This window comes from Mesorhizobium neociceri, from assembly GCF_013520985.1.
GTDB classification, from domain to species: Bacteria; Pseudomonadota; Alphaproteobacteria; order Rhizobiales; family Rhizobiaceae; genus Mesorhizobium; species Mesorhizobium neociceri.
In genome coordinates, this window is record NZ_JACDTY010000012.1 from 114652 (window position 1) to 170416 (window position 55765).

Annotated in this window: 58 protein-coding genes and 1 pseudogene (2 of these 59 running past the window's edge); 26 read left to right on the top strand and 33 right to left on the bottom strand. The window is 59.6% G+C overall.

What is annotated here, in order from left to right:
• The 4 genes from H0241_RS22765 to H0241_RS22780 all read right to left on the bottom strand — a co-directional run.
• Nucleotides 1-284 carry the start of a PqqD family peptide modification chaperone gene (locus tag H0241_RS22765; protein ID WP_181060086.1) on the bottom strand. 877 nt of this gene lie to the left of the window's left edge, so 284 of the gene's 1161 nt are visible here — the first part of the coding sequence; it begins with the start codon at nt 282-284; its stop codon lies off the left edge, out of view.
• Nucleotides 285-380: 96 nt separating this feature from the next.
• The gene (locus tag H0241_RS22770) at nt 381-1385 is read right to left on the bottom strand and encodes a hypothetical protein (protein WP_181060087.1); all 1005 of its coding nucleotides are present in this window, start codon (nt 1383-1385) and stop codon (nt 381-383) included.
• An 8-nt stretch (nt 1386-1393) separates the two neighbouring features.
• Nucleotides 1394-2227 carry a hypothetical protein gene (locus tag H0241_RS22775; protein WP_181060088.1) on the bottom strand — a complete coding sequence of 278 codons (834 nt, stop codon included), beginning with the start codon at nt 2225-2227 and terminating at the stop codon, nt 1394-1396.
• 43 nt (nt 2228-2270) lie between these two features.
• Complete coding sequence (locus H0241_RS22780) at nt 2271-3548, bottom strand: O-antigen ligase family protein (RefSeq protein WP_181060089.1); 1278 nt, start codon at nt 3546-3548, stop codon at nt 2271-2273.
• 411 nt (nt 3549-3959) lie between these two features.
• Here H0241_RS22780 and H0241_RS22785 point away from each other — a divergent pair, with 411 nt between their 5' ends.
• Complete coding sequence (locus H0241_RS22785) at nt 3960-4208, top strand: hypothetical protein (RefSeq protein ID WP_181060090.1); 249 nt, start codon at nt 3960-3962, stop codon at nt 4206-4208.
• A 93-nt stretch (nt 4209-4301) separates the two neighbouring features.
• On the opposite strand, the gene H0241_RS22790 is transcribed toward H0241_RS22785, so the two are convergent.
• A complete protein-coding gene (locus H0241_RS22790) occupies nt 4302-4889 on the bottom strand; it encodes a sugar transferase (protein ID WP_268926429.1) in 588 nt (195 codons plus the stop codon).
• A 535-nt stretch (nt 4890-5424) separates the two neighbouring features.
• On the opposite strand from H0241_RS22790, the gene H0241_RS22795 reads away from it, so the two are divergent.
• Nucleotides 5425-6522: a hypothetical protein gene (locus tag H0241_RS22795; RefSeq protein WP_181060091.1), complete on the top strand. Its 1098-nt coding sequence runs from the start codon at nt 5425-5427 to the stop codon at nt 6520-6522.
• Nucleotides 6523-6674: 152 nt separating this feature from the next.
• On the opposite strand, the gene H0241_RS22800 is transcribed toward H0241_RS22795, so the two are convergent.
• A complete protein-coding gene (locus H0241_RS22800; protein WP_235984418.1) occupies nt 6675-7304 on the bottom strand; it encodes a LuxR C-terminal-related transcriptional regulator in 630 nt (209 codons plus the stop codon).
• A gap of 589 nt (nt 7305-7893) precedes the next feature.
• Between H0241_RS22800 and H0241_RS22805 the strand changes: the two are divergent.
• From H0241_RS22805 to cysN, 3 genes and pseudogenes are all read left to right on the top strand, one after another.
• Nucleotides 7894-8010, top strand: a pseudogene (locus H0241_RS22805) (IS1 family transposase); the annotation flags it as partial.
• A gap of 136 nt (nt 8011-8146) precedes the next feature.
• Entirely contained in the window at nt 8147-8389 is a 243-nt protein-coding gene (locus H0241_RS22810; RefSeq protein ID WP_181060093.1) for a hypothetical protein, read from the top strand.
• A 1094-nt stretch (nt 8390-9483) separates the two neighbouring features.
• A complete protein-coding gene (gene cysN / locus H0241_RS22815; protein WP_181060153.1) occupies nt 9484-11406 on the top strand; it encodes a sulfate adenylyltransferase subunit CysN in 1923 nt (640 codons plus the stop codon).
• 75 nt (nt 11407-11481) lie between these two features.
• Here cysN and H0241_RS22820 read toward each other — a convergent pair whose 3' ends face one another.
• Nucleotides 11482-11907 (bottom strand): hypothetical protein, encoded by a 426-nt coding sequence (locus tag H0241_RS22820; protein WP_181060094.1) that lies wholly within the window; start codon nt 11905-11907, stop codon nt 11482-11484.
• A 418-nt stretch (nt 11908-12325) separates the two neighbouring features.
• Nucleotides 12326-13675, bottom strand: coding sequence for a calcium-binding protein (locus H0241_RS22825; RefSeq protein ID WP_181060095.1), 1350 nt, complete (start codon nt 13673-13675; stop codon nt 12326-12328).
• A 446-nt stretch (nt 13676-14121) separates the two neighbouring features.
• On the opposite strand from H0241_RS22825, the gene H0241_RS22830 reads away from it, so the two are divergent.
• On the top strand, nt 14122-15093 hold the full coding sequence (locus H0241_RS22830) for an SDR family oxidoreductase (RefSeq protein ID WP_181060096.1): 972 nt from the start codon (nt 14122-14124) through the stop codon (nt 15091-15093).
• A gap of 27 nt (nt 15094-15120) precedes the next feature.
• Nucleotides 15121-15267 carry a hypothetical protein gene (locus H0241_RS22835; protein ID WP_181060097.1) on the top strand — a complete coding sequence of 49 codons (147 nt, stop codon included), beginning with the start codon at nt 15121-15123 and terminating at the stop codon, nt 15265-15267.
• Nucleotides 15268-15336: 69 nt separating this feature from the next.
• On the opposite strand, the gene H0241_RS22840 is transcribed toward H0241_RS22835, so the two are convergent.
• A complete protein-coding gene (locus H0241_RS22840) occupies nt 15337-15870 on the bottom strand; it encodes a YciE/YciF ferroxidase family protein (protein WP_235984420.1) in 534 nt (177 codons plus the stop codon).
• A gap of 42 nt (nt 15871-15912) precedes the next feature.
• Here H0241_RS22840 and H0241_RS22845 point away from each other — a divergent pair, with 42 nt between their 5' ends.
• The 3 genes from H0241_RS22845 to H0241_RS22855 all read left to right on the top strand — a co-directional run bounded on the left by H0241_RS22845 (nt 15913) and on the right by H0241_RS22855 (nt 17000).
• Nucleotides 15913-16128: a hypothetical protein gene (locus H0241_RS22845; RefSeq protein ID WP_181060098.1), complete on the top strand. Its 216-nt coding sequence runs from the start codon at nt 15913-15915 to the stop codon at nt 16126-16128.
• Nucleotides 16129-16220: 92 nt separating this feature from the next.
• The gene (locus tag H0241_RS22850; RefSeq protein WP_181060099.1) at nt 16221-16538 is read left to right on the top strand and encodes a plasmid stabilization protein; all 318 of its coding nucleotides are present in this window, start codon (nt 16221-16223) and stop codon (nt 16536-16538) included.
• Nucleotides 16539-16556: 18 nt separating this feature from the next.
• Nucleotides 16557-17000 carry a PPC domain-containing DNA-binding protein gene (locus H0241_RS22855; RefSeq protein ID WP_181060100.1) on the top strand — a complete coding sequence of 148 codons (444 nt, stop codon included), beginning with the start codon at nt 16557-16559 and terminating at the stop codon, nt 16998-17000.
• Between the two features lie 39 nt (nt 17001-17039).
• Here H0241_RS22855 and H0241_RS22860 read toward each other — a convergent pair whose 3' ends face one another.
• Nucleotides 17040-17648: a cysteine hydrolase family protein gene (locus H0241_RS22860; RefSeq protein ID WP_181060101.1), complete on the bottom strand. Its 609-nt coding sequence runs from the start codon at nt 17646-17648 to the stop codon at nt 17040-17042.
• A gap of 188 nt (nt 17649-17836) precedes the next feature.
• Between H0241_RS22860 and H0241_RS22865 the strand changes: the two genes are divergently transcribed.
• Both H0241_RS22865 and H0241_RS22870 read left to right on the top strand, forming a co-directional pair.
• On the top strand, nt 17837-18232 hold the full coding sequence (locus tag H0241_RS22865) for a GFA family protein (protein ID WP_181060102.1): 396 nt from the start codon (nt 17837-17839) through the stop codon (nt 18230-18232).
• Between the two features lie 29 nt (nt 18233-18261).
• Nucleotides 18262-18681, top strand: a complete 420-nt coding sequence (locus H0241_RS22870; protein WP_181060103.1) for an HD domain-containing protein — start codon at nt 18262-18264, stop codon at nt 18679-18681.
• A gap of 7 nt (nt 18682-18688) precedes the next feature.
• Here the strand turns inward: H0241_RS22870 and H0241_RS22875 are convergent, their stop codons facing one another.
• From H0241_RS22875 to H0241_RS22885, 3 genes are all read right to left on the bottom strand, one after another.
• A complete protein-coding gene (locus tag H0241_RS22875; RefSeq protein ID WP_181060104.1) occupies nt 18689-19099 on the bottom strand; it encodes a DUF427 domain-containing protein in 411 nt (136 codons plus the stop codon).
• 315 nt (nt 19100-19414) lie between these two features.
• Nucleotides 19415-19606, bottom strand: coding sequence for a DUF2934 domain-containing protein (locus H0241_RS22880; RefSeq protein WP_181060105.1), 192 nt, complete (start codon nt 19604-19606; stop codon nt 19415-19417).
• A 578-nt stretch (nt 19607-20184) separates the two neighbouring features.
• Entirely contained in the window at nt 20185-20481 is a 297-nt protein-coding gene (locus H0241_RS22885) for a hypothetical protein (protein WP_181060106.1), read from the bottom strand.
• A gap of 186 nt (nt 20482-20667) precedes the next feature.
• Between H0241_RS22885 and H0241_RS22890 the strand changes: the two genes are divergently transcribed.
• Nucleotides 20668-21564, top strand: coding sequence for an ankyrin repeat domain-containing protein (locus H0241_RS22890; protein WP_181060107.1), 897 nt, complete (start codon nt 20668-20670; stop codon nt 21562-21564).
• A 31-nt stretch (nt 21565-21595) separates the two neighbouring features.
• On the opposite strand, the gene H0241_RS22895 is transcribed toward H0241_RS22890, so the two are convergent.
• The 3 genes from H0241_RS22895 to H0241_RS22905 form a co-directional block, all read right to left on the bottom strand.
• Entirely contained in the window at nt 21596-21787 is a 192-nt protein-coding gene (locus tag H0241_RS22895; RefSeq protein ID WP_181060108.1) for a hypothetical protein, read from the bottom strand.
• Nucleotides 21788-22205: 418 nt separating this feature from the next.
• Nucleotides 22206-22409 carry a DUF768 domain-containing protein gene (locus H0241_RS22900; RefSeq protein ID WP_181060109.1) on the bottom strand — a complete coding sequence of 68 codons (204 nt, stop codon included), beginning with the start codon at nt 22407-22409 and terminating at the stop codon, nt 22206-22208.
• 106 nt (nt 22410-22515) lie between these two features.
• Nucleotides 22516-22827, bottom strand: a complete 312-nt coding sequence (locus tag H0241_RS22905) for an ATP-dependent DNA ligase (protein WP_235984421.1) — start codon at nt 22825-22827, stop codon at nt 22516-22518.
• Between the two features lie 171 nt (nt 22828-22998).
• On the opposite strand from H0241_RS22905, the gene H0241_RS22910 reads away from it, so the two are divergent.
• Nucleotides 22999-23319: a helix-turn-helix domain-containing protein gene (locus tag H0241_RS22910; RefSeq protein ID WP_235984422.1), complete on the top strand. Its 321-nt coding sequence runs from the start codon at nt 22999-23001 to the stop codon at nt 23317-23319.
• Between the two features lie 83 nt (nt 23320-23402).
• Here the strand turns inward: H0241_RS22910 and H0241_RS22915 are convergent, their stop codons facing one another.
• A complete protein-coding gene (locus H0241_RS22915) occupies nt 23403-23717 on the bottom strand; it encodes a hypothetical protein (protein WP_181060110.1) in 315 nt (104 codons plus the stop codon).
• Between the two features lie 664 nt (nt 23718-24381).
• Entirely contained in the window at nt 24382-25305 is a 924-nt protein-coding gene (locus H0241_RS22920) for a hypothetical protein (RefSeq protein WP_181060111.1), read from the bottom strand.
• 243 nt (nt 25306-25548) lie between these two features.
• On the opposite strand from H0241_RS22920, the gene H0241_RS22925 reads away from it, so the two are divergent.
• The 9 genes from H0241_RS22925 (at nt 25549) to H0241_RS22965 (ending at nt 37713) form a co-directional block, all read left to right on the top strand.
• Nucleotides 25549-25842 carry a helix-turn-helix domain-containing protein gene (locus H0241_RS22925; RefSeq protein ID WP_181060112.1) on the top strand — a complete coding sequence of 98 codons (294 nt, stop codon included), beginning with the start codon at nt 25549-25551 and terminating at the stop codon, nt 25840-25842.
• A 72-nt stretch (nt 25843-25914) separates the two neighbouring features.
• Nucleotides 25915-26217, top strand: coding sequence for a hypothetical protein (locus H0241_RS22930; protein ID WP_181060113.1), 303 nt, complete (start codon nt 25915-25917; stop codon nt 26215-26217).
• Between the two features lie 1274 nt (nt 26218-27491).
• A complete protein-coding gene (locus H0241_RS22935) occupies nt 27492-28325 on the top strand; it encodes a tyrosine-type recombinase/integrase (RefSeq protein ID WP_181060114.1) in 834 nt (277 codons plus the stop codon).
• A 233-nt stretch (nt 28326-28558) separates the two neighbouring features.
• Nucleotides 28559-28732 (top strand): hypothetical protein, encoded by a 174-nt coding sequence (locus tag H0241_RS22940; RefSeq protein ID WP_181060115.1) that lies wholly within the window; start codon nt 28559-28561, stop codon nt 28730-28732.
• On the top strand, nt 28713-30764 hold the full coding sequence (locus tag H0241_RS22945) for a recombinase family protein (RefSeq protein WP_181060116.1): 2052 nt from the start codon (nt 28713-28715) through the stop codon (nt 30762-30764). Before H0241_RS22940 ends, H0241_RS22945 begins: the two co-directional genes overlap by 20 nt.
• Nucleotides 30751-30921 (top strand): hypothetical protein, encoded by a 171-nt coding sequence (locus tag H0241_RS22950; RefSeq protein WP_235984423.1) that lies wholly within the window; start codon nt 30751-30753, stop codon nt 30919-30921. The genes H0241_RS22945 and H0241_RS22950 overlap by 14 nt, the downstream gene beginning before the upstream one ends.
• Before the next feature lie 12 nt (nt 30922-30933).
• Nucleotides 30934-32127 (top strand): IS91 family transposase, encoded by a 1194-nt coding sequence (locus H0241_RS22955; RefSeq protein ID WP_181060117.1) that lies wholly within the window; start codon nt 30934-30936, stop codon nt 32125-32127.
• Between the two features lie 559 nt (nt 32128-32686).
• Complete coding sequence (gene dsr1 / locus H0241_RS22960) at nt 32687-36430, top strand: anti-phage defense-associated sirtuin Dsr1 (protein ID WP_181060118.1); 3744 nt, start codon at nt 32687-32689, stop codon at nt 36428-36430.
• A 218-nt stretch (nt 36431-36648) separates the two neighbouring features.
• Complete coding sequence (locus H0241_RS22965) at nt 36649-37713, top strand: hypothetical protein (protein ID WP_181060119.1); 1065 nt, start codon at nt 36649-36651, stop codon at nt 37711-37713.
• A 64-nt stretch (nt 37714-37777) separates the two neighbouring features.
• Here H0241_RS22965 and H0241_RS22970 read toward each other — a convergent pair whose 3' ends face one another.
• The 4 genes from H0241_RS22970 to H0241_RS22985 form a co-directional block, all read right to left on the bottom strand.
• Nucleotides 37778-38341, bottom strand: coding sequence for a hypothetical protein (locus H0241_RS22970; RefSeq protein ID WP_181060120.1), 564 nt, complete (start codon nt 38339-38341; stop codon nt 37778-37780).
• Nucleotides 38342-38545: a hypothetical protein gene (locus H0241_RS22975; RefSeq protein ID WP_181060121.1), complete on the bottom strand. Its 204-nt coding sequence runs from the start codon at nt 38543-38545 to the stop codon at nt 38342-38344.
• Nucleotides 38546-38699: 154 nt separating this feature from the next.
• Nucleotides 38700-39443 carry a hypothetical protein gene (locus H0241_RS22980; protein ID WP_181060122.1) on the bottom strand — a complete coding sequence of 248 codons (744 nt, stop codon included), beginning with the start codon at nt 39441-39443 and terminating at the stop codon, nt 38700-38702.
• Nucleotides 39444-39492: 49 nt separating this feature from the next.
• The gene (locus tag H0241_RS22985) at nt 39493-40125 is read right to left on the bottom strand and encodes a hypothetical protein (RefSeq protein WP_181060123.1); all 633 of its coding nucleotides are present in this window, start codon (nt 40123-40125) and stop codon (nt 39493-39495) included.
• 254 nt (nt 40126-40379) lie between these two features.
• Between H0241_RS22985 and H0241_RS22990 the strand changes: the two genes are divergently transcribed.
• The 3 genes from H0241_RS22990 to H0241_RS35765 all read left to right on the top strand — a co-directional run bounded on the left by H0241_RS22990 (nt 40380) and on the right by H0241_RS35765 (nt 45434).
• Nucleotides 40380-42944 carry an SIR2 family protein gene (locus H0241_RS22990; RefSeq protein WP_181060124.1) on the top strand — a complete coding sequence of 855 codons (2565 nt, stop codon included), beginning with the start codon at nt 40380-40382 and terminating at the stop codon, nt 42942-42944.
• Complete coding sequence (locus H0241_RS22995) at nt 42910-44412, top strand: argonaute/piwi family protein (RefSeq protein WP_181060125.1); 1503 nt, start codon at nt 42910-42912, stop codon at nt 44410-44412. The genes H0241_RS22990 and H0241_RS22995 overlap by 35 nt, the downstream gene beginning before the upstream one ends.
• A gap of 734 nt (nt 44413-45146) precedes the next feature.
• Nucleotides 45147-45434 (top strand): chemotaxis protein CheB, encoded by a 288-nt coding sequence (locus H0241_RS35765; protein ID WP_328824790.1) that lies wholly within the window; start codon nt 45147-45149, stop codon nt 45432-45434.
• 67 nt (nt 45435-45501) lie between these two features.
• Here H0241_RS35765 and ubiM read toward each other — a convergent pair whose 3' ends face one another.
• The 11 genes from ubiM to ccoO form a co-directional block, all read right to left on the bottom strand.
• Nucleotides 45502-46683 carry a 5-demethoxyubiquinol-8 5-hydroxylase UbiM gene (gene ubiM / locus H0241_RS23005; protein WP_181060126.1) on the bottom strand — a complete coding sequence of 394 codons (1182 nt, stop codon included), beginning with the start codon at nt 46681-46683 and terminating at the stop codon, nt 45502-45504.
• A gap of 139 nt (nt 46684-46822) precedes the next feature.
• Nucleotides 46823-47050, bottom strand: a complete 228-nt coding sequence (locus tag H0241_RS23010; protein WP_235984424.1) for a hypothetical protein — start codon at nt 47048-47050, stop codon at nt 46823-46825.
• Between the two features lie 173 nt (nt 47051-47223).
• The gene (locus H0241_RS23015) at nt 47224-49119 is read right to left on the bottom strand and encodes a glycoside hydrolase family 127 protein (RefSeq protein WP_181060127.1); all 1896 of its coding nucleotides are present in this window, start codon (nt 49117-49119) and stop codon (nt 47224-47226) included.
• Complete coding sequence (locus H0241_RS36465) at nt 49116-49694, bottom strand: substrate-binding domain-containing protein (protein ID WP_407941764.1); 579 nt, start codon at nt 49692-49694, stop codon at nt 49116-49118. The genes H0241_RS23015 and H0241_RS36465 overlap by 4 nt, the downstream gene beginning before the upstream one ends.
• Before the next feature lie 154 nt (nt 49695-49848).
• Nucleotides 49849-50004: a cbb3-type cytochrome oxidase assembly protein CcoS gene (gene ccoS / locus H0241_RS23025; protein WP_181060129.1), complete on the bottom strand. Its 156-nt coding sequence runs from the start codon at nt 50002-50004 to the stop codon at nt 49849-49851.
• Entirely contained in the window at nt 50004-52283 is a 2280-nt protein-coding gene (locus H0241_RS23030) for a heavy metal translocating P-type ATPase (RefSeq protein ID WP_181060130.1), read from the bottom strand. The genes ccoS and H0241_RS23030 overlap by 1 nt, the downstream gene beginning before the upstream one ends.
• Nucleotides 52280-52795 carry a FixH family protein gene (locus H0241_RS23035; RefSeq protein WP_181060131.1) on the bottom strand — a complete coding sequence of 172 codons (516 nt, stop codon included), beginning with the start codon at nt 52793-52795 and terminating at the stop codon, nt 52280-52282. Before H0241_RS23035 ends, H0241_RS23030 begins: the two co-directional genes overlap by 4 nt.
• Entirely contained in the window at nt 52792-54348 is a 1557-nt protein-coding gene (gene ccoG / locus H0241_RS23040) for a cytochrome c oxidase accessory protein CcoG (protein WP_328824791.1), read from the bottom strand. Before ccoG ends, H0241_RS23035 begins: the two co-directional genes overlap by 4 nt.
• Nucleotides 54349-54512: 164 nt before the next feature.
• On the bottom strand, nt 54513-55376 hold the full coding sequence (ccoP, locus tag H0241_RS23045) for a cytochrome-c oxidase, cbb3-type subunit III (RefSeq protein WP_181060133.1): 864 nt from the start codon (nt 55374-55376) through the stop codon (nt 54513-54515).
• Between the two features lie 2 nt (nt 55377-55378).
• Complete coding sequence (locus tag H0241_RS23050) at nt 55379-55528, bottom strand: CcoQ/FixQ family Cbb3-type cytochrome c oxidase assembly chaperone (protein ID WP_027040368.1); 150 nt, start codon at nt 55526-55528, stop codon at nt 55379-55381.
• Between the two features lie 12 nt (nt 55529-55540).
• On the bottom strand, nt 55541-55765 hold the 3' end of the coding sequence (gene ccoO / locus H0241_RS23055) for a cytochrome-c oxidase, cbb3-type subunit II (RefSeq protein WP_181060134.1). 507 nt of this gene lie beyond the right edge of the window; 225 of the gene's 732 nt are visible here — the last part of the coding sequence; the start codon falls outside the window, past its right edge; the stop codon is at nt 55541-55543.

The window sequence follows — 55765 nt, forward strand, 5'->3', positions numbered from 1 at the left end:
TGCCAATCCTCCAGCGCAGTCTCGACATGCCTGTTTGCCTCAAGTCTACTAACGCCACTGCGCGCCATCTCGGCCGAGATGGCTTGCGGTGGCATGCCTTCTTCCAGAGAGCGCCAGATGTCGGCAGCCGTATCGTTGACGGCGAAAATGGCCTGCTGGGGTGAACTGAATAGGAGGTTCTGTCCCCTGACGCGTGCCAACCGCCCCCGCATCACAAACGTCCCAGGACTGTGATCGGCGGGGCCTGACGCCACGCTTCTGTCAATCGCCTCGTGCTGGTTCATCGCGGTGATGGTCCAAGCTGTTGTTGCAAAGCAGGTAGCATGCGAGCGCCACAAGACTTCGCAGTTCGGATGATCATTGCCGACGGCTGCGACTTCTCACAGCATTTCGTCGGAGAACCGAACCACGTCCTGGTGCGCCACGATCCACTGTAAATGCGCCTTGTTCCAATGTTTGCGGGCGTCGGCGCCCGTCAGCAATTTGAAACCAGACGGCGGCAGCGGCAATGCGGAGGGGATTGGCTCGTCGGGCAGCCACAGCAACACGTTGTCCCGGCTTTCAATCGTCAGCCGCCATGTTCTTTCCAGGCGCCGGAACCCACGCATGTTGGCCGCAGCCAATGCAAAAACCGATTCGGTGATCCTCAACCTGGGTGACTGATCGACAGCCTTGATCGGCGCCTGATGTGTGATTTCGCCCTTGGAGAGAAAGGCGTGCATACGGATTAAGGATCCCTCGATCCGCACGGTTTCCTCTGTTCCGTCTCGTTCGTTTGACGCAGGATCCAGGCTGATCCCGGAGAAACATCCGTCGAACAGGCAGTCTTCAATGATGCCGCTGAGGAGATAGTCGTTCTCCACCGCGTCATCCCTGATTTCGCTGAGCCAGCACCCCTTTAGGCGAAAGCCGTCAGCGTGCTCGGCAAAACGAATGCCATCCCAGCAGCGGCGCGCACGGACACCCTCTATTGTCGCGTCGGTGGTTCCGTCCCTGACAAGCAGAGCCGCGCTGTTGCAGTAGGTGTCCCGCCAATCAGACGTTAGCGGCACCTGGCCGTCGAAGCGGCCGCCGACAAAGTGAACGCCGGGACAGTTGCGGATGACGACGGGATAGCGATTGACCGGCAACGGCCCCTCGTCGCAGCCCATCATCGCGCTGGGATCGTTGTTTCTGCTGTTGGCAAGTGTGAAAGCAGCATTGCGAGCGTCGATAGTTGCTCCCGGCTGGAGATTCCGTATCGATTGCTGTTCGAAGCCATACTCACCTGCCAGAACGATCTCGTTGCCTTGCGGCGTCTGTCCGCCTTGCGCTTGGAACGAGCTCGGCAACAGGGCGATCACAGGATATAAGCCGGCGACGCCCATGAATAAACGGCGATCCATGCTCCTGCTCATTGACCTACCGAATCGCACAGCCGATGCCTTTCGAGGCAGGCCAGAAGCACAGCATCGAGAACCCTTTCGGCGACGTCTTCGGGTGATGCAAACCTTTCCACGACGACCGCCGCCAGTACGCCGGCGTGATCTTCCGTTCCCATCCCCCCCTCAAGATCGGCCGCAATCTCGCGGCAAGCACGGTCCGCTGTCGACCAGAGATCAAAGTCGCGGTCAGGAGATGCCCTTTGCATCCGCGAGGACCGATCGCCCCTTTTCTGAAGTCGATCTCGTGCCACGCCGACCTCGCCGCGCAGATGGACAAAAGCTATGTCGTGCACGCCAATGGCGAACAGAATATCAAGCCACTTCTCCGATGTTGCCCGATGCCCGCTCTTGAGCAAAATGGACAAGAACCCCTGCAACAGACCCTGATCCATAATAGTAATGGTATTCTTTTCTGCTCTCTCGCTTTGCACATAGGCAACCAGAAACGAAAGATTCCAGATGACTCTGGCTGCATCGACAATTGATGATTGCCCGCTTTCGATGACAAAGCGTGCAATGCGCGCGAACAGGGAGCGAAACTCACGATCCTTAAATCTTGGTGCAACAATACCGATCCTATAAATCTGGCGGCCGATGAAATTTCTTGTCTGCCACGCTATTCGCGCATCACCCACCAACGGACCGCACCGACGCAAGCCGTTCGCCAACAGGGTGGATGCGGTTGTCTTTCCAATTCCGGGGAGACCAAAGAACTCCACAAATCGAATGTCTGTTTGAAGCGCGCATGGTTCGACGCTTGGCGGCAAGCCTGCCGCCAGATCACCAACTGTGTGCGTAGTCATTGGATTCAGGTGGTAAAGTTGATTTTTCGGGAGATTGAAAAGCTCAATGTTGAAACAGCTGGGACCCGGTCACCGGGTACAACTGTGGACGCTCAAGACCGGTCTGCAGTGATCGTTGCATGCCGCGGTAGAAGATGAGCAAAGCCAACGGCAGCCAGAAGAAAGCCGCCGTTGACGGACCGAAGGAATCGCTCATCTGGTTTGCGACGATGTAGTTCCACAGGGAAACCGACGCTCCGAGCACCATCACATTCACTTCCGTCGCCTGGTCGCCCCTGTCATTGCCGAACAATGTGCAGAGGACGGCGCTGACCAGATATGCCAAGACAACGAGAACCATGATCGACACCAACGCGAGTCCAGGCATTCCCAGTGTTCTGAAGAAGTCGATGAACAAATTGTGGCTATGGGGAGCGATATCGCCCACCGGCTGCCCTGCCCCCACTCCCATGAACGGATGCGACAGGCCGAGATCTATCGATATCGACCACAGGCGCTGCCGCGATACCACCGAATGCGCCTCGCCTCCGGAAAGTTGAAGGGCCAGCAGGTTGTAAGCCCGTGGGTTCAGGGACTGCAATGCCATCAGGCTCACTTGGAGCAATATCGGAGCGGCAACGGTTCCGACGATTATTTTTATCGGACTCTTCTTTCTTCTGATCAGATATATACTGTATAATCCGAAGAATGCACCGAGTCCCGCCACACCGAGAACGAAGTTTGTCTTTGAACCCGATTTCACCAAACCCAAGAGCACCGCAACTAGGCAGCCCAAGAGAAGAACTCGATGCTTGCGAGATGAGACCATCTTTGCGGCGATAAGCGGCAGACCGGCCGACAAGGCGATCCCGAGCTGGTTCGAATGCTTGAAATAGCCTTCGGCCCGATCGGCGAATCTGGCATCGCCCAGTCCGATTGCGACAAGGCAGGATGTTACAACGCTCATGATGACTATCGTCATCACAACCCTGTCGACTGCCACGAGACCCTTTGGTCTCGTGGAGATCGCTGCGACTGCTGGAATAATAGCGAAACCAAACACTTGTGCGAAAACCGCACGCATCGTCCTGAGCGGATTGTCTGCGTAGAGCATCGACAGCAGGGACAGAATGATGATGAAAGCAGATATCGTCAGCACCGCAGTCGCCAAGGCCGCTTCGGTCCGGTGGAGCCGTCGCGCCGTTTCGGCATAGGCAACAATGCTTGCGATGGCGCAGAACAGAGCCAGCAGGAAGGAAAGCGAGCCATCCGTTCCGGCAATCCGCGTTGCGCCAGGGAACCAGATGGACACGATCAGCAAAAGAACAGAAGCCTGCAGCATAGATGAGATGTCACACTGAAAGCATTGTGCGGGAACTTCGCGCCGACACAGCGCTGCCCCGACGCGCAACGTCCAGCGCCTTGTTGTCCTGAGTAGCAACACCGATAAACACAGGCTCAGCGTTTCCTGCGCGGATTATATTTGATTGCATGCTGCCGCATGGCGGGTGAATCTCCGCATACCTATTTACAAGCAGCGTAGGCTCGGCGGGTGGACAAGGAAATGAGCGAAATGGGGGCATTTGGACAGGGTGCTCTACGCCTTTTGTGCAAAGCGGCGGAGTTGCAGCGATTTCCGCCACTTGATTGAGCTTCGGCGAGACTGTGCAGCCGGATTGAGTGTTGGTGCCGATTCGCAGATGTGGGAGACTTGGACATGGCACACTGAGTCTTCCACCCATAGGAGATCGCCGTGCTTTGGGGCCTTGTCGCCGTCGGTGTGATCGGCATTTTGCTGGGATTTCGTTTTCGAGCAGCTGCGCTCATTATCATGACCGCGGTGACTGTCGTGGGCGGTGCCGTTGCAGGTGGCATCGGCAGTGTATTTGATTGGCACCGCCTGGTTTCAATCCTACTTCTCGTTGTGGTTCTGCAGTGCGCCTATTTGCTCGGCCTCTTCCTTGCGGCCATGTGGCGCCGTGACATGTCACGTAAGCAGTGACGGTCAGCAGCTGCGATTTCTTCGCGCCCGGCGCCGCATCTGTTCGCGATGGCAACGACATGCATCAGGGCAAGAATTCGCCATGCACTTTAATCAAGACGCACGGTCGAATTTCATCACGGCGAAGACAGTCCGGAGGAGAATGACGACGTCGGCCCAAAGGGACCATTCCCGCACATAGCGGCTGTCGATAGAGACACGACTGGGATAATCCATTGCGTCTCTGCCCGTCACCTGCCACAGGCCGGTTAGCCCGGGCCGGGTTTTTAGATAATCGATCGCACAGGAGCCGTAGCGTTGTAGTTCGTCGGGAACGACCGGACGAGGGCCGACGCAACTCATCTCGCCGCGCAGCACGTTGATGAGTTGAGGCAGCTCATCCAGGCTCGACTTCCTGAGAATGTGCCCCAGGAATGTGATGCGCGGATCGTTCTTGAATTTCCAATTCTGCTCCCACTCCTTGGCGGCTTCGGGATTGCTCGCGAGATAGTCGGCCAGAACGCGCTCCGAGTTGGCCACCATGGTCCTGAACTTGTAGCAGGCGAAACGCTTGCCGTTGAACCCGACTCGAGTGTGTGAGAACACCGCCGGCCCCCCGTCGGTCACCAATATCAAAAGGGCAACCGTCAGCATCACCGGAGCAGCGAGAACAAGCGCAATCAATGCGACAGTCATGTCCATCATCCTCTTGCGCCGGCCTCCAAGTGGACGGAGGGTTTGTCCGATGCGGATGCCGGGCCTGCGGCGCTTTATGTCGAATGCGCTGATTGTCACGGGTTTTTACCAAGAAATGCTGCTGATGTTGGCCCACTTCACTGCGGCTTGTCATTGTCGGCAAGAGAAGCAAAGGAGGTAGCGTCATACCCTGCGCTCGTTACCCCTTTGCCTGATAGGCGCGTCGGCGGCGTACGTCGGTAAGCCTTCTGATCAAACGGCGTATCACCTGCATCCATTTGCTGCAGTAGCAGATCGGCAGGTTCGGCAGTATTGCAGGAGCCTGCATTCTAATTCGTTCGGCGACCATAAGGTCAAAGCGCCAACCAAGTTCAGGCCGCCACGCTCTGGCAAGGATAGGATATAAGGGACCACGTTTGCCAAATGCGCAGGGCCGCTCAGGCGTCCCTCAATGCAATGCAGGAAGTGCACATGCATCGCACTTGAGGCGAGACCCGGCAGGCAGTTGGTCGCTCAAAGGATATCGCCGGCCTATCTGATATTGGAAGCGCGCAAAGTGGTGCCCAGCTTGATGCCTTCATCACGTGATTTTCCCGCAAAGTCGTTTGCTGGTGATGTTGCGGAAATCGACATTGCCGGAGTACTTGCTATCGTGCGCAAGCAAATAGCCTCGCTTGATCTCGATCTTTCTGGCCTCACCGTGGTCGTTGGCGCTACGACAGGACACCAAGCGGTGACCGCCACAGTGGCGGCGCTCGCCAATGCCAGCCGTGTCGTTGCGCTCACCCGCATCTCCTCCAGACATCCGAGCTTCGCGGCAACTGCACACGCGACGTTGGCATTTGCCAAACACGCCAAGGTCGCCGAACGCGTTGAAGTGACGAATCGCATCGACAGCCGCAAATGGCAGGACGTCGACATCGTTACCTACAGTCTCCAGGTCGGGCCGATTTCGAGATCGCTCATCGAACTCTTGCCCTCGCATGCGGTTGTTTCGCTGATGGCTGAACCATGGGAGCTTCGGCCGGGCGTTGTGGACTTCGACGCCTGTGACGAGGCCGGCATCAAGGTTGCGGCTCCCAATCTCAGCCACCCAGCTATAGACTTGCTGCCGGAATTTGCACGGTTGTGCTGCATCTTGCTCGGCGATGCCGGTGTCGATCAACGTGCCGCGAGGATCGCCATCGTCAGCGACACGCCCTGTGCACCATCCCTTGAGCATACGTTACGCGAGGGTGGGGCGAGAGTAAGTGTTTTTTCCCATCCCGTGCTCCTGACCGACGATGCATGGGATGTGATCGTGGTCGCGATGAGGCCGTCCGACAAACCACCAATGGACATCAACAGCCTCGGCCGTATTGCCCAGAACTCGCGCCAAGCGCTGCTGGTGCAGTTCAGTGGCGGCATCGATCGTTCGGCCGCCAGCTATTTCGGCCTCAGGATCTGGCCACCGAAGCGGCCCACCAGTGGTCAGCTAGGCCTTCCACTTGACGTACTCGGACCGGCTCCAATGGTCCGCAGACTGACGGGTGGGCTGAAGGCCGCCGAAGCCGCATATCGGGGCGCGGAGCTCGGAGGGGACAGCGTTGGATTCCTGGTGAAGGCAGAGTCCGCGACGGTTGGCCGGGAACGTGCCTAAACACCCGCCGAGAGTGCCTGTCTCGCGAAAAGGCTCGGACGAGACGATCGACCTTCGGTTAGATCAGAACGGCGAACCGCTAGTCCCGCCGTTTACGCATCCAGCAGTTGTATTGCTAGAGCCGTCCAGGCATGGACCGATCGAGGCAGCCTTCAAAGCAACATCTGTCTAAGTTTGTACGCTACCTCCGTGCGGTTCGTAGCCTTCAGTTTTTTCATGATATTACGGATGTGGACCTTGACGGTGCTCTCACAGAGGTTGAGTTCGTAGGCAATTATCTTGTTCGCTTTGCCTTTCTTGAGCGCCTCTACGACCGCCGCCTCGCGTATGGTGAACATACCGGCGAGCGGACGGGCACCGTTTGCGGACGAGTGGATGATCTCTCGGAGCGCCAGCACGCAGCTGGCGGGTACAAAGATTCCTCCGGCGCGAGCGAGACCAATGGCCTCGGCAGCGACCTTCACCGTCACGCTTGTGGGAATGTAGCCACGGGCGCCGCATTCGAGTGCGGCGAGAACCTCCGCGGGCTCGTCGGAATCCACCACGACGATTACAGGTACGGCGCCAATCTCGGCAATGAAGTGCGCAAGTTCCGCCCGACCACTCTGGTCGGAGACCTTTCTGGAACCAAGGATGACGAGGATCGCAGACGGCTCCGCTTCCCCGGCAATGTGCTGGATTTCGTCGAGCGAACCTACCGCGCTAACGCGCAAAGTGGGATTGTGTTCGACAAGGCCACGGGCAAGGCATTCACGCTCAAGTGCTCGCTTGTCGACAATCATGACAAGACCTTCGCCTCGATGTCCGTCTTCGAGATCGGACTTGCGAAGGCCATTTGCGCCCGGCATTTGCCCGTTGTGTAACGGTCTTGTCGCGTCATTCGAAAAATCGGAAGTTTGGGGGTGTGCCATCGACTTACCTGCTCCTCTCCGCCGCTGACTTTGCCTTTCTCCTTTTGGTTTAGCCCTCGCAAAAGCTTGTCAGCGTGAACTGATACGCTCGTTTATCGTGTGTCAGGCTGCTTAGGTCTTAGGAATGGATTTAAGGAGTAGGACATACGCCGCCCAACGCACGGACGTATGGCTTCCCTGCCCTTTAGAGGTAACCCAACCTGGAAGGCATACTACGATGCTGTGGAAAAGACGCATTAATCCTGGTTAACAATTTGTAATTATATCTTAGCTAGCTAATATATTTACCCTCCCACAGCCTGGAATTGTACAGGCCTGGCGCCACACCAAAAAGTGCATGCGGAATTGTCTCGACCTGAGAGGTGCAAACTTGCGATTCGGAGGAAGCGGGCCGCAATTTAGAAAACCGCACTGACCGCTGCCGGTCCACACACTCCATTAGGCGGTAGTGTCTCACTGGCTCGTCGGCGGTCGCGATGGCGAGTATGCGCTGGCCTTCATGGAAGACGTGAAGGACCGTCTTGCCAACCGCGTCCAGCTTACGACGGACGGCCACCGCGCCTATCTCAATGGCCTTACAAGGCGCGAGGCTAACCAGCTTCCCTGTAGTTTGGTAAAAATCGTACACTGCAATCCCTTGAAAAGGCCAAGGGAGAGATTATGAATCCGCCAGTCACCATTTTGTTTCCAGCCCTTGGATGGGAGGTTGCACCATGGATAAGCTGGCTGTTTCGGTATCGGCTTTCGACTGCGACGTGCTGCGCAGTGCCTTCAAAAATTCCGTCTTTGAAGATAATATTCCCGAGGATGAGTGGCGCGAATACGCGGCGCAGATGATCCGTGATCTCACCGGGATTGAGACGGTCGATCCTGACTTGGTGGAATGGATCGTGCGACGTAGCCAGGATGCTAGATTTGGCTCATACTCGCCCCATGAAGCCGCCAGTTCCCGCTGATCTCGCCAACGACAACGGCAAGCCAGAAGATCACCTAGCAGCCGCCACAGTGGCCTTGCATATGGCTGTGAAAGGGTTGGGTGCACCGGCAGCGTTGCTTGACGTCGCGCTCTCGCCGGGCAAGCCAGCCAAGCCTCAAATTTCAAACTGAGACACTACCCCTTAGGCGTATCCCTTGCTGCTCGAACCTTATTCGTCGTAGGTCAAAAGGAGATATGCGCCGAGCACCGGAAAAGCTCCTAGTCTAAGCTGGCCGGGAGACCGCCACTAGTGCGGCTTCTCGAATAACGACGTCGTCGCCACCGGTGTATCGGTCTCCGGTTGACCCCCGAAATGTTGCTCTCGTACCTCGTTCGTATGCTTTGCACATATCTAGCATGATCGCATATAATCCCCCAGCCCCCGGCGCCGTTTCTCACAAACTGCCCGTCGGTTAGGCCCGGTGTCCTCGCCCCATCCCAACAATGGGGGCCGGGCCGCTCCATCGAAGTCCTCGTTGACTAAAGGCCCGCCGCCCCATTTGCGAAACGACGGGCCTCGCCCAGCCCACACAACCTATCAATGCAATTGCGGTGCCAGGCGTACTGACCCATAACGGGTCGCATTTGGCCCCACGGCGGACGGGCTTCACATCAGAGCTGGCAGCAACGATAGTCTCAGCGTCATTGGCTCGGGATGGCGCCCCACCAGGGCCTTCGTGAACAGAAGCCTTGCGGACCTGACCCATTGCATGGACCATTTCACGGACGCGCTCTTGCCTGATCTCCCGGAAGCGCGGATCGTGAGAAGACAGCGGCGAGCAGGAGGGTTATGAAGAGCCAGTGATAGGCTTGGAGATGACCATGTCCATCAGGGACCAAAGCGGATCGCTTGGTATATTGCAGGGCCGCCTTTCGGATTGCATCGCGCGCCGGCTTGCCGTGGATGAGAGCCGCCAGACGTCGATCCTTAACCTGTCCTTGTTCCACCGCAGCAAGCGCTATTCACCGAGGTACTGCTGGTGGTGGAACGCGATGGCTAATCCCCAGAGATGACGAGCGCATGAAATTGCGCCTCGACGAGAAGCGAGAGGGATATTTTTAGCCGTGCGCCAGATGGCAAAGAGCCTCGCCCCCACCGATGGCGTCCGCGACTATCTGGCGGCGCAAGAGAAGAAGTCGCTGCTGCGCTTCCTGACCTGCGGTGCGGTCGATGACGGCAAATCGACGCTGATCGGCCGCCTTCTGTCCGACACCAGGCAGATCTTCGAAGATCAGCTCGCCGCGCTCGAGCGCGATTCCCGCAAGCACGGCACCACCGGCGACGACATCGACTTCGCGCTTTTGGTCGACGGTCTCGAGGCCGAGCGCGAGCAGGGCATCACCATCGACGTCGCCTACCGCTTCTTCGCCACGCCCAAGCGCAAATTCATCGTCGCCGACACACCTGGCCACGAACAATACACCCGCAACATGGCGACCGGCGCTTCGACCGCCGATCTCGCCATCGTGCTGATCGATGCGCGCCAGGGCGTGCTGCGCCAGACCAGGCGCCATTCGATCATCGCCTCGCTGCTCGGCATTCGCCACATCGTGCTTGCCGTCAACAAGATCGACCTCGTCGGGTTCGATCAGGCGGTGTTCGACCGCATCGTCGAGGATTACCGCCAGTTCTCGCAAGAACTCGGCTTCCAGACGATCGTGCCGATCCCGATGTCGGCCCGTTATGGCGACAATGTCAGTCGCCCATCGGAAAGCATGGAATGGTATCCTGGCCCGACGCTGATCGAGCATCTCGAAACCGTGTCGGTCGACGAAGCGATGGTCGAGCTGCCGTTCCGTTTCCCGGTCCAGTACGTCAATCGACCCAATCTCGATTTCCGCGGCTTTGCCGGCACGATCGCCTCCGGCTCGGTTGCGCCCGGCGACGAGGTTGTTGTCGCCAAGTCCGGCAAATCCTCGCGCGTCAAGCGGATCATCTCGTATAGCGGCGATCTCATCCAGGCGGCTGCCGGCCAGGCTATCACACTCGTCCTTGACGACGAGGTCGAGATATCACGCGGCAACATGCTGGTTCCGCCGGCCGCACGGCCGCAGGTCGCCGACCAGTTCGCCGCCAACATCGTCTGGTTCGACGAACATGCGCTGCTGCCCGGCAGGTCCTACATCTTGCGCACCGAGACCGACCAGACCAGCGCCACCGTCACCGACCTGAAATACCGCATCAACGTCAACAACTTTGCCCATGAAGCGGCCAAGTCGCTCGACATGAATGAAGTCGGCATCTGCAACATCTCGACGCGGACGCCGATCGCCTTCGACACTTTCGCCGACAACCGTACCACCGGCGCCTTCATCCTCATCGACCGCATCACCAACGCCACCGTCGGCGCCGGCATGATCCTGCATACGTTGCGCCGCGCCGAAAACATCCACTGGCAGTCGCTCGATGTCGGCAAGCGCGGCCGCTCCGACCTGAAAAGCCAGCGCCCGGCCGTGTTCTGGTTCACCGGGCTTTCCGGTTCGGGCAAGTCGACCATCGCCAACCTGCTCGAGAAGAAGCTGTTCGCCTCGGGGCGCCACACCTACATTCTTGACGGCGACAATGTCCGCCACGGCCTCAACCGCGATCTCGGCTTCACCGATGCTGACCGCGTCGAAAACATCCGCCGCGTCGCCGAAGTGGCGGGTTTGATGGCCGATGCCGGGCTGATCGTCATCGTCTCCTTCATCTCGCCCTTCAGCGCCGAGCGGCGCATGGCGCGCGAGCTGATGGCCGACGGAGAATTCATCGAGGTGTTCGTCGATACGCCCTTCGAGGAATGCGCCCGGCGCGACCCCAAGGGCCTTTACGCTCGGGCGCTGAATGGCGAGATCAAGAATTTCACCGGCATCGATTCACCGTATGAAGCCCCGGAAAAACCGGAGATCCATCTCAAGACACTCGGCAAATCGGCCGAAGAGATGGTAGACGCCCTAGAGCACTGGCTGAACGAGCGCGACATTGCCGAAGATCAACATGACAGTGGCGGCATCTGACGACAGGCGGCAGAAGCCGGGTGTCATGGGCTCTTACCGATGCAATCGTTGTCGCCGCTCTAGGCGACCTCAGTGTCACAGTCTCTCCCTGAGCCATTTGAGAAACCTGTTCCCAGCGATTGTCCGGCGGACTCTAGCGGCAGCCCATTGCCCTTTTATCGTGGTCCCGACATGGCAACTGCAGACGATGTCGTGCAATTCCCAGTCAGACAGTTCGAAGAAGCGCTTTGCTTCCCCATAGGTGTCATCCTTCAGGCCGACCGCACGCAGTACCGGATCCTCGAAGGCCACTGTGATTGGCGAGCCCTCACTGCGTGCTGCGTCGCGGGCTTGCCACTTCAGATGCTCGGTGCCAGTCAGCGCTCCCAAGCATCGCCCGGGATGTTCTTCCAGCAACTTCGCCCAGCGCTCGATGCGCTGTTGCCGGGTCATGATCGGGTATGTCGACAAGGGTTCCACTTCTGCGATTGTCTGCAGTTGGCTTATGGTTTGGTGTTTCATGGTCGGCTCCTTTTGATCGAAGTCCCCTTCTCAACAAAAATTATCGCGCCACGACGCGCTGACAAGGCCGGGTAGGCGGTTTCTCGACAGACAATCGCGATTGCCAAATTTTGACTAATACTGGGCATTGCTCCGCCGCTGCCGACGCTCGAACAGACCCACGTCCCACCGCAAAAAGGGCGAGTTCTTTTCACCGCTGGCGTCATCATCGGCGCCTGCCTCGATACTCACGGTCCGAACTACTTATGCACCGTTGCGACCTGGGAACCGTTTGAGCGCAGGCAAGCCCACATCGCGAAACCCGCCACCGGCAACTAGATGCGCGCTATCCGCCGCCATTTCTGATCGCTGTCAGTCGCAGCAGGAACACCGGTGACGCGCTCGCGCTTCATTGTGCCATGTGCGATCGCATGAGCGATCAAACGACGAACACGTCGTGATAGGTCAGCGCCGCCCCGGGCTCTAGGTGGGCGATTTCCACTTGCGGGGTCGATTTCGAGCCGTCGGGATCATAGGACAGAACGCCCGTGGCCCGGTTATAGAGCAGGTAATCGTTGTGGCTGGTGGCGTGTTCGCGCAACTCGAAATACGACGAGTTCACCTGCGTCGGGCTGGACAAGGAACCGGCGCCGAGCCTGGTGAAGACGGCGTTGTCGAGATAAAGCGAGTCATCGGCCGCATGGAAGTCGGTGAGTGTATCGACATTGCCAGGCCCATAGGCCGTATCAAACACGAAGGTGTCCTTGCCGGCGCCACCGGTCAGCATGTCGTTGCCACCCAGGCCCCGCAGTGTATCGTTGCCAGCCAGGGCATCAAAGGTATCGGCCGCGCCAGTGCCGACAAAAGTATCGTTCCCGCTCGTACCGTGGGTCGGTTCGGTCGGCGGGATCGGAGGTGACGGTATCGGGTCGGTCCCGTCATGGGCTGCATGCCAGGCCGCCTTGGCGTTGGCCCAGTAATCGCGGGCCGCCTGACCTTGAAGGACCGTCCAGCCGGCGGGCGGCATTGGATAATCCGCCGGCAGCGGCGTGTCAGAGAGGTTGAGATAGTAATTGTCGTGCGACTCGACCGTCTTGTCCCAGGCATGCTGCAGCCGCGCCTGGCCGTTGTGGTGAACGTCGGTGATCGCCACCACACAGTCGATAAAGTGCAGGCTGGGCGTGATATCGTTAGCGCCTGTGCCATTGTCGAGTTTGAATGGCGAACCGTGGGTAATCACGCCTTTGCGAAGGTACTCTCCCATGCCCAGAAGCATGCCATCCATGGTGACCGTGTTGTCAGACCCATCAAATTCACCGTCGCCAAGGCTCACTCCGGAAAACACGTGATCGAACAGGGAATCCCGGATGGTGCCGCCGATCACGTCGTCGTCCTCGACCGCGTCGTCTCGTGAGTTGCCGACATAGGAGTCTTCGATGAGGAAGGTGCCGGTGCCGCCGACACGGATGCCATCCCAAGGCTGGGTGATTGTCCAGTCGTCGATCGTAAAGCTGTGGGCTGAATTTATACGGACTGCGGCGGAGTTGACGTAGATGTTCTCCCAGTCGCCGGTTTGGGAGACCGTGCCGTTGATCGTGCCGCCGAAAGCCAGGAGGTTGTCGCCGGGGTTGACGACCGCGAAGGGATAGAGGTTGGTGGGGCTTCCCTGATTGGCGACGATCCACGAGGCGCTGGTGGCATCGATTATGGTGTCGGCGGGCAGACCGGATACTTTATATTGGTGGTAGCCATAGTCACCGTTCAAGACAATAGTGTTCGTATCGGCCATGCTTGGCCACCTTTCACACCCCTCGCCCTTTTCGCCACGTGCCTGAAGCCAGAAAGGCCTGCACACATCAGAGCCCCGTCGGCGATATCGCGCAAATCACGAAATATGACAAAATACCGGACACCGGCGTCCGCTTATTGCGCCCCACAGGATAAGTACGTTGATCCCGCGATAGGCTTTGCTGGTGCTGGCATCCTTGGCAGACACAGCGGGGTGGCGTGGGCCAGACTGCTGGCACCGGCAACAACGGGATCGGGTAGGCGCTGGCCGCCGCGGACCTGCCCAAGCACGTCCACCGCAAGCGGCCAACCGGGACGCTCCGCGATGGGTGACTTCGGAGTCCATATCGACCATGGCGGTCGCACTGCATAATCGCGTCTTTCAAAGAGCTTGCGCCACCTTTTTGTTCGCCATGCGTTGTTCGTTCTCCAACCGAGGAGACGATGATGTCGATGAAATCTGAAACCACGGGCGAAGCCGCCAAGCAGCGCCATATCCAGCGCGGAATTGACGCCAAGGACAAATCGAAAGGCAATGGCAAGCAGCAGGGAGCGATGCAGGCCGGCGCGCGCGACTATCCGGAGCCGCCCTTCCCCGAACAGCATCAGCCGAAACCTGGGCATGAATGGGCAATCGAGCCGGCGCCGCTCTACGATGCGCCATTCTACATCGGCTCCAAAAAACTGGACGGCAAGACAGCGCTGATCACTGGCGGCGATTCAGGCATCGGCCGTTCCGTCGCGCTATTTTTCGCGCGGGAAGGCGCCGACATCGCGATCGTCTATCTCTCCGAAGATAAGGATGCCGAAGCCACGAAGGCTGCCGTGGAGATGGAAGGCAGGCGCTGCATCCTGATAAAGGCCGATGTCAGTGAACGCGAGCATTGCCGCAATGCCGTGGCGGTCGCGGTTGAGAAATTCGGCCGCATCGACGTGCTGGTCAACAACGCCGCGTTCCAGATCCACTCCACCGATTTCGCTGAGCTGACCGAGGAGCATTTCGACACGACACTGAAGACAAATCTCTACGGCTATTTTCACATGGCGCAGGAAGCGGTGCCGCATATGCGACCGGGTTCGGCGATCATCAACACCGGCTCGGTGACGGGCATCGATGGCTCGAAGGCGTTGGTCGATTATTCGATGACCAAAGGCGGCATTCATGCCTTCACACGAGCCCTCTCGGGCAATCTTATCGAGAAGGGCATAAGGGTCAATGCGGTGGCGCCGGGCCCTGTGTGGACGCCGCTCAACCCGTCGGACAAGGAAGCCGGCGAAGTCTCGAAATTCGGCGCGGACACGCCGATGAAGCGTCCGGCGCAACCGGAAGAACTTGCGCCGGCCTACGTATTCCTCGCCTCGCCCCAGTGCTCCAGCTACATCACCGGCGAAATCCTGCCGGTGGTCGGCGGCTACTGAGACTGAAAAGACCTAGGAGTAGGATGGATGGGCCGTCTGATTTTCACCCTGGCGCTCGCTTATGTCGGATACCGCATCTGGATCGAAGCCGCGGACCCCGCCAAGCCTGTGCAGGATTACCGTGCGGCGCTGCGAAAACAGTCGGCGGCTTTGGGCGTCGACCCGTCTCGCTGACAACTGTGCGATGGCTGCTTGACGGCATCTGGCCGACGGCCCTTCCCGCCGGCCAGCCCGGTCTTAGCCCTATTCGGCTGCTTGCAGGTTGATCTTGCGGTCGGCCATTTCGGTAAGCTTGCGGTCGGCCGCCTGTTCCTCCTTCAGGTTCTTGGCCAAGACGTTGGCGCAGTCTGAGCGATCGAGCTGCTTGGCCCACGCGATGAGCGTGCCATAGCGTGTCATCTCGTAGTGCTCGACTGCCTGTGCCGACGCAATCAGCGCCGCATCGAGAACCCCTTTGTCGTCAACGTCACCGCTGACATCATTGGCTTCCTCAAGGATGCCGTCGATCGCCGGGCAGTTGATCTGCTTGGCTATGACGTCACTTACACCCGACGCCAGCTTCAGCTTCTTTGCGTTGCCCGCATCTACCTGATGATCGGACTCCTGTTCATACCCATTTCCACCGCCGCCTATGTCGGGCTGGCGCCGCAGCAGACCAATCAGGCGTCTGCTCTGATCAACGTCGCCCGCAACATCGGCGGCAGCATAGGCGTGTCGCTGCCCAACACCGTGATCGCCCAGAACACCCAGCTGCATCAGCCACACCTTGTCGGTCATACCGCGCAATCTTCGCCGGCTTACCAGCAGACGCTGCAACAGGTGACTGAGTATTTTGTCGCGCAGGGCTCGACCATGCTCCAGGCCAAGCAGCAGGCCATCGGCTGGGTCGGCCGGTTGATCGCACGCCAGGCGTCGCTGCTCGCCTATGTCGACGTGTTCCGCTATTGCGCCGTCATCACGGCATTGATCGTTCCCCTTGCCTTGCTGCTGCGCTCTCCAAGCCCTGAAAAGCCTCGCCCCCATCTTGAAGCGTAGCCCGGACATAGCTTGCGATGCGGTTATGAATTTCCGTTGGAACCCTGCGCACTATTCGACGTTCAAACTCTGTCGAAGAGGAGAAAGCAGGGATGCCACGTGGCGACAAATCGAAATACACCGACAAGCAGGAACGCAAGGCCGATCATATTGCCGAAGGCTACGAGAAGCGCGGCGTCTCCGAGAAGGAGGCCGAGCGCCGTGCATGGGCGACCGTCAACAAGGACGATGGCGGCGGCAAGAAGGAAGGCGGCTCCGGCCGCGGCGAGCACACCGGCAATCCGGCAGCGCACAAGGGCGGCAGGATTGGCGGCAAGGCATCGGCGTCGCGATCAGCCGCAAGCCGGTCGGAGTCGGCCAGGAAGGCTGCGGCAACGCGCAAGCGCAACGCCGGACACCACGCACATTGAAGCGACGGAACGTCACTGATGAAATCCCGGCTCGTCAACGAGAGCGCCGGCCAACGGACGTTTGTCATCGTGCTTGACCCAGGCGAGGAAGCGTTTGAAACGCTGACGGCTTTTGCGAGAGAGCATGGCGTCGACGGCGCTTCCTTGACCGCTATCGGAGCTTTCGAAGGAGCTGTCGTCGGCTGGTTCGATTTTGACGCGAAGACCTACCGCAAGATCCCCCTGAACGAGCAATGCGAGGTGCTGAGCGCGATCGGCGATGTCGCACTCGGCGATGACGGCAAGCCCAGCCTGCACATCCACGCCGTGCTGGGATTGAGCGACGGCTCCACGAAAGGCGGGCATTTTCTCGAAGGCATCGTTCGCCCGACGCTGGAAATCACTCTGGTCGAAGCGCCCGGCCATCTGCGCCGCCGCAAGCGTCCTGAAATCGGCGCGGCTTTGATTGATCTAGACGCCTGAAGACGCCTGACCCCGGTGCCTGGCAATCAGCGGCTGACTTCAACCCCAGCTTGAGAGAACCGTCTCCATCTCGACCGTCTCGACCTGTTGCGCGAAGCGCTGGTGATAGACGGTCAGCAGCGCGTCATGCGTCGCGTCGGAAGAACTGCATAGCGCGTCGGTGACAAGAACCACGCGATAGCCGAAATCGATGGCGCCGAGCACGGTGGCCAGAACGCACACATCGGTTTCGCCACCGGTGATGACAAGCGTGTCGGCCCCACGCTCGACCAGAGCGGCTCTGAGATGGCCTTCGAACCAGGGTGAATAGATGTGCTTGTCGATGATCTGCGCCGGCGGACAATAGATGGCCAACGCCGGGAGAAGTTCTACCATTTCGGAGCCGACATTTTCGACGGTCATCGAGGCCCAGCGCTCATAGTAGCGCTTCCATGTTCCAACTCCCTGCCCCGGCTCTTTAGCTGGCAGAAAGCGTGTAAACAGCGTCTGCGCCGCGCGCCGTTGGACCAGCCTTTCGATTTGCGGAAGGACGCGCGTAATCCAGGGCGTCGCCCATTGCGAAGGTTCGGCAAACAGACGCTGCATGTCGACACAGATATGCGCGCACCGATCGCCCAACGGCCCATATGCCAAACCCGGCATCGACATCGTAACTCTCCTCAGGCGGCAGTGCCGGCCATAACCCGCAGTCGTCTCAGGAACGCTGCCTGCGGGAACTCGTTCCTGATGGCAGGAACCGACCTCGCAAGGCGACGTTTCCTGAAGATCAGACTGGAGGTTCGCGTGCACATCTTGAATCGTTTGCCAGACTAAGGGCTGGCGGAATTGGTGCGAGGATGGAACTGAGTGGCGGCTGTCTCTGCGGCAAGGTTCGCTTCAGCGTCGGGAGCGAACCGAGAGTTCACTACTGCCATTGCGACATGTGCCGGCGGGCGACAGGCAGCGCATTCGCGGTGCTGGCGTGGGTGCCAACTGAAAGCCTGAACTGGACTGCCGCAATGCCGACATTTCGCCGATCGTCGCCGATTGCTGAGCGAGGGTTCTGCTCCGACTGCGGGACGCCGCTCAGCCTTGGCTATGACGCTTCACCCGGCGAAACCGCGCGGCATGTCGGCACGTTCGACGAGCCGGAGCATCTGGAGCCACGCTACAATTACGGCTCAAGGCAACGGCTTGGCTGGGTCTGCTGCGGCATGGATCTGCCGCATCGCGATACCGAAGAGCGCCGGTGAGGCCACGTCGCAAATCGGAAGGGAGGCGGATGAGTATTTTCTATCGGGCCGCAAAGATAGCCGAAGAGGTTCACGCAGGCCAGCACGACAAGACCGGGCGGCCCTTTGTCGAGCATTGCCGTCGTGTCGCCGATGCTGTCGAAACCATTGACCAGAAGTCCGTCGCCTATCTTCACGATGTGCTCGAAAAGGGCGAAGGCTGGAACCGAGCCAGGCTTGAGGATGCCGGCTTCAGCACGGCAATTGCTTCAGCCGTCGATGCCATGTCGCGCCGGGATGGCGAGGATTATTTCGCCTTCGTGCGGCGGGCTGCATCGAACAAACTGGCGCTGCCGGTGAAGCGCGCCGACCTGGAAGACAATATCTGGCAGTCGCGGCAGATCGGGGCATCGGCGACCAAATACGAAGAGGGCTTGCGCATCCTCGATGAGGAATTCCCGCGCGAGTAGCTCGGCCCTACTCGATCACGTGGGGCGTGTGCCGCTTGTCCTCTGCGGGTTCGACGTCAATGCGCGCCTTTGCAGGATCGAAAGCGCCGTGGCGCGCAATAGCCCGCGCCGCGCTATTCGGCGTCTCGTAGGCCCACATAAAATCGTCGGCCGAACTTCCGACGGCGTGGACGCGCCAATAGCTCGCCGTGCCCTTCAGCGGGGATTTGGTTACCGTGTTCGTCTTTTCGAAAAGTTCGAAATAGATATCCTCGAAGGGGATATAGAGCACGGGATCATGCCCTTCTTCCCGAAGCACCTTTGCCCGTTCGGTGGCCGCGACTATGGCGTCGGAGAACCGCACCGTCACCGTGCCGTCGAACGGCTCTATCGCGAGTTGGCGATGGCGAAGATCTGAAGTTGCCGCTGACGTTTGCATTTCGAATGCTCCTTGCTGATTACGAAAACCGCTCGTCGATCCGATCTGTCGAGACCGCGGTTATTTGCGTTGAGGCGGCGCAACTGGTTGATCGCCGCCGGTCGTGGATTTCGGCCTGACGTCTTGCTCCAGGGGCGGGTTCTTGTTGACCGTGTCGGTATTGGCTTTTGTCGGCTGGGTGCTGTTGTCGCACGCAGCGAGCGCAAGACCCGCAGCCAGGATCAGACACGATGGAACTCTCATCATCGAAGCCTCCTCTGCTTGCTGTTCCACAAACGAGGCGCCGGTATTTTGGTTGCCTGGCGCGATCAGCCTTCAACCATTCGAGCCCTTGGAGGCGCCGCCGCCGGATTCGGGTGGGACCGCCGTGCGCTTGGCTTCCGGACCTTCAGCCTCTATTTCCTGTACGGCCTGGTCCCAGTGTTCCTGGTCGCGTCCAGCCGGATGGCCTTCGCGCTCCCAGATCTCATAGGCTCGCTGTTTGATGCGCTCTTCCTTGCTTGGCATGGCTCGATCCTCCGATCCTCCTCTCCCAATTCCGGACGATATTTTTTGTTCCTCCGGGGCTCGCCGCTTGGCACCGCGATCTCGGGCAACGCAGGATGAATTATTGATCGTCAATTTCCGTAGGGCGCAGGTTTATGCTCCTGAACCGCATCAATGGGCCTTGGCAGATCACAAGACGTCGTCAGCAATGGCAAACGATGCACAGACGGCATCGCGCAACTCGGATGACGAGCCCGGCTGAGTGTGAAAGACCAATGGCGCGGGACGTTCCCGATTTCCGAATTGCCGAAATGGCTAGAGTTCTATCGCCAGCAGCGAGTTCGATATCCCGCTTACGCCTCCTCCTATGACAGCGATGTTAAGGCCCTCGAAGCACTCGCCGCCGATTTGGATAAAAGGCAGCCCGCTGCCGGGGGCAGCAGCGGGCCTTGTACACAGGATGGCCGGTAAGCCAATGGGGGTTTACAAAGACGCCGGCCAGCACAACAAACGGCGATTGGTCGGTGTTCGTTCCGCCCTCCCACCGGATGGTTATTTCCGTACACTTCATCGCCGCCTCGGCTCCGGCGCTCCTCGCGCTATCGGCTCGCCTCTGTGTGTGGTGCAAAGAAGCAGCGGATAGTCAAATGCGGTGGGGACGTGCAGATGTGATATTGGCTGTCCTCGCTCTCGATGACGCGGTTCTTGGGGATGAAATATCGGGTTTTGGACCCCGTGCGGATATTAAAACCGCCGCCGGGCAGCGGCTCGACATATCGAGGGCTGATGACCCGACAATCTTTTTTATCGTCGCAGCATTCATAGCCGGTAACCGGATCGTGGTAGCCGGTATACCAGCTGTGAGCGATGGCGAGCGCGATCAAAAAGAACTTCATGTTTCAGAAACTTTGCGCCTCCGGACGAATATTAGCAAACGCTTGACTAAAGGCGGGCCTCGCGCGGGGGAACCGTTTCCATTCCGTTAGCAGTTGCTGAAATACCTTGCCGCGATTAAGCATTCGCACTAGCCTCATACGTTCTCGCAGCGTGCCACGTCCTCCGGTTTGACACAGGGGTGCCGAATGCGCGACGTTTTGCTTTTCATCCTAGTAGTGCTTTTACACTTTCCAAATGTATCGCACGCCTCCGCCATCCACGACGCCGCCACGAAGGGCGATGTCGCGGCGATTACGGCAGCGCTCGACGCTGGTGCCGCCGTCGATCAGAGCGACGGGCGCACGACACCACTCTATCTTGCGGTCAAGGGCGGTCATTTTGCGGCGGCAAAACTGCTCATTGAACGGGGTGCCGACGTTAACGCCGCCCCGGAGCCGCTCTTGGGTCCTGTCCTCATGCTGGCTTTGGCAAAACGGAGGATCGATTTGATCAAACTGCTGCTGGACGCGGGCGCAAATCCTAATGCGCAGCGCGGCCGCGAGGCCGTCCTCCACATTGCCGTCCGATCCGCGTGCCTCGATTGCGTTAAGGCACTGGTCGAGGCCGGCGCCGATGTGAATGCGAAGACAAAGGACGGCAAGACACCGCTCCATCTGGCAAAATTCAAGGGGCAACGCGAAGTTGCCGACTATCTCATGTCGCACGGCGTCGTCTTGCCAACACCAGCCCCGATCTCAATGAAATTGGCTTCTGCCGATGTTGAGAAAGGCCGAACCTACTTCACCCATGTTTGTCACGGTTGCCACAATGCCGAGGCACAGGGAGGGACCAAGACGGGACCCAACTTGTGGGGCGTCGTCGGCCGCGACAAGGCATCCATGGCAAATATGCGTTACTCCGACACCTTGCTGGGCTGGGAGGGTGTATGGACGTACGAGGACCTGAACAGATATCTCTTCGGGCCCATGCTCACCACGCCGGGCGTTAAGATGGAGACCCCTGGTGTTCCGGACGAGACTGAACGGGTCAACCTGATCGCCTACTTGCGCACGCTCAGCGACAAGCCGATCCCGCTGCCCTGAACCCCTCGTCCGAAGCGCGGCCGCCTGTGGCCTAGATAGTGCCAGTCCGAATGATCCATTCCAGCAAGTAGGGATCGACGTCATCGCTATCTGTATAGTCGCGGATCAAAAGCGCAGCCTCATCACGCCATCGGTCCTCTGGGATGTTCTTTTCGATGACGGATTTTACGAAGGCGCCGCGCAGGACATCGCAGTCGGAAGCCGTTATACTCGGCTGGGTCATGATGCCAACCTCCCATCACGGGCGGAAGCTCAACGAACTCCCAAGCACCGATGCCCATACGTCGCCGGTGACCCTTGGGGATCTAATGCGCCCAGAGGTGGCTTCAATCAGGATTCAATGTACGTTCTTAACCAATCGTTGCGGCTCGTTCAGAGGGCGCTAATTTTCCCCAAGCGGGTCCCGTATACCGCAGTGGCCGGCGCGGGTTTCACTGTTGTCTCACCGGGCAATACCGCGTCGGCCATTTCAGCGGTCCTTCTCGCGAGTATCATCCATCGGTTCCACAGAAACCCGCCGCCCCATTCACGGCAGCGGCGGGTCGATCTAGCCTTTGAGCCAGACCTGCGGCAAGCGAAAGTGAGGGACTGCGCCTGCCGCAAGCACAAACCTTGTCGATCACTTACGTTCCGGAGTGACCCTATTCGCGCAACTCCTGCATGAGGACTTGGAACATCGTGCCGATCTCTTCATCGATCTCTTGGCCCGGAATGCCTTGGGTTTGCGCTGCCTGTTTTGCTTCCACAGCCATATCGATCACCATCAGCACAGGGTCGCTGATCGGATCGTCCTGCAGATGATCCGATATCCAATGATAGAGAAAATCGCTTCCCCGCTTGCTCATTCTTCCCTGAAATCCTGCAGCGAGGCGTGGCGCAGATCTTCTTCGCCGCACAAGTGCTTCACACGACCTACCAGGCCGGGCTTCACCCACTGCGTCGCCGGCCGCTTCATGCCCTTAGGCGCCGGCCCGGCGTGTTCCTGGACCCGCTTCCACAATCGGTCTCGGATCGCACCCGCGCGAGTTGATGAAGGCCGAGCCGACATACTGCCCGGTTGCTCGATCTGCCATCAGGGCGAAGGCCGGCTCGCCCCCCCGCGGCCTTTGCGAGTTCGCGGTACTTCGACGTCCAGTCGAGCCCGCGGCGCGTGAAGATGCCCACACCGCCGGCATCCCGCACGATCTGCGACCGGTAGCCGTCGAACTTCACTTCGTGAATCCAGCCATCGCCCTCCGGCGGTTTCACAACCAGGGTGGGCATCAGCGGCTGAATAAACGACAGCCGGTCCCGGCCGCAGGCTTACGCATCGGAACCCCACGCAACATCGAATTTGATTCAATATCGCACTGTTTCGGTTCCGTTAGCTATCTCTTGTATAAGCGAGATGGAACGTTCGTTGACAGCAGCTGTTCTCTGTGAGGAGGAACGGTCATGGTCGACGATATTATGAACCATAGCGTCGGCCACCGCGGTCGCAAAGCGCGAGGCGAAAGCGCTGTGATGACACCAGAGCTGTCGCGGGCGGCACGGGCGCTATTGAACTGGTCTCAGGTGCGGCTCGCTTCCAAGTGCGGTTTTAGCGAAGGGACAATACGCGACTTTGAAAACGGGCTTAGGATCCTGCGTCCCACGAAGCTGGCCGCCCTACTTCATGCGTTTGAGTTGGCTGGCGTAGTATTTACCGCCGGAGGGCCGTCCCGAACTAACCTCTCTGAAGGCGAACCTGGTGTCATCGGCTCCAATGAGATGTAGCACCCGCGCCATGGCGAAGGACAAAGGACCGATGACGCGCGCCGACTGATCGACGGCCCGCATTTGTGCCCTCTTCGGCCGGCTTAGCAATCTTCCGTGGTCGTTTTCATCTGGCCAGGAGCAGCCGACTTGGCGTCAGTATCCTGCTGGCCGGGCGCGGATTGTTTGGCGCTACCAGTCTGTTGACCCGGTGCGCAGTTCTTGGCCGAGTTCGAGTTCGTGCCGCTCGTGGTGGTCGAGTCCGTTCCCTGATCAGTCGCACCGCTCGGCATCGTCGTGGTTGTCGTTGTCGATGATCCGCCTGTCGTTGTTGAGGATCCACCTGTGGTGGTCGATTGTGCAAAGGCGAACCCCGTTGACAAAGCCGCAATGGCTGCGGCGAAAAGAAGTCCTTTCATAACCAACTCCATATTTGAACGTCCCTTCGGTCAGCTAACATCGCAGCGAAACGACGGTTCCAAAAAATAATGGCGGGTTAGGCGAGCCACAGCGCGTTACCACCGGCCGAGAGTCACCCGTCGACAGAAGCCAGCCTAGCGTTTGCCGAAAGTTGGCTTCCAATCGCGATTGCGAGCCCTGTTGAGGCCCTCATAATCGGGAATGCAGGTGAAAAACACCGGCCGGCGGTGGCGGCCGGCGGCCTTGCAAGCGGAACGGCCGAACGGCCGAACAGCTCGAACAGATCCCAATGCATGGAACCATGATCCGGGCCGAGCCGGTCAATCAATGCCTGGACATCGAGCTTGGTCGACCGGCAACACATCGGATGCCCGCAGTTGACATAGATGGATTCGCGGTCAGGGTATTGGCGAGGGTGTGGGGCATGGCGATCTCCGTTGCAGGGTCGCCGCAACGGGAGGATTATATTCCTGATCTCGAAGGCGCTGGCAAGCCAATGTTGGCGCGACTGGAAAGTGTATCGTTTTACACAATTTCCAATTGCTGGACTCGCGCGATGCGTCGGTAGTTTAATTCTTGCATCGAGCCAAGAGGGGAAGGGTCGGGAACTGGGAGGAACTAGACAATGGATTTCGAATTCGACATCCGCCATTCATCTGACGATCAGCCGTACGAAATCACCTCTTTCGCCCAAAAGTACGGCCTTACGATCCCAATTGCGGACGCCGTGCTTTTCGCCAAAGGACCGTCGCGGACGGCATGCGACGCTGCCGCATTGGCTTTCCTCTGCGCTATTGCCGCACAAGCCAAGAGACAGAGGGCGCAATAGGCCTGCCAAGCGCCCGGGTTTCCTACGCCGACGAAGCCTCTCGCGCGTCCTGACGCTCGCCTGTGGCCAGCGCCATGGACCGCGATAGGCCTTCCTGCTTCCACCCATGGCCCAAAATGACCACGCGGCAACGTGGTCTTGTTGTGGAGCAGCCAGCGCCCGATGGCGAGCTTCTGATCCATCGACAGGTGGCCGCGGGGAATTGCTCGGGTGTCGGCCGGCGCGGGATCTGCCAGAGGCGCGAGATTGCTCGGCGACATCAGTGCAAGGTAGGCCTTGTGCACTTCAGCCTGGAGCCCGGCAGGCAGCTTGCTGAATTGCCGAACGGTCATTCCGCATCCTACGGCCAGGACAGCGGTCTGCCGGTCATCACCGCGAAGGCGCCGTAGCCGATGCGCCTGCCATTGGTTCGGCAAGCGATAGGTGCCGACGCCCTCGATCTCGGTGAAAGGTGTTCGGGCTAACATGCCGCGCGCCTCGCGATTGCGGGGCCTGTGAGAAGCGCCAGCAGTGCGCCGGCCATCACGTCGGCTGTTGAAGCCCGGCAGCGCCTTGGCGGCTGCCCTGAGCCTGCCCAGGTCTATCTCATCCATGGCCAGGAAGAGATTGGCGTTGAGTTCCACCTCGCCTGTCAGGAGCACCGCCGAGACAGCCTGCAGGGTCGCAGCATGAAGGTCGTGGCCGTTGCCAGTGGAGTTGATGAGTTTGAGCAAAACGGCCAGGTGCTGCTCGCCATGCCGGCGCCCGATCGCGCGCACCGTCGGCTTGCAATAGCAGTGCTCCGGCTTGCGGCCGCTCGACCGATTATCGGCGCTGTCGTGAAGCTTGACCCATGCGGGCTATGGCGTGGATATCGCAGGAATGAACCGTCCTTGCCAGCATGACGCGCCCTCGTCGACGTGGCGGATATTGCATAAGTCGTGACTTATAGGCAAGGCTAGGCCTCCGATCATCGCAGATAGTCGAGGGAACATATTAGCCATATCGAATGTTCAAATCTTATGGACAGCCGAAACCTACTCTCAGCAGATCAATCAAGAGCAGCACGCGCCCTACTGAACTGGTCGCGAGTGCGCCTTGCCGCAAAGGCCAATCTTAGCGAAATGACGATCAGCGATTTTGAGAACGGCTATAGGGAACCGCGTCCCCACAACATCGCGGCCATGCGCCATGCGTTTGAGGACGCCGGAATTATCTTCACCTTGGAAGGCACTCCATCACTAGCCCGCCCTGAAGGTGATAGCGGTCTCGCCACCGACAATAGAATGTGGCGCCGCCGGCAGAGAAAAGCATAAGGATAAAGCCCCTTGAAAGCCGTATATTAGCAACCCCTTGACGAACCGTTGGACCGCGCCAGAATCCTATCCATGGCTCGGGAAATCAACATCGGCGACAAGGTGGCAATCGTTGCCATTGTGGGCAAACGCATCGAGGAGCGCGTGGCGCTCCATATCCCCACCGCCAATTTCCCCTATTCGATCATCGACGCCGAGGCCAAGCCAGGGGACAAGATGAGATTCGAGGGTGAGGTCGTGCACGTTGACGACGATCTAGGCCGGGTCACGGTACAGGCGCTCGGCCGCGTCACGGTCGACGCCGAGACGGTCCATTTGGTAAGGAAGTTCCGCCGGTCGAAACGCACGACGCCCCTGCGTGACAAGGTGGAATGACTATCGGCCCAGCACGTTCCGGCTATCGATTTGGGTGATCCTTCGCCATAACGTCGAAAAGCAGAAGGCACGCCACCAGCGACACACGTACGACTGTCAAATACGCGTATTCCCGCTGATGAGCGGCCCGAGCGCTGCGGCGGCCTTCTCACTAGTCGCCCACGGTCTGCTTCCGCGCAACGGCAAGCTGATCGCAACGGCCGACATGCGGCACAATATCAAAATCCAGCCCCAAAACTGGATAATGACGTTCCAGGAATGTGTGGCCCTCGGCGGACCCGACGCCGCTGACCAATCGCCGAGACCTGGGCTCGGGACGGCTCGACCGGCAAAGGCCGCATCTGAAGGGACAATTAGCTCAACTACCGTGTCACGAGCTTCGCCCGCGTCCACAAATGGCCTTGGCCGATGCCGGAACATGCTAAAGTACCGTCAGCGTGAAAACGTTATCCCCGGGCGATTTTCTTTATATATTTCAAAATGTTGGCCTGAAAAAAGTACCGTCATGTCCGAAAAATCCGTGACGGTACTTTTCTCGGACGTTGAGCCGCGTATGAAAAGTGCCGTCAAAAGTACCGTCAAATAAATCTGCCAGCCTTCACGTCCAGCGTGGCCCTGGTTTGGAGGTGTCAAAAAAATCAGTGACTTAAGTAGTCGATGGCTTCAGTTGATGATGTAGGTCCGATTGTAAATGAGATGAACCGCAAATCGTTGTTTTTTCTGCGAAAAACTACGCCGGACTACGCTAACCCTCATTCCCACTCAATGATCAACGAGAATAATAAGCTATTGATTTTTCTCGGCTCTGTTTGTTACCTTATTCCACAATACCGTCCCAAATACCGTCCGTTTCGCACGCTGTTGAAAAGGCTACAACAATGTAGTCGCTGTCGCGGCATGCACACTTTCGACTGCATCATTTCCGTCAGCGCCTTTCCGGCGCCACACCGAGGGATTATGCGCATCAAGCAGCGGATCCAGCGGACTTGGTGTGCAAAACCGGAGACAGGACAGGGTGCCATTTGATTTGGTAATGCATCGCTTGCCCTTTGGTCCACCAGCAATGGCGGACTTCACCAATCTGACCATATACGAATCCAGACCATTGGTCGCAAGTTCGCTAATGACCGCGCTGGGGCCGATGGACTAAGCCGCTCGCGCGGCAATGGCGCTTGTAACAGGCGGTGCGCCTACTGATCGACCGTGGTTTTTTGTGACTCGGGGTTCCTGGCCTGACGATTGGGGTGTTCTCAATCATCAGACAGGAGGTTCCCGTGACGGAGGAAAGGACCACTCCACTGCGCGCGCGCATGATCGAAGACATGCGCATCCGTGGAATGGGCGACAAAGCCCAGGAGGCCCATATCCGGGCCATCAAAGACTTCGCCGGGTTTCTGAGGCGATCACCAGACACCGCGACACCCGACGACCTGCGCGCCTATCAGTTGCACATGACGAATGCCGGGGTGACGCCCTCGATGTTCAACGCCCGGATCGTCGCGCTGCGGTTTTTCTTCGGCGTCACCTGCGGGCGCGAAGAGATGAAGCGGCATATGCAGTTCCAGCGCAACCCGCGGAAGCTGCCTGTCGTCTTGAGCGTCGAGGAGATCGCCGAGCTGATGGCCGCGGTTCCCGGGCCCGGGCTGAAGTATCGCGCGGCGCTTGGCATCAGCTACGGTGCTGGCTTGCGGGCGTCAGAGGTCTGCAACCTCAGGGTCACCGATATCGACAGCGATCGCATGTTGATCCACGTCGAAGAGGGCAAGGGCGGCAAGGATCGCAAGGCCATGCTGTCGCCAGCCTTGTTGGATCTGCTGCGCGAGTACTGGCGCGAGGCGCGTCCGCAGGGATGGCTGTTTCCGGGCAAGCCGAAGATCAATCCGATCTCGCCGCGCCAGCTCAATCGGGCCTTCACCTCGGCCAGGCATACGGCGGGCATCGCCAAGCCGGCTACGTTGCACACCTTGCGCCACTCCTTCGCCACGCATCTCCTGGAGGCAAACACCGATGTGCGGGTGATTCAGGTTCTGCTCAAAACAACGACAAACTGCCCGCCAACAGCCCGAGGAAGGGCGGATTTACTATCCATTTCATCCGCGCTGCGGTGAGACGGTGCTCATTCTGAGGCGCTATGCCTACCGTGGAACCGAGTTGGTGGTCATTCCTCAGCCTGACGGCTCCCTTGCCTCCATACCGGCGTGGATGACGCGCGAGGCGGCGACACACGTCAAGCTATCGGCTGAGCCGCGGTTTTCCCTTGGGGCCTTGCAATTTCTGCGCGCCGAGATCGATGCGCTTTTAGGATTTCTCCAGTCCGACTCAACGACGGAGAAAGACCCGAATGAAGCGCCAATTCGAAAGCCCCCAACCAAGCCTGTTCGAAGTGGGCGAGCCAAGCGTTGTGCTGACACTCGCCCAGAAGACCGAGTTAGCGATGCTGGTGGAGACCCTGCTGCGCGAGATCGCGATGGCACTGGCAAACGGGGAGATCGCAAATGACCAAGATCACGGCTGAGCATCTTGCGCGCAGCGCCTTCGTCTATGTCCGTCAGTCGACGGCCGATCAGCTTACGCACAATCAGGAGAGCCGGCGCCGGCAATACGGGCTCGCCGATCGCGCTCGGCAGTTCGGCTGGGCCACAATCGAAGTCATCGACGATGATCTCGGCCGCTCGGGCGGCGGCATCAATCGACCAGGTTTCGAGCGGCTCCTGGGGGCGATCTGCGAAGGGCATGCCGGCGCTGTGTTCGCGATCGAGGCCTCTCGGTTGGCGCGCAACGGCCGCGACTGGCATACGCTGATCGAGTTCTGTGGATTGGTCGGGACCGTCATCGTCGACGAGGACGGAATCTACGATCCTCGCCATCCCAATGATCGGCTATTGCTTGGCATGAAAGGCACGATGAGCGAGCTCGAGTTGTCGCTGTTCCGTCAGCGCTCGCAGGAGGCACTGAAGCAGAAAGCCCGCCGGGGCGCGCTGTTCCTCGGTGTCGCCGCCGGCTATGTGAAGACCGGGCGCGAGCGGATCGAAAAGGACCCAGACCAGCGCGTGCAGGACGCGTTGAGGCTGGTGTTCGCGAAGTTTGCCGAGCTGCAGAGCGTGCGGCAGGTCCATGTGTGGCTAAGAGACGAAGGCGTCGCATTGCCCGTTAAGTCGCATGATTTAGAGGGGCGCCTCATCGCCTGGAAGCTGCCGCTCTACAATACTGTGCACAACGTTCTGACCAACCCCGTCTATGCGGGTGCCTATGCTTTCGGGCGCACGACAAGCAAGGTCGTCATTGAGGAGGGCCGCAAGCGCGTGCGGCGCGGGCTGCGGCGTCCTCAGATGGAATGGGACGTCCTGCTTAAGGACCAGCACGAAGGCTACATCACGTGGAGCGAGTTCGAGAGCAACCAACAGGTGATTGCTAATAACGCGACCGGCAAAGGCAGCGCCACCGCCAGAGGAGCGGTGCGGCGCGGGGGATTGCTTCTTGCGGGGCTTCTGCGCTGCGGCCATTGCGGGCGCAAGATGTATGTCGCCTATGGCGGCAAGGCGGGGCGCTATCACTGCGAGGGTGCGCTCGTCAATCATGGCACCAAGCGGTGCATCTCGTTCGGCGGCTTCCGCGCCGATCAGGCCGTCGGCGCCGCAGTTCTTGGCGCCTTGAAGCCGCTCGGTGTCGACGCCGCAACCAAGGCGCTCGAGGCTCAAGCGAGCGAGACGTCGGCCGCCCAGCGGCAGCTCGAGCTGGCTCTGGAGCGCGCGCGTTACGAGGCAGCCCATGCGCGTCAGCAATACGATGCTGTCGACCCTGCCAATCGTCTGGTCGCTGGCGAGCTGGAGCGCCGCTGGAACAAGGCGCTTGAAGCCGTGCACCAGATCGATGGCGAGATTGCCGCACTCGAGGCGAGAACACCATCTCCGCTGGGAGAGAAGGAACGGGACCAGCTGATGCGGCTCGGCGCCGATCTGGATCTCGCCTGGTCACACCCGGCAGCAACATCTGCGACGCGTAAGAGGATTGTTCGTGCAGCCTTGAAGGAGATCGTCGTTCGCATCGAAGGTGGCGTCATCGAGTTGGTCCTGCATTGGCAGGGAGGGGACCACACGGCATTGAAGCTCAAGATAAACGCCGCCGGCAAGCATCGCTGGACAGTCCCCGCAGATACTTTGACGCTGGTCCGCGAGCTGGCGCGCCTAATGCCCGACCGCCAGATCGCGCGGCTCCTCAATCGCGCCGGTAAGCCGACCGGGCGAGGCAATGGCTGGACCCAGGCGCGGGTCTGTTCGTTCCGCAGCCATTACGGCATTGCCGTGCACCGCGCGAGCGAATGGGCTGAGCGAGACGAGATTACGCTTGAAGCGGCCGCGCAAATCATGGATGTGAGCGTGATGACGGCGCTGCGCATGGCCCGCCTCGGCATCATCACAGGGCGGCAAATTTGTTATGGCGCGCCTTGGGCGTTCAAGGCGGCGGATATCGCCGCCTATCGCATGCAGAGTGCCCCGCAGCGTCCGCTAACAGCCGATCCGGCTCAACAACGCTTTGATTTTCAATGACATAGAAAGTGAGCATTATGACTCGCGGCTGCTCGGCCACGCCAAACTGAGCACGACCGCCCGCTATGCCCATGTCGCCACCAAGACGATCCGCAACATTGTTAGCCCGTTCGAGCGCCTGAAGCAGTTGCAGGATCAGACCCTCAGGTTGGAGTGAGGCACGGGCCGGGTGTCCCGGCCAAAGCTGGAGATCGCTGACATCTTCCGCGCCCATGGGCCTGCGTGGCGGCAGGCCAATGCCGGGCATGTCAGTCTGAGCCAGCTCAAGGTCATGTCGGCGATCGAGGCCTGCCGGACCGAGGTGCTCGGCGGGCATGTGGCTGCCTGCGCCAAATGCGGCCACCAGCATATCGCCTACAATTCCTGCAAAAATAGGCACTGCCCGAAGTGCCAAGGACCGGCTGCGCGCGACTGGATGGCCGCCCGTGCCGAAGACCTGCTGCCGGTCGAGTATTTCCATGTTGTCTTCACCATCCCCGCACAGATCGCGCAGATCGCCTATTGGAACAAGAAGTCGGTCTATGACCTCCTGTTCCAGGCTTCCGCGCAGACGCTGACCACCATCGCCGCAAATCCGCGCCATCTTGGCGCCCGCATCGGCATGACCAGCGTGCTGCATACCTGGGGCTCGGCGCTCACCCATCACCCGCACGTCCACATCATCGTGCCCGGCGGTGGGCTGTCGCCGGATGGCACGCGCTGGATTGGCTGCCGACCCGGCTTCTTTCTGCCCGTGAAGGTTCTGTCTCGTCTGTTCCGGCGATTATTCCTGGAAGGGCTGATAGCTCTGCATCGCGCAGGTGAACTGAGCTTCTTCGGGGATCTGACAGGATTGACAGAGGCGGACGCCTTCGGCGCCTGGCTTGCCCCCTTCCGCAAATCCGAATGGGTGGTCTACACCAAGCCTCCCTTCGGCGGGCCCGAGTCCGTGCTAGCCTATCTCAGCCGCTACACCCATCGCGTGGCCATCTCGAACAGCCGCCTGATCAGCGCCGATGCTGAGACGGTCACCTTCCGCTGGAAGGACTACCGCATCAAGACTGGCAACCGGCAAAAGGTCATGCGACTCGCCACTGGTCAGTTCATCCGCCGTTTCCTGATCCACGTCCTGCCCGACGGATTCCACCGAATCCGCCATTACGGCCTGCTGGCCGGCGCGGGGCGCAAGGCCAATATCGCGAAGATCCGCACATTGCTTGGGGCGGAGACCGTCGTCCAGGATGAAGTGCCAAGCGCCGAGATCATCCCGCTCACGCTGAGAGAGCCATGCCCAGCCTGCGGCGGCCCCATGCGCATCATCGAGATCTTCCGCCGCGGCCAGAGGCCCAGATCCCGTGCGCCACCACGGGAGCAGGCAGCATGACGAACCGCCCCTCATATCGGCCAGGGCTGACCCGGAAAGACACGGCATTCCGGGAGGGCATCGGTTTGCACCACATAAGGCTGAGCACCGCAAAACGGTCGAAACCGTCAGGAAGGAGACCGTCAAATCTGCTGCCGATCAGGCCATCGCACGCTCTCAGGCCGGCCCGTTTGCTTCCGCCGTCAGCGCCGAACTCCTCAACACACACCCGCGGCCGCGCGCTTTCTCCATAGGTCCCGCGCGGCTCCCGCGGCTTCCTCCTTCGGCCGTTTGTCAACGCGGGCCGCCAATGCCAGCGGCAAACGTTGCGCTGCGGCCCGCATCGAAAAACCTCCACGGGAGAAGACCGTCCGGTTTGCTGGATTTGACCGAGGAAGCCGACGTTTGTTGAGCGCTGCCGACGAGAGATGCGACCCTGTTACCCGGGTCCATAGGCGTTGTCTGATCACACCACACTGGCTCCATCTGATGTTGCTATTTCTAAGGGGACAATCGGCTCAATGTGCTTGCTGCCCACGATATATTGCCTGAAGCTGCGCAGTATGAGGGGCTTGCAAACATGCAATTCATTAAGAATGGGCCAGATGTTCCCGAGCCGTTGCTGCAGGCTCATGAAGACGGGCGAGTGGTGTTTTTCTGCGGCGCTGGCATTTCCTACCCGGCTCGGCTCCCAGGATTTCAAGGCCTCGTTGAGAAGATCTACGATGATCTCGGCGAGGTCCCCAATGCCGTCGAGCGCATTGCCTTGGAAAGCGGCCAGTATGATACGACCATCGGCCTCCTCGAAAACAGGGTGGTCGATGGCCGATCCGCTGTTCGTCGTGCCCTCGAGCGGGTTCTAGCGCCTGACCTGACTTTGCCCAGCGCTACAAAGACTCACGAAGCCCTTCTTACGCTAGCCAAGAACCGGGCTGGTCAGTCGCGCCTCATCACGACGAACTTCGATTCGCTCTTCACCGCAGCCATGAGCCGCCTTGGCATCACATTGGGCGACTTCGCAGCGCCACTTCTGCCCGTGCCGAAAAAGAGATGGGACGGTGTTGTCTATCTTCACGGTCGCTTGCCGGAAAACCCAACACAGTCTGACCTCGACCGTCTGGTGATATCGAGCGGCGATTTTGGCCTTGCCTATCTAACTGAGCGATGGGCCGCCCGTTTCGTCAGCGAGCTCTTTCGGAACCACACCGTCTGCTTCGTTGGATACAGCATCAACGATCCTGTGATGCGTTACATGATGGATGCCCTAGCCGCTGACCGTTTGCTCGGCGAGGCTCCTATCTCGGTCTTTGCGTTCGGCAATCACATTCGCGGTAGGGAAGCGGAAGCGGAAGCAGAATGGGTAGCCAAGAACGTCACTCCCATCCTCTACAGGAACCACAATCATCATGCGCTGCTGCACCGGACCCTTCATGCCTGGGCTGAGACCTATCGTGATGGCGTCCGCGGAAAGGAGGCCATCGTCTCACGCTATGCAACACTGAGACCGATGGGCAGCACACGCCAGGACAATTTCGTTGGACGGATGCTTTGGGCCTTGTGTGACGAGAGCGGCCTGCCGGCAAAGGCGCTGGCGGATCACAATCCGCTCCCATCCATTGAATGGCTTCATGCGCTCGCCGAAGATCGCTTCGGGCACCGCGATCTTGCCCGGTTCGGCATTGCCGCCGACGACGCCGAGGACAAGAAGCTTGCCTACAGCCTAATTGCCCGGCCGGCGTCCTACACCCGGTCACCGTGGATGCGGCTGGTCCACCGCACCGATCGCGTGTTCTCGCGGTGGGACAAGGTGATGCCTTATATTGCGCGCTGGCTTGCTCGCCATCTCGACAATCCGGAACTCCTGCTCTGGGTCGTCAACCAGGGCGGCAGCGTGGATGATCATTTCCGGTTCTTTCTCGAGAACGAACTGGGCCAAAGACCGCCGTCGCCGGCGATGGAAGCATTGTGGCGCATTGTTCTCTCGGGCCGCGTGTCCGACAGTTCCAGGCACTTTGATTTGTATTCCTGGATCAAGCGCCTCAAACGCTCCGGACTCACGGCGTTACTGCGGATGCAGCTTCGCGAGATCCTCTCGCCGCGGGTTCAGATACGGCCGTCATACCGGATGTCGGAGGAAGCGGAAGGTGACGCCGGCGTTGCTGCGACAAGTCGGCGTCCCGATCAGCTTGTCGAATGGGAACTGGTCCTCGCCGCGGATTATGTGCATTCCGCGCTTCGGGACATCGGCAAAAGCCCCGAATGGCAGGCAGCGCTCCCCGTACTGCTCAACGACGCGACCGAACTGCTTCTGGACGCTATGGACATCATGCGGGAATTGCAGGCCGCGGATGAAATCTCGGATCGCTCATATTGGCAGCAGCCCTCGATCAGCGACCATCCACAGAACCGCAAATACCGTGATTGGACTGCGCTGATCGAACTCGCCCGCGACGCTTGGCTGGCCGCCGCATACTCCTCGCCGCCGCGCGCAGTTCGGGAAGTGCATCGCTGGCTCGAGCTTCCCTATCCGGTTTTCAGGCGCCTGGCCCTTTTCGCAATAGCAGAACGGCGCGACCTCTTTCCCTCCTCCGAGGCGGTCGATCAGTTGCTGTCGGACAATGCGTGGTGGCTCTGGTCGATCGAGACGCATCGCGAAGCCATGCGCCTACTCGTGGCGTTGGCGCCAAGCTTGCCGGCATTGGACACTGAAAGGCTGCAGCGCGCCATCATGCTCGGCCCTCCAGCCCGCATGTTCGCAGAGGGCCGTGAGCCGGAGACGCTGCGCCGCGTCTTTGATCGCGAGATATGGGTCCGGCTGACCGCCATGCGGGAGGCGGGCGGAGATTTGATTCTCGAAGCGACGGCTCTCCTAGAGGATTTGGCGCGGACGTATCCGCAATGGACGCCGGCGGACGAGAAGGCCGAGTTTCCTGTCTGGATGGGAAGTGGCGGTTCCTGGCGTACACATTCTGCGACTCCTTCGACTGTCAAGGAGCTGGTCGTATGGTTGCGCGAGAACGGCGAGGTTGATGATTTCGATCGTGAAGATGATTGGCGAGAACGCTGCCGGAAGGATTTCAAGAGAACGGCGGCGGCGTTGTTGCACCTCGCTCGGCGCGGAGAATGGCTAACGCGTCGTTGGAGGCAGGCCCTTCAGGCATGGTCAGAGGCGGAGCTCTCCGAGCGCTCATGGCGTTGCGCCGCGATCCCGCTCGCTGGCGCTCCGGACGCCGTGATTGAAGAGATTGACCATGCGATTGCGTGGTGGCTGAAAGCGGCCGCAAAATCCATCGGCGAACAACGTGAACCGTTCTTCACGCTGGTTCGGCGCATCATGAACATTCGCCGCGAAGAGGAGATCGAAGACGGCAACGACGCCATAACCGTTGCAATCAACCATCCCGTTGGCATGACGACGGAAGCCGTCCTCGATTATTGGTATGCGGGTGGCCTTGAGGACAATCAGGGGCTCGTCGGTGAGGTCGCCGAGATACTCACGCGCCTCTGCGATGAGTCCGTTCCCGCCTTCCGGCATGGGAGTATTTTGCTCGGCACAAATACGATAACGCTGTTTCGGGTCGACCGCGCGTGGACGACGCGCTTTTTACTGCCGCAATTCGATTGGCATCGCTCGGCACAGACGGCACTGCTTGCCTGGACCGGGTATTTGTGGTCGCCCCGTTTTTACCGCCCTTTGCTGGAGGCCATCAAAGATCAGTTCCTAGAAACGGCGCGCCATTACAACGTTCTCGCGCAAATCGCGGAGCAATACGCGGCACTTCTCACTGTTGTCGCCCTCGACGAAGGGGGCATCTTCACCAACGTCGACCTTCGGACGGCCACCGCCGCCTTGCCGGAAGAAGGCCTGGTGCGTGCCGCGCAGACGCTTGTTGATGGCTTGCAGGGTGCTGCGGACCGCCGCGTCGAATACTGGCAGAACAGAGTGAAACCCTATCTCGGCAGCATCTGGCCGAAATCCCATGACATCCGGACGCCGCAAGTCTCCGAGAAGCTCGCGCAACTTGTCATAGCCGCAGGAGGTGCGTTTCCTGACGCCTTACGAACGCTTCGTGGTTGGCTCTTGCCAGTGCAGCATTCCGACTACATCTTGAATCTCCTCTCAGAAAGCGGTCACTGTGGGACGTTTCCCCAGGATGCGCTGGCGTTTCTTGATTTCATCGTCCCCGTTGAGCAGATGTGGGTTGCGAATGAACTGCGGAAGTGCCTGATCGCGATTCGAACGGCTTGGCCACAAGCGGTCCAAGATCAGCGGTTCGCACGTTTGGAGACCATAGTCCGGCAGACAGGCCAAGGACTGGAATAGCAGATAGTCGACGCAGTCCACCCAGTCGCCATCCGGTCCCGCTCAGCACGAATGTCCGCTTCTACGCGAAGTCGGAGTTCACGCCTAGGAAGCAGCTGAATTTATGTCCGAAAGCAGCGAAATCTGTTCCTATACATTCTTCCCGATCGAATTTCAGTTCGATGAGCCTTCGAATTGGCGTATTCAACCCCTGCTTAAACTGCGCGAGGGAACCAGCGATGAAGTGGGGCGAGAGTAAGCGGGATTTCGACACTATCTTGGCAGTCTGGCCAAGCTATGAGCCGCTACTCGGCATTTGGCAGATGGAAGAGCTTGCGGTGGGCAAAACCGGTGCTCCAAAGTGGCGCGACCGAAGGGTTCCCACTCCTAGCGGAGGTGTCAAACTGGACATCTTCTCAGATGTCGACGCTGCCTTCACGGCAGCTGCTAGCACCAATGCGCGCTACGCCTCGGAGCTCCGACTGAGCTCAATCCAGGAAGAATTGCGGCGGTCGCTACAACTCAAGGCCTCAAAGGCTCTGCAGGCAAAGGAGCGCTTGCGATCTGAGGAGATCCAAATGCTTGCGGAGGCAAGGCGCCGCAAGAGCGGGACACCGGTACCCCAGGCGTCCAACCTGAAACTGACAGAAAAGGCCGAGCCGTTCCGGCAGCCTTTGGCTGCCGCACTTGCCGAGTTTCCATATGTGACAGGCGCTCGTGTTGGACAGCTTCATGAACGGATCGCGATGGGGAAAAGCTACGACGGCACTTGGGACGTGCTGGCAAATGGCAGCCTTCACAAGCGCGGAGCTATGCTCATTGAACGCTCAAAGATTGCATCTGGATTTGACCTCAACCCGACGAAGCATTGGGGCGAGGTGAAGGCCAAGATTCGGCAGATGCTCCTCCCTCGCGCCAATCAGTTATTGCAGCTGTCCAGCGTGCGTCGCCTGCTAGACGAGGCCCTTGCCCGCGGTGAGCGGGTGCTTGTCGGCAATGGTGTCGTGTTTTGGTACGAGGAAAACGGGCAGGTCGGCTGGCACGTGAAGACTACCAACAATGGACAGTCTGAGGATGGGACGACCCTCTGGACCGAGGGAACCATCCTTTCAACCAATCATGGTCGATTGGTCATTTTGCCGTTCATCAAGGAAAATGGTGAGCAAGTAAAAGGGCATACGAGAAACGCGCCGAACGATGGTCGAGCGAAGCCAAGGCATCCAAGTCAATACGTCGAGATTCCGTTCAAAATGTTAAGCGGCGATCTAATGATCGGCCTTTTTGGGGAGCTTCCATACGAGTAGCCCAGATATTAGATCATGCCTCCTCGGTCTTTGAGTTCGCCAATACCGAACAGATGGGCCGACCTTAGATCACGGGCAGGCCCAAAATTGTATGCCAGGCGCGAGCGACATTCTCGAAAAGGGCGCGAAGCGAGCGCGAGCCGGATTGAGTGGGAATGATCACCTGAGGGACGCCTGCAGGCTGTCCTTCCGGAAAAAGCGTCGGCGCGTCGTGTGAAATCTCGATGACACGGCTCTTCTTGGCGACATGAAGAATTTGATTGGACGTCAATTCGGCATGTTTGATCGCGTCAGCAACTTCACCGAGAACCTTCTGATCGTCAGGCCGAGGATCTCCATTTGCTGCGACAGCGTTGTTAGCAACGAGTTGCCATACGTCCTTCTTTGTTGCACCCGATGGAATTTTCCCCGCGAGAGCATCACGCTCCAAAGCAACCTCGGAGAAATGATACATGAAGATCGCTCCAGCCATGCCCAACCGCAGCACCTCATAACTCGTGTCACGAACGAGTTCGACATCATCGGCCGAAAGAGCATAACCCTGCAGCAAGTTCTCGGCGTCGGCAAAGCCGCGGACGGTAGGTAGGACAAGGCGCTCCCAATGGATCGCCAGCGGAAGGCTGCCCATCTAGCTGTACCGCTCCACCATTTTGGCGTGATAGTATTCGGCCCATCGCCTCGCATCGAGGTGTGCCTTAGCGATCTCCGACTGACGATCACCCTCTCCCCAATAGTCGTAGCCTAATGAATTTTCCCGCCCGGCTATCGTGACATGGATTTTTGTAACCGCCTCGTTGATGCTTACGGTCATCAGCGGCCGTGTTTCACCCATCGCTCTGTTCTCCATCTTCTTCCGATGAGTCTGCTTCGAGAGCGAGGCATGGCGCAAAGTCTCTTCCCTGCGTAGGTGCTTCACCCGACCGACAAGCCCGGCCGATTCAATAGCACGGAGTTGCTCAGGTTCCATTAGCGGGCGTGAATGTCTATCAGGAGAGTTTTACGGGCTGGCTCCAAAGCCCCTTCATAATGACGGCGGCTTCGGCCTCTGTTACCGGGTAGGAATGTCCCGTCCGCATATCAATTGCGATGTCCATCGCAACGTGCTGGACGATCTCACCCTTGACGGCGCCGATCGGTAGCATGGTGTCAAAGGCGATACGGACCTGGTGCTTGGCCAGGAAATCCGACCATAACGGAAAATGCTCAGCGCTACGAAAAGTCAACTGGTCGTCTTTTTCGTAGCGACGGTCCTCGTCCACATCGAAAACGCTCTCAAACCAAATCCAAAAAGATGACTTAAGAGCTTGCGGGTCATAGTCTTTGAAAAATAGGGATGGCCCATTCTTCGATCTCTCCACGACCGCGGTCGGCTCGACGTTGGGAACAAAGTGTTTTCCGTTGTAGGAAGGTGAGAGAAATATCAGTCCAGCCATCCTACCGATGCCTTCCATGTAAAGGCGTACAGCCTCCGGTCGGCGCTCCCTTAGGTTGATTAAAGCCCCGTCCCAATCAGGCTCCATCAGGAAAGTTCGATAAAGGTAATAATCCATGGCAAGTTGGCTCTCGATCCCAGTGACGGCGACTGCATCGACTGCCCTTGCCCACTCGAATTCTAAGCGGCCAACTGAGCCATGCTCTTCATCACCAAAATCAGTTTCAGCAACCCAATCAACTGGGCACTTCACCAGCGAAATGGCCTCCTGCCACGCCACTTCATCCTCAACATCCATTGTCACTTCCCCCCGGTGCTATCGACGGTGAGATGCCTCAGCGCGTCCTTCACAGCTCGATGTTGCGAGCCTTTTCGATGGCCGCGCTGTTCTCGTCGCTGCCCCTTTTTCGCTGTTTATTTTGTTCGATGTCAGCTTCGATTTCGATCAGAGCTTTTGTCCACTCCCCAAGGCGAAGGGCGTTGAGGTCGAAGTCATTCCACTGCGAGTAGTGAGGGTTCATGTCGTCGGCGATGTTGAGCCCTAAAACCAGTTTCTCGTCCGCATAGAATTCGACGCGTCCATGATGAAACGCATCATCGTGGTAGCTCCACCCTAAGTCGTGAAAAACCAACCCATAGCGCTTGCCTTTGTAAGAAAAATCAATCCTGGATTCCGATTTGCGCTCACCAAGGTCTGCCTTGGTGGCAACCACCTCCTGCGCATCAAAATTCAGGTAATCTCTAAATTCGGGCCTCTGAGACCATGAGGGCCAGTATTTTACTTCATCAAGCAATACCCTGACCAAAGCGCGAGACAGCCCCGAATCCGATGCGATTTTTTTCGCCTGATGAATGAGGGCCTTTGCCTCGGCGGCCTGCGGATTTGGACCGTGTCGCAACGATGCCTGGTAAGACTCCTTGTAGGCAGCGAGTGCCGCCGTTACCGCTGCGCCTGAATCGAGATCCTTTTTCCCAAACATTGTCGTCTCACCCCTGGGAAGGTGCCGCTACAATAAGCACGTTTCATCTCTGCCAGCAAAAAACCCGCCGGAGCGGCTCTGTGTCAGCGCGAGGATGGATAACAGCGATCAGAAGGGGCATGTCGCGCGCCGTCACCCACGCGAACATGGACTACTGATCGGGCGAGACCGGGCGGTGGATACTCGAAGAATCCGCTGCATCTGCCCTTGGGGAATCAGAACAAAGCGGGTACATTATGGCTTCGGAGTCTCTCATGGGTAACAACAGACAGGCTATTTCCATCCTGGCACCGCTTTTCCGCACGACGGAGGAGCGCTGCCCGGTCCTGCTTTTGGGCGCAGGCGCTTCCTTTCGCTCCGGCGTCCCCACAGCCGCGGAAGCCGTGAAGCAGATCGCGCGCCGGGTTTTTTCCGAGCGCGAGCTTGCGGGAGTCCGGCCGCCCGAACGGGTCAAGCCGACCGAATGGGAGCCCTGGCTGCAAAACTTCCCCTGGTTCATTCACGGCGCGGATCGTCTCGCGGAAAACTTCCCGCTGGCGGTGGAGCACCTGCTGACGCCGGCGGAATTCCGCAAGCGGGTGCTGGTCGACCTCATGCAGCCTGCCAACGGCATCAGCACCGGCTACAGGACGATCGCCGATTTTGTCATGCGCGGCCTGGTCAGCACGATCACGACGACCAATTTCGACCCCTGCCTTCCCGACGCTCTGAGAGAGCGCCAGCCGCATATCCGTCAGATCAACGAGGTGAACCGCAGCCCCGGCGACACGGCGCAGTTCGACATCTTCAACAAATGCCAGGTCGTCTGGCTGCACGGCCGCGCGGAGCACTATTCGGACAAGAATGTCGCGGGCGAAGTCGGCGCCGCCGATCCCGCCCTTGTCTCGCTGCTTCGCCCCTTGCTCGATGCCTCGCCGATCATCGTTGTCGGCTACCGCGGCGCCGAGCCCTCGATCATGGAAGGCATCTTCGGGCAGGTGAAACAGGGCCGGCTGGATTTTCCGAGGGGCATCTACTGGTGCCTGCGCCACGGTGACACGCCGCACCCGCATGTGGAGGCGCTGGCGCGCCGCCTCGGCTCGAATCTCACCTTTGTATCGATCGACGGATTTGACGAGCTGTTCGCCGATCTTGCTCAGGAACTGGCCGACTACGACCATTTTCGCGCGGCCGGTACCCGGCAGCCGGCCGTTCCGGCGCTCCGCTCGTTTGATGAGCGGATCATCGAGGATGCGTCGCTGGACGACCTCGACCTTGATTTCGTGCTTTCGGTTCTGACCGATTACTGCAAGAAGCTCAAACGCGCCCCCGTTACGCGCGAGACGATGTTCAGCCTGATGCGCGAGCAGGGACTGCTCCTGTCCCAGGACGGCGCCAACAAGGTGACCGCCGGAGCATTGCTGCTGTTCGGCAAGGCCCCGCACGAATTCTTTCCGCACGCCGTCGTCACCCTCACCGAAGGAGGAAAGAAGCGCGAGCTTTATGAGGGCAACCTGATCAGCCAGCATCGCCGCCTGCTGGAGCGGTTCGATGCCGAGGATGTCAACCCGCTGCTCAAGGTGAAAGGCCGGCGGCAACATGGCGAACAGCGGGCCTATCCGCCGCGTGCGCTCGTCGAGCTGCTGGTCAATATGCTCGTCCACCGCGACTATGCGCTCGCCGAGCCTGCGACCGTGGACATGCGTCCCGGCGCGGAGATCGTGTTCGCTAATCCGGGGGCGCTGCCGCACAGGATCGCCGGCCGGGTGGCGGTCGAAACGGATGGCCGCTTTGTGCTCTCGGAGAGCATCACCGAACAACGCAACCCCGCCCTTTGCGACATCTTCTTCGGCATCAGCGCGATGGAGCGGGCCGGTACGGGGCTCATCGATGTCGGCCAGATGATGACCGAGTCCGGCGGCGCCTCGACATTCTATCATCACGCCCGGTCGGACAGATTCGAAGCCCGCATCGTGCCGCCGCTGGCGTCCGCAGGCTCGCAGACGATCGCGCGGCACAACATTCCCATCGGCGTCTATGTGCTCAATTCCCTGCCGTTCACGGTGATCCCCGACACCATCTCGATCGCCCAGCTCACCGTGCCGTGGCGCGAGCGTCCGCGTGATCTGGATGTCTCGGAGTGTGGAACCTTCATTGTCCGAGGCTCCGAACTATGGAGCTTCGTGCCCTTGCCGATCCTCACTACGCTCCTGGCTCCGATCGTCGACCGGGAGGCGTGCGTCAGCGTGGACCGCAAGACCATCGAGGAGAGTCCCGACGCCAATCGCGTATTGTCCTGGCTACTGCGCAAGCACTGGGAGCGATACCTTAAAGGATTCGCGGCCGATGGCCTGATTCTCGAAGAAGGGCGTAGGCACCGGGCGTTTTTCCATGCGCTCAATGGCGAGAATCGCACGATCGTCTGGAACGGCCCGCAGCGTAAGGGAAACCGCCGCGATGTCGCGAAGAAGCGCGGAGAGGGGCCGCGGACCTGGTTTGAAAACGAGGGGATCGGCTACGAGATCGTCGATCTTGGCGGGCTCTGGAGCGTGCGCATCAAGCCATTTTACATGTTCACCGGCCGCAACGGCAAAACGCCGCTGCCCTCTTTTGCCCGCACCTCCAGGGCGACAAGCCGGATCAAGTTCGACCGCAACAAGAATGTCGAGGCCGATCTCGCCTTCTGGGAAAGCTTTCTCGGCCGCGGCGGCGAGACGATTAATATCGGCGACCGGCAGGTCGATAACTTGCTGTTGGCAGCTTCCTTCCTGAAAGTGGAAGTGCCGGAGATAGGATTGATGGACGATGATACCGACGATCAAGATCGAATGTCTGCCTGAGCCGCAATTGCTCTTCGGCGACGGCCAGACGGGGGTTGAGCCCCGCAGCGTGCTGGCGAAGGCCGGCGCAAAGGATTCCGCGGCGATCAAGGACATCCGCATCGGGCTAGTCGGCGCGCCGGAAGATGTGGCGCTGGCAAAACGCTGGCTCCCCAAACTGAATGGCGTCGCCATCGCACGGGAAAAGAGCGCGCACCGCTATCGCAACTGGCCGGGCGCGGAAAAGGCGTTCCGCGCCAAATTCATCGTTGAAGATCGTTTCGTGCGGCCGCTTGATTCGGAACGTCTCGCGCTGGCGCTCAATCAATCTTCGATCGCGACCAAATTCGAGGAATTGCTTGACCTCTTCGATGCCCGCATCCAAAGCCTTTTCGGAGACGTGCGGCCCGATTGCATCATCGTATGCCTGCCCGATGAGGCGGCCGATCTGCGCATGTCGAACCCGAAACTTTCCGCACAGGAGCGCGAAGCGCTGGAGCGGCTGCAGCGCGAAGAGGAGCAGGACCAGCTATCGCTCTTCCAGCCGACCCCCGAAGAGCTCAAGGCGGCCGAGGATCTACGCACTCAGGCAGAGGATCTGCTCTTTCGCTCCTTCTACCGCGCGCTCAAAGCACGCATCATGACGCATCAAAATCCCGTCCCCGTGCAGATCATGCGACGGGATACCTTCATCCGTCCCGACAATGAGGGGCAAAGCACCGCGACGCGGGCCTGGAATTTGGCGACCTCGCTCTTTTACAAAGCCGGTCACGAGCCCTGGCGCCCCGCCTCGTTGCCCGCCAACACCTGCTTCATCGGCATTTCCTTTCACCATCTCAAGCGCCGCGAAGGTGACGTCGTCTATGCCAGCGTGGCGCAGGTCTTTTCCAACGAGATCGAGCCCTTCGCGCTGAAGGGTGCGACGCTGCCGCACGAGCAGCGCCGCAATCGGCAGCCCTATCTCAATCAGGCCCAGGCCGCCGCCCTGATGAATGACGTGCTCGACAAGTACGAAGCACAGGCGGGGGTCAAACCGGCGCGTGTCGTCGTTCACAAGACGAGCCTTTATGAGCCCGAAGAAGAGGACGGTTTCCGCGGCGCGGCGGAATCACGGGTTCCGGTATGCGATCTTGTCTGGATGCGCAGCACCGCCTTCCGGCTGATCCGAAAGGGGATGCAGGAGCCCTGGCGCGGGACGATGTGCACGGTTGGCGACGAGACGTATCTTTTCACCAGCGGCTATGTGCCGTGGTGGGACGAATATCCCGGTCCGCATATCCCGGCGCCGTTGCAGATCGGCTCCTGCGGCGTCACCGATATGCACCAGCGGGCGAGGGAAATTCTCGCCCTCACAAAAATGAACTGGAATTCGAGCGAGGGCATAGGTCGTCATCCGATCACCGTTTCCTTTGCCCGAAAGGTCGGGATGCTGATGACGGAGCTCTCTGACAACCAGGCACCCAATCCGTCTTATCGCTTCTATATGTGAGTGGTTGCCGGCCGGGCTATATGGCGCGTCCATTGTCCTCGCCACCGAACCCGCATCGCGGTTTCGGCCCATGTGGTGATGACCCCTGTCGATTTCGGAGCTTCGCCCCCGCTTGCCGCGTCATCGCGCCGACGAAGGAGCGGCTGGTCTCGCCGCCTCCGAGCCAAACGATGCGATGGCCGGAGGCGGCGAAGGTGTCCGCTTTAGGTTCAAGGTTTCCCACCGTCTGAATGACTGAGACGGGCGCATTGCTGTCCGACAGCCTTTAGGACTGGAAACGGACTGGCAGCTTCAAAGGGCGGATTTTCCGGAGCGGGCCTTCAGCCCGCAGCATTGTGAGCCAAACCAGTGGTCACGCAGATGCTGTAGGTGCCGCTTCCGGCCTTAACCGCCACCGGAGAGGGTTCTGCAGGCGACCTGGTGCAGAATCCACAAGAGGTCAATGAGCACACTGGCAAACGGCCCCTGGATTGTGGCGATCGGCGCTTCCGGAAGTGAGGACCTGAAGGACGTCAAAATGGTTCTCGGCCAGCTCTCGGTGCGCTGAACGCGGTTGTGCTCGTGGTGTTGCATCGCCCTTAGGATCGGCCGACCCACTTGGCAAGTATTCTCGACCGTGCGTCGGCGATGCCGGTGCGTGTGGCCTACAGTGGGGCGAAGTTTCAAGTTGGAACCGTATATGTCGCGAGCCCGCGGATCACCTGCTGTTAGCTGCAAACAGCTTCGGCTTACTTGTGGACGATCCTCGTCGCCTGCACCGCAATCGTACGGTCGACCTCTTTAGGTCGGTGTCAGAGCACGACCAGAGCCCCACAATCGGTGTCGTGTTGTCTGGTTCTCTCGATGATGGATCGCGAGGGCTGGCGGCGATCAATGCCTCTGGGGGACTCTCAATGGTCCTTACGCCCGAGGCGCCACCCAAGCGGGGCATGCCCGAAAACGCGACAAGGTATGACGGACCTATCGATGTAATTGGAAGCGCTATTGAGATCGGAAAGGCTATCCAGGCCAAGGTTTGGTAGATGCTCCGGGGAATGACGGCTCATCGCAATATATCCGGGCCAAACTCCCAAAGCTGCTTTTATGGTTTCATCGCTTGAGCATGGCCGAAATGCCGTGGCGGACAAGTGGAAGATGTTGGGCGAAACGAAGCCCTAAATGTCTTGCAAGCCGTGCCGCTGGACGCTCGCTCGAGTAGAGGCCCACAAGTATGTTCGTGGCATGGTAAAGCGGCCCGGCCGACAGTCGTAAATAGCTTTCGTATCTGCGCAGCATGTCGGGATCGGCGATGTCTCGACCATCGCGATATGCTGTCAAGATTCTGTAGGCGAGTTGCTTCTGGCTGCAGAGGCCGATGTTAAACCCATGCGCGGTCACCGGATGCATGCCAATCGCTGCGTCGCCTATGAGCGCGACGCTCGGAGCGCAGAATCTGTGCGCCCATGTCGTGACGAGCGGATACCTATGGCGGTCGCTTGCCAAAGCCAAGTTTCCAAGGCGCCGTCCACACCGCTTCGTCAATTCCGCAAGGAATAGATCGTCGTCGAAGGCAAGTAGTCTATCAGCCTCGTTTGTGCTCAACGTGAGCAGCAGCGACGACACCCCTTCCGCAAGGGGCAGCATCGCTATCGTCTGATGGTGATCGAACCATTCGATTGCGATCTGGTGGTGGGCGCGCTCGTGGCTCACCCGGCAAATCAGCATCGAATGGCCAAGCCAATTAACATCGGCATCGATACTCAGCAGGTCGCGTGTGGTGGACAGACGCGAATCCGCAGCAACGAGGAGCCGAGCTGTCAACTGCCTGCCATTGGAGAGTGTTATGACTGCTCCTTGGTTGCTGTTTGTCGCATTCACGACCGAATGGCCGCAGAGCAAACGGGCATGATCCTGCAAGCAGATGATTTTGAAAAGGGCATCCCGAATCCGGCAATTTGGGACGAGGACTCCCAATGGCTGCCCAGATCCGCTGAGGGAATCGAAACGCAGAGCGAAAGCGCTCGATCCGTTGAGGACGCGTGCGCCTTGAAGTGGTGATTTGTCCGAAGCGGGAATGATATCCCAGGCGCCGAGCTCCCGAAGGATTCTGATCGAGGCATGGGTCAGCGCGATCTCGCGACCGTCGAACGCCGGATTCTCGAGTTTTTCCCGAGCCTGCGCTTCAACAAGTGCCACTTTGAGTTTGCTCCGGGCAAGCGATGCGGCGAAGGAAAGTCCAACCGGCCCCGCGCCAACGACAATGATGTCGAAGCTGTTGTCGGAGCCGGCCATCAGCGTGTCGCCATTCTGTCGGCTCTCCAGTGCTGAAGCACCAATCGCGAAATCAAAAACGCCTTTGATGCTTGATTAAGCGCGGCGCGCACGAGCCAAAGTCACCAATAAGTGGCAAGCGCCTCATCAGCGGCACACGCTAACAATGCCGTTGCCCGACCGCTGTAGCTGGTAAGTGAGCGGTCGACGGGGCGGTTGCCGCGCGCGATCTCACGATGGTTGGCGCGAGCTGTTGCTGCTCATGTTGCTGCCGCAGCAGCATGTTCTCCAGCGTCAGCAGTTCGTTTTTGCCGCCCAGCGCATTGCGATTGGCGGGATTGAGGACTGGTACCGAGGCGGCCGGACCCGGCAATGCCGCCGTCGCCACCGCGCGATCCAGTGCTTCGCCTGCGGCTCACCAGACTGGGGAGGAAGATCCGCATCAATCGGGAACCGAACAGGTAGTCTCGTGAAAAAGTGCAGCGGCTGATCGAACCTGGCCTTTGATCCGCTCACCTGATTATAGAGCCATCCAGCCAGCGGGTTTCTCACGTCGGCCATTCAGCTTTCCAGCAGCCACACTTGCATCGAGCCTTTCGCCCGATTGTTCCAGAGATAGTATGGCAGGGCAGTTAGCTGGTAGTCCGAAGCGATGGGGGGCGCATTCCTGTACAGGCTGTCTCCCCAGCTTTGGTCTTCGACGCGCTGCGCGGAGGCAGTCAGCGTGACCACGCCGTCGAAAAGATCGCCCCGTTCGACGGTTTCGATCTTGGCCTCTCGCGGCAGCTTGAGCTGCTGCACGCGCGACCCGGGATTGTCGACCTCTTCAACGCAATAAACCAATGGTCCGCGCTTGAGCGCCACCCGGCCGATATCCTGCTTGACCAACGGATGAGCATAGATGCGCTCGGGAGCCATCGGTAGGTCGAGGGCGATTATGTCTCCTCGAGTCCATAGCCTCGAGATCACAAGATAGCCGTTTCTGGTGCATGCAGTCACGTCGACCACATGTCCCCCGACCGAGGCTTTGGCTTCATGCGCCCAGCCGGGAATGCGCAGCTTGACGGTGAACTCAGCCGCCGCGTCAGGGCTGACCTCTATTCTGATCGAGCCGGATAGTGGATAGGCGCTGGTTTCCCGCAGGAACACATTTGCTCCAGCGAGCTGGATGTTCGTCGAAATGCCGCCGTAGAGATGGAAGGCAATTGCGTCTTCGCTGGCCGAGACAAAATAGCCTCCGACCGAAGCGATCAGACGCGACAAATTCATCGTGCAGCATGGACATGTGTGCCAGGCCCATCGGCTGTGTCGTCCATCGCTGTCCAGCGGATTGGTATAAAAATAGTGCCGGCCATCGCGCGACAGGCCGGTCAGCGCGCCGTTAAACAACGCCCGTTCCATAACGTCGGCGTAGCGGCCGTCGAGATCGAAATGCAGCATACGATGGGCCCAGAAAATCAGCGCTACAGAAGCGCAGGTCTCGGCATAGGCCGTATCGTTCGGCAAGTCATGGGCCTCGGTAAAGCCTTCATTCCCGCCGGCCGGACCCAAGCCGGAAGTAATATAGATCTTTGAGGACATGACGTCAGCCCAGAGCAGCTCGCATGCTTTCTTTAGGCTGTCGTCATTCAGTTCCGCCGCGAGGTCGGCCATGGCAGAAAACATGTACATGGCGCGGACGGCATGTCCAACCACAATTGTCTGCTCGCGCACCGGCTTATGCGATTGGCTGTACTCAAATCTCTCCACCCAGAAATCCTGCGGACTCTCCCCGCGCGCAACTGCTTCCTGATCGAAGTAGTGCGGCTGGCGCCCGCGCTCATTGATGAAATAGGCTGCGAGGTCGAGATGCTTTCTCTCTCCCGTCAAGCGATAGAGCTTAACGAGAGCCAGCTCTATCTCCTGATGGCCGCAATAGCCGCGCTTCTGGCCGGGGTTCGGGCCGAATGTCTTGCGCACATGGTCGACATAGCGCTCGAGGATGCAGAGGAGCCGGCGCTGGCCAGTCGCAACGAAGTAGGCGATGCCGCCTTCGAGCAAATGTCCAAGATTATAGAGTTCGTGATTGTCGCGTAGGTTCGTCCAGCGCTTGTCTGGGTCGCGCTGCAAGTACCAGCAGTTCAGATAGCCGTCGGGAGCCTGCGCTTTTTCGAGATCGTCGACGATCTTTTCGATCCTGGCCACCATGTCGGCGTCGCTCCTGTGTGACAGCGCATAGGATGCCGCTTCGATCCACTTGCCGACGTCGGAGTCCCAGAACAGCTGCACGAAATCATGCCCATTGTCTCGGAACGACGGCGGGCGGTTCGGCAGGGTCAGGGACTGCAAAATACCGTGCTTGCCAAGCTGGACGTGCTGGCTGGGGATGGTACGTGTCAGCACCGTCTCTAGCCGTTCGCGCCAAAATTGCCCCTCCAGCGCCAAATCGACAAACCGAACTGGCTTGAACTCGTTCATTCGGACGCATCCGTTCCTGCAACGAAGTGCACTAGCGAGTTCATGGCTGCGACGATGCCGGCCAGGACCAGCGAACATGGCCAGCGCCTGACGCCGCTCTGCTGCCGTCCCGCGATAATCTTGAGCACGCGGTCAGCAGCCTCGCGTCCGAGCCCCTTTAGGTTCAAATCGACGGTTGTCAGCTGCGGACGCGCCGCAAGGGCCACAATGTTCTCAAAACTAGCGAGGGCTACGTCGGCATGTATTAGCGAGCCAATCTCGCAGAGCGAGTCGCACGCGCCCCGGGCGATCTGATCGTTGCCGCCGAAGGTCGCGTTCGGCGTTTGCTCACAAGAATCCGGCCGCCGCCTCGCGCACCCACGCCTCGGTCCACTTGTGGCCCTGGCCGCCCTTCGTGCCGGTCTTGATCCAGACCGATCGCCGAGGCGTTCGGCGGTGCGATTCATCGACGGAGGCATGCTTTCACCCCTTGGAAGACTGGCCGATGAAACCACACCGCTGAGCAGATAACCCTGATCTGGGTCAATCGGCACGACAATTCCGGCGACCGCGGTTCGAGGATCACCCGCCTGCATATTGGGGCGGATGGGCGACGTAATTCTTCGAGCGACAGATGCCTTTCACAGATCAGCGTCAGCGGCGGCCAGGTGAAGCTGGCTACCTCAGCAGTTGTTCCGGACGACTCGGCTTACGGCCGGCATCCGCACGGCCGCCTGCACAGCGGCTTATTCAGCGTTCCGGCTTGTCGCCCTGGTCGATAAGGATACGCTCTGCTGCCCCGTCGAGATCCTCGTATTGACCGCTTTTCAAGGCCCATAGGAAGCCAGACAGCCCAAGCCCGCCGAGGAGCAAAGCCACAGGTATCAGATACGCTAGCGTCGTCATTACAACTGTGCCAATCCGCTACTGTTGGAGCGTCCATCATTGGGAACAGTTTTCGTTGGTGCGTCCCGAACAAAGCCTTCCAGGCGCAATGCATTCCCGATCACCAGCAGTGATGACGCAGACATGGCAATCGCCGCGATAAGCGGAGTGACGTGCCCTAGAATAGCGACTGGTACAGCGATGGTATTGTAGAGAATTGCGACGGCGATGTTTTGGCGAATCAGCCCTCCCGCCTTCCGCGAGACCTCCAGAGCAAGGGATACTGCGAGAAGGCTTTCGCGCAGGAAGACGAAATCCGCGGCATTGCGACCAATCTCGGCTGCGCTGGCCGGAGCGATCGAGACGTGAGCCGCGCCCAGGGCGGGCGTATCATTGAGTCCGTCGCCGACCATCAGAACCTTGTGTCCGGCCGTCGCCAGCGTTTCGATGCGCTCAACCTTGCCGGATGGCAGGAGGTCCGGGACGAAGCGGCGGATATCTAACAGGTTTGCAACCTCACGGCAGGCGGCTGCGGTATCGCCCGACAGCATTTGCACCGACACCTCTTGCTCGTTCAACTTCAATATGGCTGCCCTGGCGTCAGCGCGCAGCGCATCCTCGAAAACAAACGACGCAACTATGACCCCGTCTTTCGTCAAAACCGTTCCGCCATTTGTGCCTTTGCCGCTGATTCGAGCTTTCCACGCCGCCCATCCGCGTCGGCCAAGCCGCCACGTGCTGCCCGCAGCGGTGCCTTCGATCCCGCATCCGGGGTACTCACTGACGGACTCAAGTTTTGGCTGACCCGCAAAACCCCCAAGGCCGGCCAGCGTCTTTGAAAAAGGGTGGCGGGAATGCGCAGCCATGTCGGCCGCGATGGCCAGCATGGCCGGATCGATTGCTGCCACATTGACGAGTCTGGGCAATCCTAGGGTCAGCGTACCGGTCTTGTCGAACACGGCGGAGTCGATTGCGGCGAGACGCTCCAGAGCCGAGCCGTCCTTGACCATGACTCCGGCCTCGAACAGGCGCCGGGCCGCCATGACCTGGACAATCGGCACGGCAAGGCCGAGGGCGCAGGGGCAAGTGATGATGAGCACGGCGATGGCGACGGTGATGGCGCGGTACCAATCGCCGGACGCGATCATCCAGCCGAGGAACGTGGCAAAGGCCGCCAGATGGACCACGGGCGCATAGAGCGCCGATATCCGGTCCGCAATCCTCCTGTAGCGCGAGCGGCCTCCCTCTGCGGCCTCCATCAGCCGGACCATTTCCGCCAGGAAGGAATCCTTCGCGGCGGCGGTTGCCTGCATCGTCAGAGGACCCGTCAGGTTCAGCGTGCCGGCCTGGACATGGGTGCCGGCACTCACGGTTTTGGGAGCGCTCTCGCCGGAGACGATCGAGCAATCCAGGTCGGAATTCCCGCTGATGATATCGCCGTCGACCGGTATCCGTTCCCCGGCCGCGATGAGAAGGCGCATTCCCGGCATGAGCTCGGCGACGGGCACGTATTCGCGCGTGCCGTCGTCCCGCAGGACAATGGAACCCCGTGCGACAAGCCGCGACAGGCCATTGACCGCGGTTCGCGCCCGCTCACGCATAACGTGGTCCAGCGTGCGGCCGATCAACAGGAAGAAAAGCAGCGATACCGAAGCGTCAAAATAGGCGTGCTCGCCGTGATTGATCGTTTCATAGAGGCTCATCGCGTAGGCGAGCGAAACACCCACCGCGATCGGCACGTCCATGTTCATCCGGCCATGGCGCAGCGCGTTGGCCGCGGAACGAAAGTAGATGCCGCCGGCGAAGGCGAGCGCCGGGATGGCGATCAGCGCGGATATCCAGTGAAACAGATCCCGCGTCGCGCCTTCGGCGCCGGACCAGACCGACACCGACAGCAGCATGATGTTGCCCGCCGCGAAGCCCGCGACGGCGACGGCGCGGATCAGCTCCGAGAGAGTCTTGTCCTTCTCATGGATTTCCGGGTCGAACAGGTGTGCCTGGTAGCCCAGCCGTGAAAGCGTGGCGAAGAAAGGTGGGACCTCGTCGCCTTGCCAGCGGACCGACACGCGTTTCGTCGAGAGGTTGACGCGGGCCATTTCGACGTTTTCGAGCTTGGCGAGCGCCGCCTCGATCGTCTGGATGCAGCCCCCGCAATGGACAGCCGGCACCGACAAATCCGTCTGGTGAATGTCTCCGCCCAACGCGCGGCTGGCCAGCTTGATTTCGTGAATGGAGGGCAAAGCCGATGCCGCGTCGGCGACTTCCAACGCCATTTCTGCTCCGGGCGCGCAGCAGCTCATTGCAGGACCCCGTTCGAGATCATGACGCGACGAACGTCGCGGAACGGCGAAGCCAGGCCTGCGTCGGCATCGATCTCGACGATCCAGACGCCGTTCCTTGGCGTGTGCCGGGCGGCAAATTCTTCGGTGTTCCCGGAAGTGCCCCCGGACGACGCGGCAAGTGTCAGGGCTTCATCCTCGGCTTCGTAGGCCGGGTGGCGGAACAGCACCTTGACGCCGTGCAGCGGCACCGGCTTGCCTTTGCTGTCTGCAAGGCTGTAGCGGACTTCGCCGGAGGCGACGGTCAGCTTGCCGGTCCAACCGAGCGCCGCTTGCGCCCGTCCTTTCCTCGCTTCTTCGTTGAACTGCTGACTAGCTACATAGCTGTCCTCAACTATGAGGCCGGACCAGCTCCTGCTGGCGAGTGTCGCCATAGTCAGATTGACGGCGATGACCACACCAAAAAAGGCGAGAATGGTGGTTAACATGTGTCTGCCGGTGAATTCCCAGCTTCGTTGCGTGTTGACGCTCATCTGGCGATCTCCGGGGTGCTGAAAGTGGCGGTGTATTCGTCCGCCTCGAAACTCGCCTTGTCCTCGGCGCGGAATTTGAACGTTTGGGCTGCGCCTCCGAGCCGGTCCGCCGGTTGGCGCACAAAAATCTTCAGCATCTTCAGGCGGTCGGGTTCGACTGGAACGGCGAAGGACCGGCCTGCCGGAAGATCAATACCAACGACGCTCATTTCGGCTCCCGGCAGGCCCTGTATCGTGACGACGATCGTCCTCGGCTCGGGGATCATGTTGAGCAGCTTGACGGTGTATCCGTTGCGGATTGACCCGTCGGAGAGCGTCACAAATTGCGGGTTGCGGTCATGCAGGACATTCAGCTCGAGCCGCTCGCGGGTCAGCAGCGAATAGACCAGTGCGAGCCCGACCGCCGACCAGGCGCCGAGATAGATGAAGGTGCGCAGCCGAAAAATCTTGCGAATATGGAAATGCGCCAAGCTGTCGGAAAATTTGCCTTCATCCGTCCTGACAAGGGAAGGATTCACTGTGGAGGAACCGCCCGCTGTTGCCACCGCCATATTGGCGCTGTAGTCGGACAATGTCGCATAGGAGATCAGCCCGTGCTCCTTGCCGAGCTTGTCCATGACGTCCTTGCAAGCGTCGATGCAGAGCGCGCAGGTGATGCATTCGAGCTGCTGGCCGTCGCGGATGTCGATCCCCATTGGACAGGCGGCGACACAGGCGTTGCAGTCAACGCAGTCGCCGACCGGCTGCCCCGCGGGCAAGGCCTTCTTGGCGTGGCGCGAACGAGGCTCGCCGCGCCAGTCGTTATAGGTCACGGTAAGCGAATTCTCGTCGAGCATGGCAGCCTGGATGCGCGGCCAAGGGCACATGTAGGTGCAGACCTGCTCGCGCATCAGCCCGCCGAATGTGTAGGTGGTCGCCGTCAGCACAGCGATGGTGACGTAGGCGGCCGGAGCGGCGGCGCCGGTGAAGACTTGGCCGATCAGCATCGGCGCGTCGGCGAAATAGAAGATCCATGCGCCGCCGGTGGCTACTGCGATGATCAGCCAGATAGCGTGCTTGGTTGCGCGTAGCACCAGTTTGCGCGCCGTCCATGGATGGGCGTCGAGCTTCATGCGGGCGTTGCGATCGCCTTCGATCGCCCGCTCCACAACGAGAAACAGGTCCACCCACACGGTCTGCGGGCAGGTATAGCCGCACCATGCACGGCCGACGGTCGAGGTAATCAGGAAAAGGCCGATTCCGGCCATGACCAGAAGGCCGGAGACGTAGTAGAACTCCTGTGGCCATATCTCGATCAAGAAGAAGTAGAAACGGCTGTTCGCAAGATCGACCAGCACGGCTTGATCCGGGGCGAACGGCCCGCGATTCCATCGCAACCAGGGTGTCAGGTAATAGATGCCAAGCGTGATCGCCATCACCAGCCATTTAAAGTGGCGAAAGTTGCCCGAGGTGCGCTTGGGGAAGATCTTCTTGCGCGCAGCGTAACGCGTCGGGCGCGTCTTGGAGGGATTGGCTGGCGACGCTTCCAGCCGTCCTATCCGCGTTTCACCCACGTGCGTCTCCACTCCCCAGCCATGTCAGAGCCCGCCTGTCGAACACCTTTGTTTTTGAGGCGGTCCTCGCCGTTGAGGCAGGGTCCAGCCTGACGGTGTCGAGGCCCGGCTTTCGCCGGGCCCCGTCGCTTGGCAGGGGAAGGCCGAGAATAGGGCTTCCGTTCCTATTCTCCGCCGCCAAGCGAATGGACATAGAGTGCAAGTTCCTTGACTTTGGCTTCGCCCAGACGTCCAAGCCATGCCGGCATCACACCATGCTTGGGTCCCCGGACCTGCGCGGCGATGGCCGTCTCGCCGCCTCCGTAGAGCCAGATAGAGTCGGTCAGGTCAGGGGCGCCGAATTCCCTGTTCCCCTTCGCATTGTCGCCATGGCAGGCGACGCAATTTTCCGCGAAAACCTTGGAGCCTGGTTCGATTAGGCTTGCATCTTTAACTTTGCCGGAGAGGCTGGCGACGTAGGCGCTGACCTGTGCGATCTGGTCGGCGGTGATGAGGTCGCCAAAGGCCGGCATTTCCGACAGGCGCGTGTCTGGATCTGACGCGAAGCGAATGCCATGCATAATCGTCTGCTCGATCTGCTCGGCCTTGCCGCCCCACAGCCAGTCGTCGTCGTTGAGGTTGGGAAAGCCCTTGGAGCCCTGCGCGCCGGAGCCATGGCACTGAGTGCAGTTGACCTTGTACGCGGCGCCGCCGGCTGCGATGGCGAATTCACGTAGGGCGTCGTCCGCGGCGATCTCAGGGAGACTTTTCGATTCTATCGCAGCGACATATTTTCCCTTCCCCGCTTCCGCCGCCGCCAGCTCATTGTTGACCCCGTTGCGGCTCGAATAGCCCAGCACACCCTTTGTCGCCGAGTGCAGCAATGGCCATGCCGGATAGGCGATGGTGTAGCCGATCGCCCAGGCAATCGTTACGTAGAAGGTGGTTATCCACCAGCGCGGAAGCGGGTTGTTCAGCTCCCGGATGCCGTCCCATTCGTGGCCGGTGGTCGACACGCCAGAGATATCATCGATCTGCTCGTCGCTCATGATCACTCGTCCTGAAGCGGAATTCGCGCGGCTTCATCGGCCAACTCGACGCTGCCGGGGCGGAGCGCGAAGGCGATTGCTCCGACAAAGAAAAGTGCCATGGCGACCAAGCCCCAGCTGTCAGCAAACTCCCGCATCAAATTGTAATCCATGGATAAAACTCCTCAGCGGTAGCCGGTGGTTTCCTTGTAGTTTTTGTAATCGACCAGCGTGCCGAGCATCTGGAGATAGGCCACGAGGGCATCCATCTCGGTCACCTGTTGCGGGTTGTTGTCGAAGTCTCCGATCTTGGCTTTTGGATAACGGGCCTCGAGGCCGGTCGGGTCAGCATTGGGATCAGCCTGGGCCATCAAATCGGCGTTGGCATGCGCGATCATGTCATCGTCGTA

What these genes read in the sequence shown, in the direction of transcription:
- H0241_RS22770 (WP_181060087.1), bottom strand. Translation starts at nt 1,385, where the DNA reads ATGGATCGCCGTTTATTCATGGGCGTCGCCGGCTTATATCCTGTGATC.
- H0241_RS22775 (WP_181060088.1), bottom strand. Translation starts at nt 2,227, where the DNA reads ATGACTACGCACACAGTTGGTGATCTGGCGGCAGGCTTGCCGCCAAGC.
- H0241_RS22780 (WP_181060089.1), bottom strand. Translation starts at nt 3,548, where the DNA reads ATGCTGCAGGCTTCTGTTCTTTTGCTGATCGTGTCCATCTGGTTCCCT.
- H0241_RS22790 (WP_268926429.1), bottom strand. Translation starts at nt 4,889, where the DNA reads ATGGACATGACTGTCGCATTGATTGCGCTTGTTCTCGCTGCTCCGGTG.
- H0241_RS22800 (WP_235984418.1), bottom strand. Translation starts at nt 7,304, where the DNA reads ATGATTGTCGACAAGCGAGCACTTGAGCGTGAATGCCTTGCCCGTGGC.
- H0241_RS22810 (WP_181060093.1), top strand. Translation starts at nt 8,147, where the DNA reads ATGGATAAGCTGGCTGTTTCGGTATCGGCTTTCGACTGCGACGTGCTG.
- cysN (WP_181060153.1), top strand. Translation starts at nt 9,484, where the DNA reads ATGGCAAAGAGCCTCGCCCCCACCGATGGCGTCCGCGACTATCTGGCG.
- H0241_RS22820 (WP_181060094.1), bottom strand. Translation starts at nt 11,907, where the DNA reads ATGAAACACCAAACCATAAGCCAACTGCAGACAATCGCAGAAGTGGAA.
- H0241_RS22825 (WP_181060095.1), bottom strand. Translation starts at nt 13,675, where the DNA reads ATGGCCGATACGAACACTATTGTCTTGAACGGTGACTATGGCTACCAC.
- H0241_RS22830 (WP_181060096.1), top strand. Translation starts at nt 14,122, where the DNA reads ATGTCGATGAAATCTGAAACCACGGGCGAAGCCGCCAAGCAGCGCCAT.
- H0241_RS22835 (WP_181060097.1), top strand. Translation starts at nt 15,121, where the DNA reads ATGGGCCGTCTGATTTTCACCCTGGCGCTCGCTTATGTCGGATACCGC.
- H0241_RS22840 (WP_235984420.1), bottom strand. Translation starts at nt 15,870, where the DNA reads ATGACCGACAAGGTGTGGCTGATGCAGCTGGGTGTTCTGGGCGATCAC.
- H0241_RS22850 (WP_181060099.1), top strand. Translation starts at nt 16,221, where the DNA reads ATGCCACGTGGCGACAAATCGAAATACACCGACAAGCAGGAACGCAAG.
- H0241_RS22855 (WP_181060100.1), top strand. Translation starts at nt 16,557, where the DNA reads ATGAAATCCCGGCTCGTCAACGAGAGCGCCGGCCAACGGACGTTTGTC.
- H0241_RS22860 (WP_181060101.1), bottom strand. Translation starts at nt 17,648, where the DNA reads ATGTCGATGCCGGGTTTGGCATATGGGCCGTTGGGCGATCGGTGCGCG.
- H0241_RS22865 (WP_181060102.1), top strand. Translation starts at nt 17,837, where the DNA reads ATGGAACTGAGTGGCGGCTGTCTCTGCGGCAAGGTTCGCTTCAGCGTC.
- H0241_RS22870 (WP_181060103.1), top strand. Translation starts at nt 18,262, where the DNA reads ATGAGTATTTTCTATCGGGCCGCAAAGATAGCCGAAGAGGTTCACGCA.
- H0241_RS22875 (WP_181060104.1), bottom strand. Translation starts at nt 19,099, where the DNA reads ATGCAAACGTCAGCGGCAACTTCAGATCTTCGCCATCGCCAACTCGCG.
- H0241_RS22880 (WP_181060105.1), bottom strand. Translation starts at nt 19,606, where the DNA reads ATGCCAAGCAAGGAAGAGCGCATCAAACAGCGAGCCTATGAGATCTGG.
- H0241_RS22885 (WP_181060106.1), bottom strand. Translation starts at nt 20,481, where the DNA reads ATGAAGTTCTTTTTGATCGCGCTCGCCATCGCTCACAGCTGGTATACC.
- H0241_RS22890 (WP_181060107.1), top strand. Translation starts at nt 20,668, where the DNA reads ATGCGCGACGTTTTGCTTTTCATCCTAGTAGTGCTTTTACACTTTCCA.
- H0241_RS22895 (WP_181060108.1), bottom strand. Translation starts at nt 21,787, where the DNA reads ATGACCCAGCCGAGTATAACGGCTTCCGACTGCGATGTCCTGCGCGGC.
- H0241_RS22900 (WP_181060109.1), bottom strand. Translation starts at nt 22,409, where the DNA reads ATGAGCAAGCGGGGAAGCGATTTTCTCTATCATTGGATATCGGATCAT.
- H0241_RS22905 (WP_235984421.1), bottom strand. Translation starts at nt 22,827, where the DNA reads ATGCCCACCCTGGTTGTGAAACCGCCGGAGGGCGATGGCTGGATTCAC.
- H0241_RS22910 (WP_235984422.1), top strand. Translation starts at nt 22,999, where the DNA reads ATGGTCGACGATATTATGAACCATAGCGTCGGCCACCGCGGTCGCAAA.
- H0241_RS22915 (WP_181060110.1), bottom strand. Translation starts at nt 23,717, where the DNA reads ATGAAAGGACTTCTTTTCGCCGCAGCCATTGCGGCTTTGTCAACGGGG.
- H0241_RS22925 (WP_181060112.1), top strand. Translation starts at nt 25,549, where the DNA reads ATGGACAGCCGAAACCTACTCTCAGCAGATCAATCAAGAGCAGCACGC.
- H0241_RS22930 (WP_181060113.1), top strand. Translation starts at nt 25,915, where the DNA reads ATGGCTCGGGAAATCAACATCGGCGACAAGGTGGCAATCGTTGCCATT.
- H0241_RS22940 (WP_181060115.1), top strand. Translation starts at nt 28,559, where the DNA reads ATGAAGCGCCAATTCGAAAGCCCCCAACCAAGCCTGTTCGAAGTGGGC.
- H0241_RS22945 (WP_181060116.1), top strand. Translation starts at nt 28,713, where the DNA reads ATGACCAAGATCACGGCTGAGCATCTTGCGCGCAGCGCCTTCGTCTAT.
- dsr1 (WP_181060118.1), top strand. Translation starts at nt 32,687, where the DNA reads ATGCAATTCATTAAGAATGGGCCAGATGTTCCCGAGCCGTTGCTGCAG.
- H0241_RS22965 (WP_181060119.1), top strand. Translation starts at nt 36,649, where the DNA reads ATGAAGTGGGGCGAGAGTAAGCGGGATTTCGACACTATCTTGGCAGTC.
- H0241_RS22970 (WP_181060120.1), bottom strand. Translation starts at nt 38,341, where the DNA reads ATGGGCAGCCTTCCGCTGGCGATCCATTGGGAGCGCCTTGTCCTACCT.
- H0241_RS22975 (WP_181060121.1), bottom strand. Translation starts at nt 38,545, where the DNA reads ATGGGTGAAACACGGCCGCTGATGACCGTAAGCATCAACGAGGCGGTT.
- H0241_RS22980 (WP_181060122.1), bottom strand. Translation starts at nt 39,443, where the DNA reads ATGGATGTTGAGGATGAAGTGGCGTGGCAGGAGGCCATTTCGCTGGTG.
- H0241_RS22985 (WP_181060123.1), bottom strand. Translation starts at nt 40,125, where the DNA reads ATGTTTGGGAAAAAGGATCTCGATTCAGGCGCAGCGGTAACGGCGGCA.
- H0241_RS22990 (WP_181060124.1), top strand. Translation starts at nt 40,380, where the DNA reads ATGGGTAACAACAGACAGGCTATTTCCATCCTGGCACCGCTTTTCCGC.
- H0241_RS22995 (WP_181060125.1), top strand. Translation starts at nt 42,910, where the DNA reads ATGATACCGACGATCAAGATCGAATGTCTGCCTGAGCCGCAATTGCTC.
- ubiM (WP_181060126.1), bottom strand. Translation starts at nt 46,683, where the DNA reads ATGGCCGGCTCCGACAACAGCTTCGACATCATTGTCGTTGGCGCGGGG.
- H0241_RS23015 (WP_181060127.1), bottom strand. Translation starts at nt 49,119, where the DNA reads ATGAACGAGTTCAAGCCAGTTCGGTTTGTCGATTTGGCGCTGGAGGGG.
- H0241_RS36465 (WP_407941764.1), bottom strand. Translation starts at nt 49,694, where the DNA reads ATGCAGGCGGGTGATCCTCGAACCGCGGTCGCCGGAATTGTCGTGCCG.
- ccoS (WP_181060129.1), bottom strand. Translation starts at nt 50,004, where the DNA reads ATGACGACGCTAGCGTATCTGATACCTGTGGCTTTGCTCCTCGGCGGG.
- H0241_RS23030 (WP_181060130.1), bottom strand. Translation starts at nt 52,283, where the DNA reads ATGAGCTGCTGCGCGCCCGGAGCAGAAATGGCGTTGGAAGTCGCCGAC.
- H0241_RS23035 (WP_181060131.1), bottom strand. Translation starts at nt 52,795, where the DNA reads ATGAGCGTCAACACGCAACGAAGCTGGGAATTCACCGGCAGACACATG.
- ccoP (WP_181060133.1), bottom strand. Translation starts at nt 55,376, where the DNA reads ATGAGCGACGAGCAGATCGATGATATCTCTGGCGTGTCGACCACCGGC.
- H0241_RS23050 (WP_027040368.1), bottom strand. Translation starts at nt 55,528, where the DNA reads ATGGATTACAATTTGATGCGGGAGTTTGCTGACAGCTGGGGCTTGGTC.